Source organism: Luteolibacter sp. Y139, from assembly GCF_038066715.1.
In the GTDB taxonomy this organism is placed as follows: Bacteria; Verrucomicrobiota; Verrucomicrobiia; order Verrucomicrobiales; family Akkermansiaceae; genus Haloferula; species Haloferula soli.
The window spans coordinates 456,547-512,018 of sequence record NZ_JBBUKT010000001.1 but is presented as its reverse complement, the minus strand read 5'-3'; the positions used below and the strand labels follow the sequence as shown (position 1 = coordinate 512,018).

Sequence of the window (55,472 nt, the reverse complement as noted above, 5' to 3'; positions counted from 1 at the left end):
TGGTGGTGTCGGCGGGTGAGCCGGCTGGTGATGGGGTGGAGGTGGCGTATGCGGGGGTGGCGCTTTCGACCACTGGAGCGAGCCAGGCTGCATCGGTGGACTTCCATCTTTCCAATACGATGCTGCGCGGTCGTGCGCTGGATACGAAGGGTGCGCCTGCGCAAGTGGATGTGGGGATTTCGCGGGGTGCGGCGGGAAGCTATCAGGATTTCGCAGGTGGGCGGGATTTCCTTCCCGGGTCGGGTATTCCGGCGAGCGGAGTGGATCATCGCCTGGTGGCGGATGTGCTGGGCTACTATCACGTGCCGATTCCCACGGGAGCGGGCAATGCGACTTTCCATCTCGATACGAGCGCCGACACGCTGGCTGCGAGCCATGGCAAGGTGAAGGCGACCGCGGCGGTGGGTGGCAGCGGAACCGTGGTGAAGGATCTAACCATCGGGCTGTATCACGGTGGCTTGAACGAGGTGGATCTGTCGGGCATCGCGGTGACGCCGAATGTGAATTTCGAGACGCAGATCAAGCCGATCCTGAGCAGCTTGTGCTCGGCTTGCCACAATGACATCGCCACTAACAGCTTCGGCCTCGATTTGCAGGCGGCTGCGGTTTACAGCGAGCTGGTCGACAAGGAGAGCGGCGAAGCGCCGGGGGTGAAGCTGGTGCAGTCCGGCTCCGCTGCGCGCAGTTACTTGATGGAGAAGCTGGGGGCTTCGCCGCCGCAGGTGGGGACCTCGATGCGTCCGGGTGATCCGATGTCGCTGGCGCAGCAGGCGCTCATTCGCGACTGGATCAACCAGCTCACGCCGCCGGATCCAGACGCGCCGCCGGAGATCGACAGCGCGCTGGCGAAGTCGGCGGTGGTTGGGGTGCCGTTCATCTATCAGATCACGGCGATCAATTTGCCGGTCAGCTTCGATGCCACGAACTTGCCGGCGGGGTTGTTGCTGAATTCCTCGACGGGAGTGATTTCGGGAACGCCCACGCTTGCGGGCACTGTGGAGAGCACGATCACCGCGACGAATGACAATGGGACGGGGTCGGCAACGCTGGTCTTCACGATCACGGCGGGACCGCCGCCGGTGATCACGAGTCCGCTGGCCGCGACCGGTGCGGTGAATGTGGCATTCTCCTACATCATCGGGGCGCAGAACAATCCGGTGAGCTTCACCGCGAGCGGGCTGCCGTCGGGTTTTGCCTTCAATACGACGACGGGTGAAATCTCCGGCACTCCGACCCAGACGGGATCGAGCACGGTGACGATCACGGCGACGAATGCCAATGGCACGGACAGCGAGACGCTGAGCCTTTCGTTCATCGCGAACCTTTCAGTGGGCAGGACGACCGATGCCTCGAGCAGCATCAATGCGGGGAGCACCGGAGCAGCGGCGGTGGACCTGGACTTCAATGGAAGCCGGTGGGAGTCGATCCATGGCGTGGATCCACAGTGGATGTCGATCGATCTCGGTGCGCTGAAGGAGATCCGGAAGATCGTGCTGAAGTGGGAGAATGCCGGCGGCAAGGATTACAAGCTGCAGGTGTCCGACAATGCGGGCGGCCCGTGGGTCGACATGGTGACGGTGACGGGGAACACGACGACGGGCACGAACCTAGTCTATGACAATCTGGATTTCACCGGCCGTTATGTGCGGATGTACGGCACGGCTCGTACTATGCCGTATGGCTATTCGCTCTACAACTTCGAGGTGTGGGGCATGGACTTCGATGAAAGCGTGCTGCCGCCGGTGATCACGAGCGGGCTCACGGCGAGCTGCATCGTTAACACTGCCTTCAGCTACCAGATCGCGGCCACGCATTACCCAAGCAGCTACGGGGCAACCGGGTTGCCCGCAGGTTTGCAGATCAATACCGCAACGGGGCAGATCCATGGGACGCCTACGTCTGCCGGGACCAGTAACGTCGGGATCTCGGCGACGAATGCCAATGGGACCGCGAATGCGACGCTGTCGCTGACGGTGACCACCGGTCCGGTGCCGGACATCACCAGCGCTGCGACGGCGAATGGCACGGTGGGCAGTCCTTTCAGCTATACGATTGCCGCGACGAATACGCCTACGAGTTTCGCCGCCACCGGCTTGCCCGGCGAGCTTTCCCTCAACACGTCCACGGGCGTGATCTCCGGGACGCCTTCGGTGGCTTTCTCGGGGAATGTCACGATCTCCGCCACCAATGCGCACGGCACGGACACGGCGACGCTCACGCTGGTGATCGCGCCGAACATTGTGAACCTGTCCGTCGGTCGGCCGACCGATGCCTCGAGCAGCATCAATGGCAACAGCACGGGTGCCGCGGCGGTGGACCTGAACTTCACCACCAGCCGGTGGGAATCGATCCATGGCGTGGATCCGCAGTGGATGTGGATCGATCTGGGTGCGACGAAGTCGATCCGCAAGGTGGTTCTGAAGTGGGAGAACGCAGGTGGGAAGAACTACAAGCTGCAGGTGGCCGATTCCTCGAATGGTCCGTGGGCCGACATGGTGACGGTGACGAATAACAACACGACCGGCACGGATCTCACCTACGACAATCTGAATTTCACGGGGCGCTATGTCCGGATGTACGGCACCACTCGTACTACGGGCTACGGTTACTCGCTCTACAACTTCGAGGTGTGGGGCAGCGACCCGCCGCCGGTGTCGCCGTTCGATGCGTGGCGCGTGGCACAGTTTGGCGGGCTGGCCGATGGTCCTGATGCGCTGCCCGGAGCCGACTTCGATCGCGACGGCGTGGCGAACGTGCTGGAATTCGTGCTGGGCACGGATCCGAAGGTCGCGGGGACGAATCCCGGTTACTCCGCCGTGGTCGGGGCTGCGAACAAGATGGTGTTTTCCTTCACGCGTCCGCCGCAGATGGCGGGGGTGACGATCACGATCAGCGCTTCGGATTCGCTGGCCGGGGGAGGTTGGACGACCTTGGCCACGAAGGTGGGGGATGGTGCCTGGACCGTGGCCCCGGGGGCAGCAGTGCAGGATGCCGGAACGGGGCCGGTGATCGTGACGGATTCAAAGACGCTTCCCGGCAATCCGCTGCGGCGTTTCCTGCGCCTGGGGGCGGAAATCACGCCGTAGGTTCCGGTCTCAGGTTTCCAGCGTTGGCTGGACTGAACGGGCTGAAAGTGGAGCCGATGAAGGGAATTGAACCCCCGACCTGATCATTACGAATGCGCATGCAAAGGGCCGATTTATAAGGGATCTGTCCGCGTGGGCGCGGAAGCTCCCACTGCCTGCCAGAATCAGCTTTTCGATTTCCGCTTCACCCCGGCGGCAGGCATGATATCCCGGCCACGATGAAACTCCTCCCCTTGCTTGCCTTGGCGTTGGTGACAGTTGCGAATGCCCGCTTTGAAGAGACCCGTGAACAATGCGAAAAGCGGTACGGGAAAGGCACCCCGCAGGACAAGCGGCCTTCCGCGATTCAGTTCAGCAAGAACGGCATCAGCATCGTCGCGCACTTTGGGCAGGACGGGAAATGCGACCACATCGAGTTTAAAAGCGCTGTAGGCTTCAACAGCGACGAAGTTGATTACCTCGTGAAGGTCAATGCATGGGCGAGAGAGCCGAGACGCAATGGAGCAAGTCCAGATGACGGAATCGCTCAATCTTGGATGGCGGGCAAGCCGGGAGAGTATTTGGCAGCAGTCACTGAGAAGTGGGATCGGGTCATCATCTGCAATCAGACAGGGCTGGAATGGAACAGAAAGATTGACGGGGTGGGAGCGACGAAGAATCCACCGAAGGCAGTTGAGGGCTTCTAAAGAAGCGCCGCTGCCGTTCGCCCTCCGCTGACATGGACGCCGGCACTGAAACCAACCATCCGTCGGCATTCTCGACCGGATCAAATTGAGGGCGGCGGGGCATGTTTCACCTGCCATTATTGCCACTAACCCACTACGGTAAGGTGCAACCAAGTGCGGGTAGGTGCAGGTAAACCCTTATAAAATGGAGCCGATGAAGGGAATTGAACCCCCGACCTGATCATTACGAATGACCTGCTCTACCCCTGAGCTACATCGGCGTTACCTTGCGGAACGGGCGGGAATGAACCAGACGCGGCCCGGTCAGGCAAGCGGATTTCCCGCGGGGGGCCGGGGTGTGTCATGACGATTGCACGGCGGGCCGATCCTGCGAGAGTCCGGGCATGCCCCGCTTTCCTCGCAGTGCCTACGATCAGACCCAGGGACTCGTCTATTTCCCGCGGATGTGTGACAAAATCCGGCTGCACGCAGCCGGGGAGCTTCCCGAGGTCTATCATGACTATCTCGGAAAGGGATTCGACGGGCGGATTTGTGCGTTCCTGCGGGTGGACTATGCGGACGTGAAGGCCCGCATTCTCGGCGGGGCGAGTGATGAGGAGACGTTTGCGTGGTGCCTCGGCGAGGGGCGCGGGCTGCATGCGATCGACTATGTCGTGTGGAACGGCTTTGCCCGGAAGCGCGGTTGGCGGGATGATGATGGTGGGACGGAGATGTTCGAGAAGTTCAAGACCGATGGGGGCTTCGCGGATCGCGCGGAGTTGATGACGATGTTCGATTTCTACGAGTACGACGAAGGTCGCAAGGCATGAGCGAGGAAGCCATGAGAGAGGGAGAGGCACCACGGGAGCATCCGAGGGATCCGCTGCATGGGGTGACGCTGGAGACGATCGTCCGCACGCTGCAGGAGCGCTACGGGTGGGAAGAAATGGGGCGGCGGATCCGTGTCCGGTGCTTCCTTGATAACCCGAGCATCAAGTCCAGCCTCACGTTTCTGCGGAAGACCCCGTGGGCGCGCGAGAAAGTGGAAGGGTGGTACTTGTGGGATTTGCGGCGATTCCCCGGCGCATCGGGCTCCAAGAATCCGCATGAGGGAGCATGACCCGTGCTTCCCTGCCCGTTGCCTGCCGCTACTTCCCGCTCGCGCACGGGAAGTATGAGGTGGCCGCGGGCCTCCGGGCCTTGGGCAGCGAATCGGGCAATGGAGCGACGGACGCGAAGGTGTTTCAGTTCGATGCGGAGTATCCGCGTTATCGTGAGGGCAAGTTGGCCGCGCGGGCGGAGTGGTTGGAGAAATACCATCCGCAGAGCGTGGGGCTGGATGATGCGTCCTCGGCGGAAATCAATCGCTTCATCATCGAATCCCTTGCCAGGGATTGGCCGGAGTATTTTCAATTGGTGGAGGGGCGGGCGTTGGAGTGCGCGCTCAGTTCCGAGCGGATTGTCTTCGACGAGGGGTATCGATTGATCTCCGCCACACAGGCCACCCCGCCCTATCGGGACCTGTTTGATGCCTTGGCCTCGCAATTGCAGGAGGATCTCGCCATCTGGCGGCGCGATCCCGACGGCGATCCCCAAGGCTGGCTCGCGGCGATCCATCTGTGCTTCCCGAATCATTGGGCGGCGGAGGAAAAGATCGGCAAGCCCTTCAATGCCGTGCACCAGCCGGTCGCGGGGTTTGGGAAGCTGGCAAAGGCGGCTCCTTCGCTGGTGGGGATGATGGTGGAGAAGGGGCCTTTCGTGCGTTTCGCGTGGGGGATCGGCACGGACCGGGACTTGAACCATCATCCGGGAAATGAGTTTCAGGGGCGGGCCTTTAGTACGACGGTTCCCGTACTTGAGCTGAGGATTGAACGGCAGACGCTGACTTCCTTTCCGGAAGCTGGGGCTTCCTTGTTCACGATCCGGACTTACTTTCTGGACGTGGCGAAGGAGATCTCCGGCGAGGAGCGTGAGGCATTGGTGAGCGCGATTGATTCGATGACGGCGGAATCGCTGGCTTACAAGGGGCTGGATGGGAGCAAGGAGGCAATCAAGGCTTGGCTGGGATCGCTGCGATAAGAGCATTCACGCCACCACCCTCGGGGCGCGCCGGAATAGTGGCTTCCGCGATGGCTTTGCGCGTCCTGCCAGGATGAAAAGAGCTACCAGGGCCGCGCAGGCGACGGGTTGCCAGCCGAAGCGTTCGCCGAGGAAGGCCATGGCGAAGAGGAAGGTGAAGAAGGGCTGGAGCAGCTGAAGCTGGCCGACCTTTGCGACGCCGCCGAGCGAGAGGCCGTGATACCAGGCGAACATGCCGAGGAAGGAGCTGACCAGGCTGAGGTAGAAGAAGCCTGCCCACGATGATGGGGTGGCGTGGATGCCGTGGCGTTGGATGAGCCAGATGAGCGGACCGAGGATGAAGGGCAGCGCTGCGACGATGGACCAGCACATGACTTGCCAGCCGCCGAGTTCACGCGAGAGACGTCCGCCTTCGGCGTAGCCAATGGCGGCGGAGGCGACGGCTAACAGAAGTGCGCCGTCTGCTGGAGTCAGCTTGCCGCTGCTGGAGGACAGGGCGAAGACGACGACGGTGGCGCTGCCGGCGAGGCTGCAGATCCAGAAGCGACGCGAGGGATTTTCCCCGGCGCGGAGGAAGGCGGCGCAGGCGGTGGCGAGTGGAAGGAGGCCGAGGACCACGCCGCCGTGTGAGGCATCAACGCGTTGCATGGCCCAGCCGATGGACAGCGGGAAGCCGATGAGCACGCCGAGGATGACGATGGCGAGGCGCTGCCATTGATCGCGGGATGGGAAGGGCTGCTTTGTTAGAAGAAGCAGGAAGGCGGCGGGGATCGATGCCACGGCGGCGCGACCGAGGCCGACGACGGCGGGATCGAGCGAGGCGACCGCGAGTCGTGTGGCGGGCAGCGTGAGGCCGAATGCCATCACGCCGGACAGGCCGAAGAGCATGCCTTTTTGTGATGCATTCACGGTGCGAAATGGGGTGCGAGTTTTCCGAGCGTGGAAATGGCTTCCAAGGTGCGTTCGCCGAAGGCGAAGCCGCAGCTGAGGCGGAAGCAGTGATTGAGGCCGCCGGATGCGGAGAAGATGGTGCCGGGCGAGAGGCTGATGCCTTTCTTCAGGGCTGCCTGGGTGAAGGCCTGTGAATCGAAGCCGGCGGGCATTTCCACCCAGAGGACGAAGCCGCCGGCGGGGCGATTGACGCGGGCGTAGTCGGGGAAGTGGCGCAGCACGGCCTCGCGGGTTTGGGCGCATTGGCCGGCGTAGAGCCCGCGGATGCGGCGGAGGTGGCGATCGTAGCCGCCGGCATCTAACAGACCGGCGATGACCAGCTCGGAGAGGGTGCCGTTCCACGGGCATTGGATGCTCTTGAGGCGGCGGATTTCCGCGAGGTGAGGGCCGGGAACGAGCCAGCCGACGCGGAGGCCGGGGGCGATGGTCTTTGAAACGGAGCCGCAGTGGATCACGCGATCGCTGTGGGCGGCGATCGAGGGCGGGCGAACGCCATCGTGCGAGAGATCGCCATAGACATCGTCCTCGATGATGGTGAAGCCATGCTTCGCGGCGAGGCCAGCGAGGGCTTTCTTGTTCGCCTCCGGCATGAGGCTGCCGATGGGATTCTGGAAATGCGGCTGCACCACGCAGGCGGTGATGGCGTGCTTCTTCAGCGCCGTGGCCAAGGCCTCGACGACGAGGCCGGTCCGGGGATCGACGGGGATCTCGATGACGCGCAGGCCGAGATTGCGGATGATATTGAGGGTGCCGAAGTAGGCCGGGGTCTCCACGGCCACGAGGTCGCCGGTCTTGCAGGTCGCCTGGAGGGCGAGATTCAAGCCTTCGGTGCCGCCCTGGGTGGTGATGATGTCGTCCGGTGCGACCTTCAGGCCGATGTCGAAGAGGCGTCGCGAGAGGGCGGTGCGGAGTTCGCGGCGGCCCTGGGGCGGGGTGTAGCGGAGGGCTTCCGCGCCGTGCTTCCTCATGACCTCGCGGGTGATGGCGGCGAGCTTCGCTTCCGGGACGATGCCGTCTCCCGGTGCGGCCGTGCCGAAGGGCACGAAGGTGGGATCGCCGGCGGTGTCCATGAGCGTCTCGACGATGGAGCCGACCTTGAGCGGCTTCGAGGCACGGGTGGCGGTGGTGGGAAAGCGGTCGGCCGTGATTTTCGGCGGGGCGACGTAGTAGCCTGAGCGCGGGCGGGCCTCGATGAAGCCCTCGTCCTCGAGGTGGCGATAGGTCTCCATCACCGTGGAGATGCTCACGCGGTGCTCGCGGCTGGTGTGGCGGATGGAGGGAAAGCGCGAGCCTGCGGGAAAGGTGCCGGCACGGATGAGTCCGGCGAGCTTTTCCGAAAGCTCCTGGTGCAGCGGCGCGGCGGTCGGCATGGCACGATCTTGGGCGGTTTACCCGTGGCTTCCAGATACAGCCGGGGTGAAACGGATGCAGTACAGATTCTGTACTCCGGCGAATTTATTTCAGCTGTACCTGTCGACGGCGGTGGATTCCGGCAAAGTCGGTTCGTCCGCCATGCCACTCGTCATCAAACTGCTCGTCGTCGCCTTCCTGATCTTCTGGACCTTTGTCGGAGGTTGGCTGATCGCGAAATATGGCGCGCTTTTCGGTCCGCACCACGACCATCGTGCGGAGACTCCGGGAGCGCGTAGTTTCGGCCTCGCGCATATCGGTGCGGTGTGGGTAGGGGCGTTCGCGCTGGGGGTGTGGTTTTTGTTCCTGTGAAGCGGTTCTGCGGAACGAGGGGGAAGGTTTGGTAATCTTCCGACTGGCGAATCGGGTATTCGCGGGACAAAGCTGGCCCGTCACGCCGCTTTACCCCCGTCCCTGCATGAAAATCCGCTACGTTCTCCTGGCATCCGGTTCGCTGCTCGTCCTTTCGCCGAACCTCCACGCGCTTCAAGTCCCGCCGGAGATTTCGGCCATCGTTTCGGCGGCCCAGACGATCACGCCCGAGCGTTTTCCGAATGCGGACACGGTGGTGCTGGAGAATATCCAGCATCTGGACGTGAATGCCGAGGGCGGCGCGGTGCGCAAGGCTTTCACCCGGACGAAGGCGCTCACCGAGAAGGGCCGGCGCGACCTGCTGACCTTCTCGACTTCGTTCAATACCGACTACGGTTATGCGAAGGTCATCTCGCTGAAGATTGTGAAGCCGGATGGCTCGGTGGTGACGCTGGACCCGGCCAAGCAGTCGGCGGTGCAGCAGGACCCATCGAGCGGGTCCATGAACATTTACGATCCGGCGGAGAAGATGCTGGTGGCTTCGATTCCCGGCGTGCAGGTCGGAGATCTCGTCGAGATCGAGACCGAGGAAGGTGAACCGAAGGCCCGGATGAAGGGCGGCTTCTCCGACATCACCACGCTGGAGGACGAGGTGCCGGTGCTGCATCGCAGCTATACGGTGGTGACGCCGAAGTCGCTGCCGCTCGCGCGGATCCTGATCAAGGATGGCGACGACAGCGGGCTCAAATTTGCAAAGACGGAGAAGGGCGACACGATCGAGTATGCGTGGGAGGCGAACGAGACGCCGCAGATCATTCCCGAGCCGCAGATGCCTTCGTCGTATCTGTGCGTGCGGCGCTTGCTGGTGAGCACGATTCCCGATTGGGAGACGGTTTCGCGGTGGTACTGGGACATTTCCGAGCCGCATTTCAAGATCACCGATGACATCAAGGCCAAGGCGACCGAGGTGGTGAAGGGCATCGATGATCAGGAGGAGCGCATCCGTGCGATCTACAAGTTCGTCTCGCAGGAGATCCGCTACATGGGGATCACCACGGAGACGGAGGCACCCGGCTACGAGCCGCACGATGTGTCGCTGACCTTTTCCAAGCGCTATGGCGTGTGCCGTGACAAGGCCGCGCTGCTGACGGTGATGCTGCGCGCCGCGGGCTTCGACGCCTTTCCGGTGCTGATCATGGCCGATGGCACTCCTCTCGACCAAGAGGTGGCGATGCCCTACTTCAACCATGCGATCACTGCCATTCGGGATGAGAAGGGTGCAGTGCGCCTGATGGACTCCACGAACGAGAGCACGAAGGATATCTTCCCTGCCTACCTCGCCAACTGCAGCTACCTGGTCGCGGATCCGAAGGGGGATACGCTTCGGGTTTCGGCGGTGCCGGATGCGGCCGGTAATATGCTCTCGGCGGAAACGAATCTGACCGTGCGCAAGGATGGCTCTGTCTCTGGTGAAACGGTGGTCGATTTTGGCGGCATCAATGACACGGCCTACCGTGGTTCGTTCGCGGAGACGAAGGTCGATGACATTCGTCGCTTCATCCAGCGCAAGCTTGCCGCCATCGTCCCCGGCCTGGAGCTCGAGGAGATGAAACTGGAGCCCGAGAACCTCATGGATACCGACCAGCCGATGAAGCTGCGCGTGCGCTACACCGCGCCGGATTTCCTGGTCGACCGCGATGGCAAGGCGTTGCTGCGCACGCCCTTCGTTTCGCAAGCGCTCGGGTTGGTTTCCAGCCAGCTGGCCGACGCCACGTCGCTCGAAAAGCGGCGCTTCCCGGTGAAGCTCGACTTGCTCGCCGGGGTGAAGGAACGCGTGACCGTGACGCTGCCGGAATCCGTGGGAGCGACGCTCGCGCTGCCTGCGGACAAGACGATCGATGACGCGAACCTGCGCTACTCGCGCAGCACGCGGCGTGAAGGGAGCCAGCTGGTGGGTGAGTTCGACCTGCGGATGAAGCGTCTCGAAATTCCTGCGTCTGACTACGATGCCTTGCGTGCCGACTTGCGTGAGATTTCCCGTGCCGGCCGCCGCAATGCGCTGGTCTCGACCGATTCCGGAGTGAAGCCCGACCTGCAGGTGCTGCAGCAGAAGACGACCGTGACGGTTGCCGATGCTCACTCGTATTCCGTGCGCATCGAAGAGCGCTCGAAGGTGCTCACCTACGCGGGCAAGAAGGATAACGCGGAACTCAAGCTTTCCTGGAACAGCTCCAATCCCGAGCCGGTGCTGGAACATGCGACAGTGACCGACAAGGATGGCGTGCGCCACGAGGTCGCGGAGAACGAGATCAACGTGCTCGATGCGGATTGGGCCGCTTCTGCTCCACGCTATGCTCCATCGCGCACGAAGGTCATTTCACTTCCGAAGGTGGAGGAGGGTTCGGTGATCGATTACGCCTACACGACGGCCTATCAGAATCTAACCGCTGTTTCCTGGTCAGAGATTTTCGCGAGCACGGATGCGGTGGATGCGGACGAGCTTGAGATCATTGCGCCCGCTTCGCTGCCGCTGCATGTGGACAATCGTGCGGGGGCCAAGGTTACCAAGGACGGCGATACGCAGCGCATCACTGTGAAGCGCCGCTTGCTGCCGATCGCGCGCGAGTCCGGGCTTGCTCCTGCGAAGACCTGGGCACCGCAGCTTGCCTTCACCACGATGCGCGATGATGCGGCCTATGCCGAGGCGCTGCGGCCGGTGCTGGCTGCGAAGTGCCAGCCGGATGACGCGGTGAAGAGCAAGGCCGCGGAGCTGGTGGCCGGGCTTCAGAGCGATGCGGACAAGATCGTGGCGCTGCGGAATTTCGTGGCGAAGAATATCCGGCAGGCCGGTCCCGACTGGGGTGAGATTCCGGTGTCGGGGCTTTCCGGTGCCGCCCCGACGCTTGCGGATGGCTATGGTGGTGCGGCGGACCGGCAGTTGCTGTTCGTGGCACTGCTGCGTGCTGCTGGCTATGATGCCACGCCGGCGCTATTCGCGACGGATGAGCTGGCTGTGGTTACGCGCCGTCCTTCCGAGGCTCTTCCCCAAGGTTACTACACCACGCTTGGTGCGCGGCTGCGGCTTCAAGATAGCCCGGTGGACTTCTCCTATCTTTCGCAGTACGCCGACTGGCGGGTGAATGCGAGCGATGGCGATGTGGTGCTGCCGCTCGACAGCGGTACGCCCGAGCGGGTGAAGTCGATCGCGAATGACTCGACCACGAGGTATTCCATCGTGATCGACGAAGACGGCGATGCGAGGGTCGACTATTTGTCCGAGGTACGCGGCGAAGGCGCCACGCGCTTCACGGCCTGGGCCTCAGAGGTCACGCCGGAGGATCTCAGCCGTCATTTTCAATCGCTGATCACCGGGCTCTCGCGCGATGCTACGCCGCGGGGCGAACCGGTGATTGAAAAGGGCGCGGTGGGGAGACTTGGCTACGGCGCGAGTGTCGACGACTTCGCGGTGGTGCAGGGCGATCTGGCCTATTTCGACCTTCCGGGTGGTGGTGGTGAGATCTTCGAAGGCGCCAATGAAACGGCGCGCCGTCTTCCCTATGCGCTGGGTGCCCAACGGAACTCCCGCAATGTGTGGACGGTGGATCTGCCGAAGGGATGGAAGCTGTCCGGCGAGCCGAGCAGCATCGATTGGGATGGTCCGTCCGGTATCGGGCACGTGACGCTTTCCGTCAGCAGCGAGCGCCGCGATGATGGTGGCCTGCGTCTGGTGTGGACGCGGGAGGTGGCGTTGAAGGCGGCGGTGGTTTCGCCGGAAGCTTTCCCTGCGCTCGTGGAGCTCAATCGCCGGATGAAGGCGACGGATACTTGGAGGGTGTTGTTGGAGCGGGAGTAAAGGTGCTCTGCTGTCAGGCGTGTGTGGGCGGCGGGTGTCTTCCTAGCCGCTCTTCGAAACCGCGGATGACGAGATGCTCCGGGCTATTCAGATCGAGCGCTTCTACGGTTGCCCGACCAACCGGTGTTCTTCCGACGACCCGCCTCCCTGACCATCGAAAGTGGCGCGTCCACAAGTCGCTGCGGGGATGGTAAAGGGGCACGATTTTGCCGGTCTTGGCATCGGTTGCCGAGCGGCGCGCGCCTTTCCTCAGAGAACAATGGATGCAAGCAAGTGCGAGGTTCTCCAGGATGGTTTCCCCTTTGGCGATCTGAGGCACGACGTGGTCGACGTGAAAAGTGGCTGCCTGCCCGACTGAGGCCAGGCCGCAATACTCGCAGCGTCCTTGGGCTCGCTTCGTGACTTCACGCCGCAATTTCGCGGAAACGGCCACGGTCGTCAGGCCTTGGCGGCTTTCACTTGAGCACCAAGTTTAAGGATGGACAGGGTAGTGGCGATTCCGGCAAGCGCCTCGGCCTCTTTCTTTTCTGCGGGAGTCAAACGACCGCGAAGCCCCTGCTCATCCAACAGGTGATGCAAGCGATCATCGAGCGCTTTGGGAAAGCGCAAGGTGGCAAGCCGAGCAGGCATTGGGACCGTAAGTTCAACCGTTCGGCTCATGGCGTGACATGACCCTAGTTCAAAGGGCCTGCCGTGGCAAGCTGGCCGATCAATACTCCCGCTTCAGCAGGTACTCTGCGATCTCGCGGAGGCGCTGGGCTTTTTTGCCGAAGGGGAGGAGGGCGTCCATGGCTTCGGTGGTGAGCTTGGCGGCTTCCTTGCGAGATTTTTCGAGGCCGAGGATGGCGGGGTAGGTGGCCTTTTCGACGGCGGCGTCCTTGCCGGCGGTCTTGCCGAGGACTTCGGTGGAGGCGGTGACGTCGAGGATGTCGTCGATGACCTGGAAGGCGAGGCCGAGGGCGCGGCCGAAGATGCTGAGCGCTTCGAGTTGCTTCTCGGTGGCGTTGGCGGTCATCGCGCCGAGGCGGATGGAGGTCGTCAGGAGCGCGGCGGTCTTTGCCTCGTGGATTTTGACGAGCTGGGCCTTGGTGAGCTTCTTGCCTTCGCCTTCGAGGTCCATGACCTGGCCGCCGATGAGCTTGGTGGAGCCGCCGGTGAGGGCGAGTTCGGCGACGTAGCTGCCGACGGGGTAGCGCTTGGCGGGGTGAGTCTGCGCGAGAATGAGGAAGGCTTCTGTTAGAAGGGCGTCGCCGGTGAGGACGGCCATGCCTTCGCCGTAGACCTTGTGGCAGGTGGGGCGACCACGGCGCAGGTCGTCATCATCCATGCACGGGAGGTCATCGTGGACCAGCGAGTAGGTGTGGAGGATTTCGACGGCGCAGGCGGGTGGGATGGCGGCTTCGGGATCGCCGCCACAGGCTTCGGCGGCGGCGAGGCAGAGGATGGGACGGAGGCGCTTGCCGCCGGCGAAGACGGTGTAGCGCATCGCGGCATGGATCGTGGCCGGTTTCTCCTTGGCCTTCGGCAGGAAGGCATCGAGCGCGGCATCGACTTCGGCGGCGCGGGCGGCGAGATAGGCTTTGAGATCCATGGCGGAGTTGAAGAAGGCGATGATGTCACCGCCAAGACGCAAAGGACGCCAAGTTACTCAAGAAAGAAGTCCTTCCTCGGTGAACTTGGCGTCTTGGCGGGGTCTCTATGATCAGAGAATTTCGGCGATCTGGACGGCGTTGAGCGCGGCACCCTTGCGGACCTGGTCGCCGACGACCCAGAGGTCGAGGGCGTTGTCGAGGACGAGGTTCTTGCGGATGCGGCCGACGAGGCAGTCGTCCTTGCCGGTGGTGTCGAGTGGCACCGGGAAGACCTTGTTTTCCGGATCATCGACGAGTTGGACGCCGGGCTTGCCTTCGTAGGCGGCACGGGCGGATTCGACGTCGACGGGCTTTTCGAAGACTGCGGTGATCGAGACCGAGTGCGAGCGATAGACCGGGACGCGGACGCAGGTGCAGGAGACCTTGAGGTCATCGTGGCCGAGGATCTTGCGGCCTTCGTTGAGCATCTTGAGCTCTTCCTTGGTGTAGCCGTTGTCGGTGAAGGAATCGACCTGCGGGATCACATTGAAGGCGATCTGGCGGGGGTAGACCTTGGGCTCGAAGGGCTGGCCGGTGGCGATCGCCTTGACCTGCTCTTCCAGCTCGATGATGCCCTGCGCGCCCGAGCCGGAGACGGCTTGGTAGGACGAGGCGATGATCGACTTGAGGCCGAACTTCTCGTGCAGCGGCGCGAGCGCCATCAGCGAGATGATGGTGGTGCAGTTCGGGTTCGCGATGATGCCCTTCGGGTGATCCTTCGCGGCGGCCGGATTGATCTCCGGCACCACGAGCGGGACGCCCTCGTCCATGCGGAAGGCGGACGAGTTGTCGATCACGACGGCACCGGCAGCTGCGGCGGAGGGGCCGAATTCCTTCGAGATGCCGCCGCCGGCCGAGAACAGCGCGATGTCCACGCCGGCGAAGCTGTCGTGGGTGAGTTCCTGCACGATGATGTCTTCGCCGCGGAACGGGATGCGTTTGCCGGCCGAGCGGGCTGAGGCCAGCAAGGTCAGTTTACCGACGGGGAAATTCCGCTGTTCGAGACAGAGTAGCATTTCCTCGCCGACCGCTCCGGTGGCGCCTACGATAGCGACGTGCTTGGGTTCGCTCATGATTTGGAGGGCGGGACTGTAGGGGTGAAAGGCGGCATGGCAATCCCTAGAATCGTGCTGGGGTGAGCGGGGGCTGGGACACGGCCATGCGTGTTTTCCCGCATGGCCTGCGCGGGTGACGAAGCTGTCGCGGGGGATGCCGTGTTTACGTGATTGCCTTGGAATGCTGGTCCGGCCAAGCTCTGCGCGACTGCCCGAAGTCGCCCACGCCTCTCCTCATATTGCCGATGTCCACCGGACGCAAACAGGCCTTCTCGGTCCAAGCGCTGCAGCTCTTGGATGCTGCGTTTGTCTGGCTGGGGTTCTGGATTGCATCGGTCCTCCGCGATCCGATTCGCGGGTTGGTGGGGATGGAGCCGATGGGGGGGCGTTCGATGCTGGCGGACATGAGCTGGGTGCTCTACATCGCGGTGCCGTTCACGCCGCTGGTGCTGGAGCATTTCGGTTTCTATGAGCACGTCCGGCGGAAATCCCGGCACAAGGCGATCCAGCAGATCGCGAAGGCGCTGGCGATCATGGGGCTGGTGCTGGGTTTGATTTCGGTTTTCTCCCGCCTGCAAGATGCGAGCCGCCTGATCTTGGGCATTGGCGCGCCGATCGTGGGTTTCCTGCTGCTGCTGCGTGACCGGGTGACGCGGAGGCGAATGGTCATTCTGGAGCGTGACGAAGGCCGCCGCGAGCGGGTGGTGCTGGCGGGATCGGTTGAGGATCTGGACGAGCTGATCCAGGAACTCGACCCCGAAGCGACCGGTGGCTGGAACATCGTGGAGCGCTTCGATCTTTCCACCCGGCCGGTGGAGGATCTGTATGAGCTTTTGAAGGTGGAAACCGTGGAGCGGGTGATTTTCGCGACGCGGCGGACGGCCTTCGACAAGGTGGCGCAAGCCGTCGAGGCCTGCGAGCTGCAGGGCGTGGAGGCATGGATCGCGGCGTCCTTCATCCGCACCCAGATCGCGCGGCCGGTTTTCGACTCGATCGGGAACAAGCCGATGCTGGTCCTGCGCTCGACGCCGGAGCTGAGCTGGGAGCTGTTGACGAAGGAGGCCTTCGACCGGTTGGGTGCCTTGTTCCTGATCATTTGCAGTTCGCCGCTGTGGCTGATCGCGGCGATTGGGATCCGGCTGACAAGCCCGGGAGCGCCGATCCTTTTCTGCCAGAAGCGTGCGGGCCATTACGGCAAGCCCTTCCGGATGTGGAAATTCCGTACCATGGTGCCGGATGCCGAGGCGCTGCTGGAGAAGATCAAGGCCGAGCATGGCAACCAGATGGACGGGCCGGTTTTCAAGCTGGACCGCGATCCGCGCATTTTCGCGTTCGGTGGCTGGTTGCGGAAGCTGAGCATCGACGAGCTGCCGCAGCTGCTCAACGTGCTGACCGGCGACATGAGCCTGGTGGGTCCGCGGCCGCTGCCGCTCTATGAGGTGGCCGCCTTCTCGGAACTGGCCCATCGTCGCCGGCTGAGCGTGAAGCCGGGCATCACCTGCGAGTGGCAGGCTGGCGGGCGGAACAAGATCACGAGCTTCGAGCAGTGGGTGGAAATGGACCTTCAGTACATCGACAACTGGTCGCTGTGGCTGGATTTCAAGATCCTGCTGAAGACGATTCCGGCCGTGTTGCTCGGCAAGGGAGCGAAGTAATTCCCCGCGGGGCGGGAATTGGCCTTGAGGAAGGCGGCACTACCGGCGGACGATGCGCCCGCCCCGTCGCTCCCGCATGAAACTGATCAGTGGAACCGCCCACCGCGCGCTCGCCGAGCGCATCGCCGATACCCTTGGCTCGAAGCTCGCCGATGTCCACGTCACGGCGTTTCCGGACGGTGAAACTTTCGTCAAGATCAACGAGAACATCCGCGGGGACGATGTCTTCATCATCCAGCCGAGCTGTCCGCCGACGAATCACAACATCATGGAGTTGCTGATCATGGTGGATGCCGCCCGCCGTGCGAGCGCCGGCCGGATCACCGCCGTGATGCCCTTCTTCGGCTACGCCCGCCAGGACCGCAAGGACCAGCCGCGAGTGCCGATCACCGCGAAGCTGGTGGCAAACCTGCTCACCTCCGCGGGCGTCGGCCGGGTGCTGACGATGGACCTGCATGCGCCGCAGATCCAAGGCTTCTTCGATATCCCGGTGGATCATCTCTACGCGAAGCCCGCGCTGATCCACTACCTGCGCGAGCGCCATCCGGATACCTCGAACCTCTGCGTGGTGTCTCCTGACGTGGGTGGAGTGAAGATGGCTCGCGCGTATGCGGATGCCCTCGGCGTCGATCTGGCGATCGTGGCCAAGCACCGGATCAGTGCCACCCGCGTGGAGGCGATGAATGTGATCGGTGAAGTGGAAGGGCGTGACGTGATCCTGATCGATGACATGACCGAGACTGCCGGCACCTTGACCGCCGCCGCCGAGATTCTCGGCAAGAGCGGTGCCCGCCGGATCTTCGCCTGCGTGTCGCATGCGGTTCTCGGCGACCTCGGGCGTGAGCGGATCCAGAAATCGGTGATCGAGGAAATCATCACCACCGACTCGGTGCCGCAGGCATCGGGCGATAAGGTTCAGGCCGTGGGCATCGCGCCACTGCTGGGCGAGGCGATCCGCCGCATCAATGGCGGCCAGTCGGTGACATCGCTGTTCGAGGTCTGAAGACCTGCGAATCTCAAAACGAAAACGCCGCGTGGAATCGCCATTCCGCGCGGCGTTTTTTCGTCGAGCCCTCCGGGAGATTCCTGGATGGACACCGTTGGGGAGAGCACCGGTGTCCGATGGAATTGCCCGGAAGGAGCGGGAGGGAAAAATCCGTGCCGGGTGTTGCCAGCCGACGTGTGCAGGGTGCACTTGTTCCGGGTCGGCTGATATTACGCTATCGCGGAGGATCGTCTAACAGCTCTGCCGCCGGCCGCGTGGTCCCGAAATGGGAAGCCCCCGGACACTAGAGGGGGGAACCGTTCCAGTGTCCGAGGGCCGTGTCCCAAATGCATGGGGGGCTGTGCAACTATCCCTTACGCCGCAGAGCATGTCCGATTTTCCCCCGGTCTGCCATTACGCGATCGCGGCGATGTGACGAAAATGATGCCTCGGTGGCGGCTTTCTTTCCCTCACAGGAAAACCCTAGGTTTCAGCATGCTCGGTGCGCTCAAGGACAATCTCGCCTCGCGGGCGGCGAAAAGCATGCTCGCCGGCCGCATCGAACGCTATGGCCAGCTCACCGAGCTGCGGATCCGCAGCAAGGAGAAGATGCTGCTGGTGCAGGTGATGCTCACCGGGGAGGCGGATGAGATCATCATCGTCGTCGACCGCTACCGCATCATGCCTGCGGAGGGCGGGAAGATCGCGATTGTGATCGAGGCGATCACGGCATCGCGCGAATGGCTCCAGCTGGTGCTGGAAGACTTCGTGGTCGGGCAGGCGATCCCGATTCCGGCGGTTGCGGCGATGGCGCTGGGGAAGCCGGATGCGGCGGCCCCGATCAGTTCTTCCACGTCAGAGCGCCCTTCTTGAGCGCATAGACGTAGGCCACGGCGAGAACGCCGGCGAAGGCTGCCATGGAGATCAGCGGGATGGCATTGCCACCGCTGACGAGGTCGCGGAACTGGACGGCCCATGGGTACATGAAGACCACTTCGATGTCGAAGATCACGAAGAGCATCGCGACCAGGTAGAACTTCACCGAGAAGCGCGGGGCGCCGTCGCCGATGGGAAGCATGCCGCACTCGTAGGCGCTGTCCTTGGTGGCATTGCGGCGAGCGGATTTGCCGAGCACCACGCTGAGGGTGAGGCTGACCGCCGCGAAGCCGATGGCCACGAGGATCTGGATGAAAACGGGAAGGTACTGGGACGACATCCGGCCCGGGTGATAGGAGCCGGAGCGCGGCATGGACAGAAAAAAAACCCGCGCCGGGTTGCGGCGCGGGTTTTATCAAAAGGGAGGGCAAACAACGGGTGCTGGTGAGGCACCCCCGTGGCTCAATCTTCCTGCTGCTGGGCGAGGTACTCGCTCGACGCCTCATGGACACGCTTGGTGCCCTTGTATTCCTTGCCGATTTTCTCGACGAGGCCGCGGGTAACCAGGTTCTGGAGTTTCTCGTAAGCGCGCAGGCGAAGCATCTCTTCGCCGCCGCTCACGGCGTTGCGGACCTTGAGGTTGTCGAACACTCGTTCGAACAGGTCATTGAAGCCAAACACCTTGTCTTCCGCGAGGACGTTGCAGAGTTCATCCGTGACGTGATCAGGAAGCCGGCGTGAAAACCGGGTGCGTTTCGTGGTGGTTGCCATAGCGGCGCGATCATAGCAGCAAAGTGCCATTCGCGCGACCCAAAAAAAGTCCGCTATTCAAAAAACTCGTTAAGTTTTCTCAAGTAAATAATTTTAAACAAAATGACTCTTTCGTGTCGGATGACGGGATCGGTAGTGTTTAAAGCGAAAACTTGACGATTTGGGCTTAGCGTCCGTCGCGCAGAATGCGATTTTCTTCGTCCAAGACGACCTTTTTGGCGAGGACTGGAGCATCCGAGAGGCCAAAAGCCATGATGGCGACTCGTTCGCCTTTCTTAATACGATGGGCGGCTCCGCCGTTGATGAGGATATTGCCAGTGCCGGGGATGCCGGGCTGGACGTAGGTCTCGAGGCGGTTGCCGGTGGTGATGGAGGCGACGAGCACCTTTTCACCGGGCCAGAGGCCGACGGCGTCCATCAGGTCGGTGGGGATCTCGATGCTGCCTTCGTAGTCGACGTCGGCGGCAGTGATCATTGCCCGGTGAAGCTTGGATTTGAGCACCTGATGGAGCATGGCGGGCGGGAAGAAACCGATGCGTCCGGCAGGCGTCAAGCGGCAAGCGGCGGGAAAGAGTCCCGCCGATGCCGCTTGCCCGCGGGGGATCAGGGGCGGGTTACCTTGAGGTGGACGAACCGGGCTCCTTCCGAGCCAGCGGGGAGGGTGGCCACCACGGTTTCCAGTGTTCCATCGTCAGCGACCACGGTTTCGCTGATACCATTCGAACTCCATTGGCCCGTGAGCGTGTCCGACCACTCGACGGTGTAGATCACGTCGGCTGCTGCCAGTTTGTTCCGGGTGTAGGTGAAGCCGATGATTCCGGCGACCGGTGGAGAAACCGGTGTTTCAACCGTGCTGCTTTTGGTGGGGTCGGCTCCGGTGGCGTACTCCAGCAGGTTTTCGATGCCGTCACCGTCGGGGTCGGCGTCGTCTGCGGCACTGCCGGTGTCTTCGGTGGACTCGAAGTACTGCTCGCGCCACTCGCTGATGGGCTGGGTGCCGACTCCCGTGAGGGTGATCGCATAGGCTGGCTCATCCGCATCATTGCTGGTGATGTGGAGGGTCGCTTCACGCACGCCCTGGGTGGTCGGAGTGAAGGTGATGGTCAGCGTCTGCGTTCCACCGGGAGTGAGGGTGGTGCCGCTGTTGCTGCTGACGATGCTGAAGTCGGCGGCGCCGAGGCCATCGATGGTGGCACCGATGTTGCCGAGCAGGTCGTCGCCGGTGTTGCGGATCGTGATCGCGGCGGTCTTGTGCTTGGTCGGCTGGACCGGGCCGAAGTCCTGGCGATAGACCTCGCTGGCGGCCAATGTCGTGCCGGTCTCGTTTTCGACCACGATTTCCGGAGCAGGCGGGGCGTAGGCGATGACGAGGGAGTGATAGCCTTGCATGCTGGCCGTAACCAAGGTTCGGCCGGCAAGCACGCCGCTCATGTCCACCGCGGCGGGGAGGTTGATGTCTGCTTCATTCCCATTGCCATGCTGGCCACCCGAGCCCATGCCCCAGGTGTAGAGCTTGCCATCGGTGGTCCGCACCATCGAGGCTCCGCCGGCGGCGAAGATCTGCGCGAAGGTCTTACCGGCGAGCACGCCGCTGGTGTTCACGAGCACCGGGGAGGAGCGACCGATGTTGGTTCCGTCTCCAAGGTTGCCGTAGAGATTGGCTCCCCAGGCGTGGAGCTGGTTGTCACTGGTCAGTGCCAGGTGATGGTAGTCATTGCCCGAGATCGCCGTCACTGTCTTGCCGGTGAGGGTGCCATTTACGGCCACCGGCGAGAAGCGCTCGGTGGTGGTGCCGTCGCCGAGGTAGCCGTTGCCATTGAATCCCCAGGCATAGACCTTTCCGTCGCTGGTGAGCACCACGTTGTGATAGTAGCCGCAGCTGATTGCGGTGATGGTCTTGCCGGCGAGCAAGGTGCCAGCGGTGTTCACCGCCACCGGAGAGAGGCGGGTGGTGGTGGTGCCATCGCCGAGGATCCGGTTGTAGTTGCTCCCCCACGCATAGAGGGATCCATCCGAAGCCAGGGCGAACGAATGGGCGAAGCTGCAGGAGATCACTGTGATGGTCTTGCCGGCCAAGGCGCCTTGGACGAGCTGCGGCGTGCTGCGATCGGTCGTGTCGCCGAGGCCGAGCTGGCCGGTGAAGTTCTCGCCCCAGGAGTAGACCTTGCCGTCCGACGTCAGGGCCAAGGTGTGCTGGAGACTTGGCGCAAGCGTGGTGACCACCTTGCCGGCCAAGGCTCCGCTCATGTCCACGGCGACCGGTTCCTTGCGATAGATCGTGGTGCCGTCGCCGAGCTGGCCCGAGGCGTTGTATCCCCATGAGTAGACTTTGCCATCCGCGGTGATCGCATGGCTGCGCTCACCCGTGGCAAACACCTGGGTGACCTGTCGGCTGGCAAGTGCTCCGGTCATGATGACCGCGACCGGTGTGAGCTTGTCGGCATTGGTGCCATCGCCGATCTGGCCGTTGTCGTTGTCTCCCCATGCGTAGAGCTTGTTGCCGACGGCGGAGTAGCCGGAGCCGCTGAGTGCGATGTCGAAGGGGCTACGCGGGCCGTCATTGCTGACGATGTGAAGCACGGCAGCGCGAGCACCGGAGACCGTGGGTGTGAAGGTCACATTGAAGGTAAGCGGGGCGCCCGGTGCGAGGGTGGTGGAGCTCAGGCTAGGAGGAGCCGCGAACTCCGATGCATTCGCGCCGTCGACCGTGACGGCCAGGCCTGCTAGAGGCGCGGTGCCGGTATTACGCAGTGTGATTGTCTTCGTGAGCGAGGCACCGAGAGTCACTGCTCCGTAGGTCACGGTGCTATTGCCGTCAGCGAGGGCGCTGCCCTCCGGTTGCTCCACCGCGATCCGTGGCAGCGGCGTGACATTCAGCAGCGTAACGGAAGCCGAGACCGCGGTGCTGTCATAGGTCCAGTCGCCGTTGCCGATGCCGATCATGAAGTCGACGGTGTCGCCCGCGGCGGCGGAGACGACCTGGGTGTGCGAAATGCCATCGCCGCGGTAGCTGTTCACGTAGCGCTTGTCGGGTGGCGTCAGTTCGGTGGCATTGTGGAAGACATGGACGTCCACGGTGGTGGGGCGGGTGTCCGCACCGGCGAAGCTGCCGGAGACCGCGTATTGTCCGGTTACGGGGGCGGTCCAGCGCAGGACGGGGCGTTCGCCGCCCGAGCCCGGGCCCATGCCGAACTGGCGACCGAGCCAATCGTAGCGCGTGCCGCCGCTATCCCGGTAGTGGTAGGTCTCCAAGGTATTCAAGGTCATGGAGGCGTTTGCCGACCAATAGGAAAGCGGGTCGGAGGTGTTAGGTCCGCCCATCAAGGTGGCAGCCGCCGGATTGTAGGTGCCGCTGAGGGCATCAGCTGGCTGCTGGCGATAGCTCCAGGCGCCCGCAGGATTCGCGGTGAGCGAGAAGTCGCGGGCGGCATCGTGGTGGGCTTTGCCGCCGGTGCCGGCGTGGTGGAGCGCGGAGATTTCCGCAGCGCTCAAGGCGCGGCTGTAGAGGGCAAGTTCATCGATCGAGCCGGGGAAGGGGCCGGAGGGATTCGACTCGGTGTAAGTGTCGGTGATGGTGGCGCCGATGCTGAGGATGCCGGTGACCGCCGGACGAGTGGCGGTGTAGGATCCGGCGTAGGCTTGGACGCCATTCAGGTAGAGGCGGATCTGCGAGCTGCCGATGGTGGCCGCGATGTGGCTCCACTGGTTGAGCTGAACGGGTATGGTGGTGGAGACGCTCGACCAATCGCCATTCCGGGATGCGAAGGCGAGGCTGCCGTCTGCCTTCAGATAGAGGACGTAGCAGCAGGCGAGATTGTCCGACGAGCGCTTGCTGATGATGGTCGGCTCGCTTGCCGAGGTGGCGGTCGGCTTGACCCAGCCTTCGATGGTGATGTCACCGGTGATGTTCTGCGAGGGATCGTGGGCGACTTGGATGAAGTCATTCACGCCATCGAGGACGAAGGCCCTGCCGACTTTGCCGGGGCCGTAGTTTTGGCCGATGGTATTGGTCGAGCCGAGGGAGGTAGGCCCGTTCTTCATGGAGCCATGATTGCCGCCGATGATGTCCGCGAGGGTGCTCTCCGCGGACCACCAGGAGACGAGTGAGCTGGGAACCGCGATGGGATTCTCGATCGTGCCGCTGAAGGTGCGATTGGCGGTGGCGCCGTTCGCGTCCGTGACCTTCACGGTGAAGGTGTAGGGGCCATTTCCGGGGGTGCCGGTGACCAGGCCGGCGGTCGGGCCGGAGCTGGAAAGCGTGAGGCCGGGAGGCAGGGCTCCGGAGAGAATGGTGAAGGTGAAGGGAGCGGTGCCGCCGCTCACCTGGAGCTGGCCGCCGGTGATCGGAAAGGTTAGGCCGAGGGTGGGCACGAGGTCCGGAGCGATGGTGGCGCGCAGGGAGATCGAGCCGCTATTGTCGCCCCAGCCGAGCGGGGAGCCGTGGTAAAGGGTGCCGTCATTGCCATCCGGATAGCCGAAGTAGAGCTTCTCCGCTCCGGCCGGGATGGTGAATTGCTGGAGCGCACCGGCAGCGGTCATGCCGTCGCCGATGAAGAAGACCTGGCCGAGGGCGGGGGCGAGGGTGGTGAAGTTTTCGCCGATCTGATTCGCGGAGAAATCCAGACGTGCGGGAGGAGATGCGGGCTGGGTGCCTGCGAGGAACACGCCGACGAGAGCCGGTGTGTTGTTGCCATTCAGGTAGCCGGAGATGCCGCCGACGGCGGTGAGGTCGCAGGAACGGCCGGGGGTGTGTGCGCCATCGGGGCCGCTGAAGTCGGCGGCGGTATTGAGGGTGCCGTGGATCTTCGGGAAACGTAGGACTTTGCCGCCGAGGCCGGCGAGGTTTATGGAAGGGGGGAGGGAGCCGCCTTGGGTGGAGCTGGCCAGGCCTGCATCGAAGATGTTCGAGCGGGCATGGATCGAGGAGACGAAGAAGTTCCGCTCGCCTGCGCCGAGGGTGGGCAGCTCGATGATGCCGCGGTAGTTCGATGTCTCGGGGTAGCCGGCGACTTTCGTATCGTGCCAAGTGCCGGTGCTGCTGACGTTCAGAAGCATCATGCCGTAGTCCTCGCCGGCGCCGAAGTAGTTGTTCGGTTCGCCGGGGTGCCAGCGGGTGTAGGAGAGGTTTTCGCCGCTGACCCACTGCCATCCCTGCGCGGGCTCCATGGCAGGGGCGGGGGAGATTTGTTTCAGGCCGATGTACCAGCCTTCCGGATCGGGGAAGGTCTGGGCGACGAAGTCGTTCTCGTCGGAGTTGCTGAAGGTCTGGCCCGGGGTGCTGCCGAAGCTGACCAGATAGCCGCCGAGGCTGGCGGCTTCGGTCTGGACCTGCTCCCAATCTCCGCGGGTGGCGGAGATGCCGTAGCGGTGGCCATTCGTCCACTCGACGAAGAAGGGTTTGGTGGGCACCACGTCGCTGTTAGAGACGCGGGTTGCCGCTGCGGAGATCTCCGAGACGAGGATGGGGGTGGAGCTGTTAGGGCTGGAGCCGCAGACCGCGAAGCCGTAGCCGGTGCGCTGCGAAACCGGGAGTGTGGTGAGGTCGAAGGTATAGTAAGGCTGGCCGGTGGCATTGGCGGCGTGGCGCACGGCGAGTACCGGCAGGCGCTCGTAGCGATCGTCCGCCACCGGGTTGATCGAGCCAGGATCGGAGTTGTGGCGGAGCAGGTAGAGGCTCGGCGGTTGAGCGAAGTCGTTGGTGGCCGTTACGTCGATCCGCGTGGAGTCGAAGCGGGTGGCTTTTCCGCTATTGGCATTTTCGAGATAAAGGAGGCCCCCATACTGGTAGGGGTAGCCACCGCCGGTCAGCTCGAAGGTGGCTTGATCCGCATCGCCGGTGACTCCGTCCGTGGCCATGCCGTAGCAGAGTCCGCGGAAGTCCTGGTAGCCGTTGAAGAAGGCCCAGTTTGGTGAACCGAGCGGGCTTGAAAGGAGATTGGTGGGGACTGCCGTGTTGCCGTTCACGATCCAAGCCACCAGACCGGTGCTGTCGGAATTCGCGCCGTCCATCCCCAAGGCACCGAAGTCGATGGTCGTGCCTGGCGACACATTGAGTGTCACGTCGAAGGGTATGGGCTTGGGAATGGTGACCTCGACCGAGGGCGTGGGCACGGGATCCTGTGAAGGGACGATGGTGGTGCGCTCGCCCGAACCGTCTCCATCGGGATCCGCCGTGACGAAGACGTGGGTGAATCCGCTGTTCAGTTCAAAGAAGCGTCCCACCACGCGCACTGGACCGGATACCAGCGGCTCGCCCGCGGAGGCCACGGTGTAGCGGCGGACGACCGTAGTGCCACCCAAGCCGGGATGGATGTCGAATTGGCTCTGGGCGGGGGTATTGCCGCCGTCCGAGCCATTCCAGTATTGGCCGGAGGGATTGGTGACCGGGAACATTCCGGCCGTGCTAAATGGGCCGCTGGTCCCCGTGTTTGCCGGATAGTAGCCGTAGTTGAATCCGCCGACCGGGTTCTGGGCGGTCGATGAGACATGGCCGGAATTCGTCCAGTCGATGTGGGTGGCGGCGATGATCTCGGCGCGGGTGGTCCCGGCACAGAGCAACGACAGGGCGAGCGCGCAGGCGCGATCAGCAGGTTTCATTTCTGGGGAGGGTGAGGGGGTTAGCAGGAGGAGTTTGCCATTCTCCCTCTTCATCGACATCCCTCGCCGAACGTCTCACCGGCTCCTGAAGAAAAGTGATATTATGCGTCTTGCACGGTGGTCGAGGTCGGGAGGCTCGTCTCTGGCCGCAAAAGCAAAAGGCCCGGAGTTTCCTCCGGGCCTTTTGGCAAAAATGATTTGGGAGCCTGATCTCAGACGAGACCTGCGTCCTTCAGGGTCACGTAGGCACCATTCTTGTTGATGGTCTTGATGGCCTTGGCGCTCAGGGTGAGGCGCACGAAGCGATTCAGCTCGGGCACCCAGATGCGCTTGGTTTGAAGGTTCGGAGCGACCTGGCGCTTGACGACCTTGGTGACGTGACGGCCGATACCGCCCTTTTTCTTGGCGAGACCGGAACGGTTGATTTTGCCGCCGGAACGGACTCGGCTTCCTCGGATGCTGCAGACTCGGGCCATGGTAGGAAAGGGGTTGCTTACGCGGGGCGGGGAGAATGGCCGGGTAACCCGGAGCGTCAAGGCAAATTCTTTGGGAGAAGTTACCAGAGGGCGGCGAAGCGGGATTTGAGCTCGGCTTGCCATTTTTCGAGGAAGGCGAGGTCGCGGGCGGTGCGCCAGGGGTCGCCGGCGCCGGACTCGATGGCGGGGAACTGGGCTTCTTCGGCGGCGGTGGAGGCGGCGACGTCGTCCAAGGCGGCTTCCAAAGCCTCGCGGGTTTGCTGGACGGCGGGCTCCAGCATGGCCTTGGCGAGGGCGCTGAGGGCGGACTCGCGGCGCTTGGTGACGGCGTCGGCCTGCTGGAGGACGGTGCCGACTTTTCCGAAGAGATCGACGAGGCCGGGGGAGATGGCGCCGCGTTCGTCGCCGGTGAGGTTTTTCGCGGCCAGCCAGGCGCGGAGGCGTTTGGACGGGCGGGAGAGCTGGGCGAAGGCTTCCTGGACCTTGGCGAAATCCTCGCCGGTGCCGCCGGCGTCGGGGTGGTCGCGTTTTCCGGCTTCGCGGAAGGCGGCGCGTAGTTCCTCCTCGGAGATCGCCAGTTTTGGCTCCAGGCCGAGGGTTGTGAACGGGTCCATCAGGCTGCGAAACTTTCGCCGCAGGAGCAGGTGACGACGGCGTTCGGGTTGCTGACCTTGAAGCCGCCCTGCTGGAGATCGTCCGACCAATCGAGCTCGCTGCCGCTGACGAAGAGGGCGCTCTTGGGGTCGATGACGACGTTCACACCGTTGCTGGGGACCATGATGTCGCGGTCGCGGGGGCCATCGACGAGGTCCATCTTATACTGCAGGCCGCTGCAGCCGCCGCCGATGACGGCGATGCGGAGCCCGCCTTCGGGGCGGCCCTGCTTTTCGAGAAGACCGCGCAGGTGGGCGGAGGCCGCGTCCATGACACGGACCAGCTTCTCGTTCCCGATCTTGAAATTCACCGCCGTGGCCGACATCGCGGCGGGACCATCGCCTGCCGCGTGCCCGCTGGAAACTGAAAACTCGCCACGGCGGCGGGGATGCCTACGTTCCGCGCGCCGCCCATGGAGCACCCTGTCACGCCCGGTCTCGCTGTCGCCCTCGGATCCTCATTCCTGGGCTACTATGCGCATGCGGGGTTTTTGAATGGGCTGGCGGAGGCGGGTTTGCATCCGGCGCGGATTTCGGGGGCCTCGGCGGGGGCTTTGGCCGGCTCGCTACATGCGGCGGGGATTCGCGGGGAGGATTTGAAGGCGGCGGTGCTGGATTCGGGGCTGCGGTGGTCGTTTTTCGACTGGATGGCTTTCCTGCGTTTGCCGGGGGTTTGCACGTCCTTCTGGTCTTCCGGGTTGCTGTCGGGGAAGCATGCGGTGAAGAAGCTGCGTGGCATTCTCGATGGGGTGGATCTTTCCACGCTGGTGTCACCGGTGATGGATATCGCGGTGACGGACGCGGATCTGCATCGGACGGAGATCCTGAGGAGTGGTCCGCTGGCGGAGCTGATTGTGGCGAGTTGCGCGGTGCCTTGCCTGATCGGGATCCAGCGGGTGGGGGACAAGCGTTACCTTGATGGCGGGGTGGCTTGTGAGGTGCCATTCGAGCACTGGCTGGATGATCCGGAGATCGATACGATTGTGATCCATCGGATTCGCCATGAGGAGAATAGCGGGCCGGCGGTTTCCTGGGAGACGATCGCGACGGCGATCGGGGCTTCGCATCAGACGGTCTGCAATGAGCTGCACCGGCATCGCACGGAGTTGGCGCGGATGAAGGGCAAGCGGCTGATTGAGATCGATACGACGACTCCGGTGCCTGGGATGCTTAGCCAGGGGAGGGCGCCGCTTTGTTATGAGCGGGGGTTTGAGTCGGGGAAGGCGGGATGGTGAGGGAACTAGTCCCGGTAAATATCCTTCCGGTGACCCACGCGAACGATTTCCACGAGGATCACCTCATCGAAAACTTCGTAGACCACACGATAGTCGCCCACCCGGAGACGATAGGCGAAATCGCTGCCGCTTAGCTTTTTGCATCCGGCGGGTCGCGGTTCGTCGCTTAACGATTCGACTGCCCGTACGATGCGCCCGACGACTTCAGGTGGAAGTTTTCGCAGATCCTTCGCCGTCGATTTTCGCCACTCAATCCGATAAGAGGCCATCGGCGCGGAGTTGTTGGAGAAACTCTTCGTGCGGGATAGTTGGCTCGCTCCGGCGATCGGCGATAGCGGCCAGATCGTGGAGGTCCTCGAGAAGGTTCTCGTAATCGGCGATTTCCATCACGACTCCGGTGCGTGCCCCGTGCTCATCAGTAATGAATTTCACCGGATGGCTCATGCAGGCAATCTACCCGTCTCGCGCGCTCAGTCGAGCCCGCGTTCGTTGGTAATCCCGTGAAACTCAGGCTCCTTTCACCGGAATCTTGCCGGCTAGGAAGCGCAGGAGTTCCTCGAGATTTGGAACGACGAATTTTGGGAAGTAGAAGTAGGCACCCGGAACGGTCTTCAGGAGGATGTGGTGCTTGGTTACCTCGGTGTGGGCGAACTGCTTCCACTCGATGAAGCTCCGGTTGAGGCCTGAGCGGACATTAAGGCCCAAGTCTTCGAACTCGTATTCCACAGTGGCTCGCAGGGCTTCGAGCTTGTTCCAGCGCTTCTTGATGGAGGCGTGGATCGAGACTGCGAAGAGAAGGGCGAGGAGGGGGATCGCGACATTCATCAGTCCGATCTCAATGTGTGCCTCAGGATTGCTCTGTTTCACCAGATACCAAGCGGCAAACGGCTGGATCAGGGCGCCCAGTGTCACCACTCCGCCGAGGATGATGGCGAGCTTCAGTTGCGCCCAGAGCACGTGCCGGCTGAGGGTCAGGTAGTCCCGGAAAACCGGCTGGTAGGTGAAGCTCATGGTGAGCTCGGAAGCGGGGGCCGGAGATGCAGTCAGGATTCGTCCTCAGCGAGGATCTTATCGATCTGCTCGACCCATTCCCATGGGCAGCGCTTGCGCTGATACTTGCGCCAGAGGACGTCGCGGAGTTCTGCCCAGACTTCCTTTGGCACGGGGTCGATCGGTTGCCAGTCGGGGTCGGTCTTGAGGGTGGTCTGGAAAGACCAGCGGTTGGCATGGCGGGACGCGCGCCAAAAGCGCAGGCCTTCTTCGGTGCGTTCGCGCCATTCGTGGGACTCCATGCGCGGAGGGTGGGAGCGGGAAAGGAGCCTGCCAAGTGCCAATCCACGACAATCCATCACGGCGGTGATGCCGAGATTCGGGCTGGCCAGTGGTGGAGGTGAAACGGTTAATTCGTCCCATGTTCCTCGGTCTCGATTCCTCGACCCAATCGCTTTCCGCCCTCGTCATCGATCCCGCGCGTGGCGAAATCGTCCGTGAAGTCTCGGTCAATTTCGGAGCGGCTTTGCCCACCTACAACTCGCCCAGCGGCTTCATTCCGGGGGGCAAGGGGGGCGAGGTGCATGCCGACCCGCGGATGTGGATGGAGGCGCTCGATCTGGTGTTCGAGAAGCTCGCGGATGGGTTCGATCTTTCGCAAATCACGGCCGTGGCGTGCTCCGGGCAGCAGCATGGCTCGGTCTATTTCGACGCCACGCTGGAGGCGCGGCTTGCCGCCTTGAGTGCCTCGGAATCGCTGGAGAGCCAAGTTGCACCGGCGCTGACCCGGGCGACGGCGCCGATCTGGATGGACACGTCCACGGGTGCCGAGTGCGCGGAGATTGCCGGGGCGGTGGGTGGGAATGCGGAGGTATGCCGGATTTCCGGTTCCATCGCGATCGAGCGTTTCACGGGGCCGCAGATCCGGCGCTTCTTCAAGCTGGACCCGGCGGCTTATCATAAGACGACGGTCATCCATCTGGTCAGCTCGTTTGTCGGCTCGGTGATGGCAGGCAAATCGATCGCGATCGACCACGGCGACGGGGCGGGCATGAACCTGCTCAACCTGCAGACGCTGGATTGGGATGATGCGCTGTTGGATGCGACGGCTCCGGGGCTGCGGGCGAAGCTGCCGGCGGCTGCCGCCTCGGCATCGATTGCCGGGCCGGTGTCGGGCTACTTCGTCCACAAGTACGGTCTGTCTAGTAGCTGTCAGGTGGTGCTTTCCACGGGTGACAATCCGTCCTCGCTGGTCGGCATGGGCGCGACCGCGCCGGGCACGATCGTCATTTCGCTTGGCACTTCGGATACTTTCTTCGCGGCGATGGAGAAGGCGGTGACCGATCCGCAGGGTTTCGGTCACGTCTTTGGCAATCCGGCGGGTGGCTTCATGTCGCTGATCTGTTTCCGCAATGGCTCGCTGGCCCGTGAGGCGCTGCGCGACCAGCTGGGACTCGATTGGGCGGCCTTCGATCAAGAGGGCCTGGCGAAGACGCCTGCGGGCAACGAGGGCAAGCGGATGCTGCCATTCTTCGGCCCGGAGATCACCCCGCGCCGTGACTTTGATGGGCCGGTCCGCAATTTCCCCGCGGAAGATCCGGCACCGGTGCAGGTCCGTGCGCTGCTGGAAGGCCAGTTCCTCAACATGAAGCTGCACAGCCAGTGGATCGGTGAGGAGGCGTCCCTGATCCGGCTTACCGGCGGGGCGTCGCAGAGCAATGGCATCGCGCAGCTGATCGCGAATGTTTTCCAGGCGCCGGTCGAGCGCTTCGCGATTGCGAATGGTGCGGGCCTCGGTGCTGCCCTGCGGGCGGCGCATGCGTGTGGCCACGACCTCGCGAAATTGCAGGCCGATTTCTGCAAGCCGGCCGCGGGTTCACGGCTGGAGCCGGATGCCTCGCTGGACGCGGTCTATGATCGGGCGCTGGCGGATTACCGTGCGATGCTTTGATCGCTGGCATCCCTCGTCATGCCCAGCTGAATGGCATGGGCATGACGGCCGAGGGGTGAGACCCCCGTCTGCTACTTACTTGCCGTCCTTGGCAGGAGCGGGTGCGTCTGCGCCGAGAGCCTTGAGAAGCGCGTCGGTGATGTCGGTGGCGTCCTTCGTGTAGAGGAGGACGGGCACCTGGGAGGTGCTGGCACCGGTCTTATCGAGGACGTAGTCGTAGCCCTCGGCTTCGGCGTGCTTCTGGACTTGGGCGCGGATCTTTTCGAGAATGTCCTTCATGCGGAGCTGCATTTGCTCGCTCATGGCGCGCTGCTTGCGCTGGAGGAATTCCTCGCCCTCGCGTTGCAGGGCTTCCACCTGCTGCTGCTTGGCTTGGCGCTCGGCGTAGAGGGCCTGCTTCTTGGCGTCTGCGATGGATGGGTCGCCGAGTTGCTTTTCCAAGGTATCCAACTCCTTCTTCGCGTCGTCGCGGGCGGCCTTGCGTTCGTCGACCTGCTTGATGACGCCCTTCTGTTCCTCATCGAACTTGGCCTTGGCTTCCTTGGTGGGGCCGTAGGCCATGAACAGGGCGGACATGTCCACGGTGGCGATCTTGAGGCGGGCGCTCTGCTGCGCGGCGGAAATCCCGCCGAAAGCGAGGGAAAGGGCGATGAGGGAGCGGAGCGTGCGTTTCATGGTTTCCTTGCGAACGATGCCGATGGGTATCAGCCCGCGGCGGGCAGTGGAAATTCTTTTCTCCGGGCCGGAGTGACCTTCCCGCCCGGTAAATTCGGCGTAAAGCGGCCGGAGCGGGCTTGTTTGCCGTCGCCGGGCGTGCTGATGGTTACGTGTTATGAAAACAATCTCCGCCTTGCTGTTGCTGAGCGCCTCCGCGGCGTCGGCCTACACGCTCCACGAGTGGGGCACCTTCACCACCGTCGCCGGTTCGGATGGCGTGCTACTCGCTGGCCTTGAAAGGGAGGAAGCGTCGCTGCCGATGTTCAGCTACTCCCATCTGGGACTGGAGAACGGGAATATCCCGCGCGGCATCGAGGAGGTGACCCGTCGTCATGGAGACACGCCGATCTTCGTCCGGATGAAGGGCCTCAACCGCCCGGTCCGGGGTGTCACCGTGAAAATGGAGACGCCGGTCATCTATTTCCACTCCGAGGAGGCCTTCGACGTCTCGGTGAAGGTGGGCTTCAACGGCGGGACGATCAGCCAGTGGTACCCCGACCGCACGGGCGGGGAAACCCTGCCGGTGCCCCCGAAACCCGTGGATCCGGAGAAGCCGCGGCCGATGGCCGACTGGAACCTGGACTTTTCCAAGCCGTGGAAGGGCTCGATCGAATGGCAGGGCCGGGTGCTTTCGCCGGCGGAGTCGCGGGAGGCGATCCTTTTCAAGCCGACAGAGTCATTCCAGTGGATGCGCCCGAGGATTCCGGAGGCGAATGTGATCCGCACTGCCAAGGGGGAAACCGAGGGCTTCCTTTTCTACCGGGGGGTCGGGGCCTTCGATCCCGGGCTGACCACGACGGTGAGCAATGATGATACGATCCACCTGCTGAACCGGACGGGCGGTGACATTCCGTTCGCCTTTGTCTTTGAAAAGACCGGTGGCACCACGCGTTGGAAGGTGATGAAGGACGGGCTGCGCGCGGATGCAGCGGCGGAGATCCCGACTTCCGGATTCTCGGAAGCGACGCCGGATTTCACCGTGGGCATGGTGGAGCCGGTGTATCGCGAGATGGTCGCAGGCTTGACCGCGACGGGGCTGCTGCAGAGCGAGGCGAGGGCAATGGTGGAGACGTGGTGGAGCAGCTACTTCGCCCAAGATGGCCTGCGCGTGTTCTGGGTGCTGCCGAATGCCAAGACGGAGGCGATCCTGCCGATGGAAGTGAGCCCGAAGCCGGAGAAATCGGTGCGGGTGATCGTGGGGCGGAGTGAGGTCATCCGCCCGGCGAAGGAGCGGGAGTGGCTGGCCATGTCCAGGGATGGGGATGAGAACCGGCGCAATGCGTGGGCCTATCTGTGTTCCGGCGATCGCTTCGGCGCGGCTTACAAGCAGCGGGTGGACGCGCTGGCGGCTACGGCGGCGAAGTAGGGTTGCCAGCGAGTGACTGCGTCATTCCGGCCGGGGACAGGCCGAACTGGAAAGCCAAGCGGCGATTTGGTTCGTGGCCCGGCCCCGCCGGAAGGGCGCAGCCCTTCCGCTACGGGGAATCCCGAGCTCAGTCGGCGTGCTTGAGCGCCGGGAGCAGTTCCTTGCGGATGAGAGAGATCGACTTCCGCCGGATCTTCTCCTGACGCTTGCGCAGGAGCTTCCAAGCCGCGGGGCAGATGCTGGGGGTGAAGCCGCGGGATTCCAGCCACGCGGCGAGGACTTCGAGGTCATTTTCGTCGCCGAGGCTGCTGGCGAGGTCTTCGGCTTCCTTTTTGCCGGGCAATTCCACCCCGGGAGCGGTGAGGGCCATGCCTCCGAGCCATGCCTTGGCGGCCTTGCGGCAGTCGTGGAAGTCCTCGTTGCTGACGCGCTGGAGGGCGCGCTTGAGGCGCTTGCGGAGCTGTTTTTCCAGCTTGTCCGCGCCGGATTCGGCGGCTTTGGAGAGTTCCTCGTCGGACTGGGTCTCGATCCGCTTTCGCACCTGCGCGAGCGCTGCCAGCGACCAATCGATGACTGCCTGTGGAGGGCGGCGGGTGGAGGCGTGGGCTTCCAACTCCAGCAGGGCGGCCGCGGCGGCCTCGGCCGAGCCAGCGGGGATGGGGCTGATGCCGAGGGATTGCCAGGTTTTCACCCGGACGGCGGCATCGCGAGTGCCGCCGAGCATGCGGCCGATCACGGCGATCCAGCGGATGCAGGGCTTCGGCTCGCCAGCCATGACGAGTGCGCCACGGAGCTTTTTGCCGGCCTTGCGGGTGAGGTGGATCTCGTCGCCGACGCGGCCGTGGGTGTCATTCAGCCCAATGAGCAGGCGCTCCATTTCGGCGCATGCGGCCATGATGGCCCCGCGGGCACCGGCAAAGGCTGACGGCTGTTCAGACATTCGGGCCTGTCACCTAGCAGCCCGATCAGCCCTTGTCAGCCATTCTTCAGTGACGGTCTTCCCCGTTTAGAACGACACGCTGGCGAACCAGCGGGCGACCGCTTCCGGGCCGTCATCGCCGCTTTCCGCGACCAGCCGGTAGTGGCCCTTGTTGCCGTCCGGACCCTTGAGGGTGAAGCCCTCGGTGCTGAAGGAGGCTCCGTCCGACCTGCTGTGGGCCGGTTGCTGGAACCAGCGGACCTTTTCCTCGGCGATGGTCACCGTGCGCCACTGCTGCTCGTGCTCGTAGCCGGTGAGGGTGTTATTGTGCATTTGCTCGCCGCCAAGCTTCGGCGGGGAAGAGAGCTTCGGCAGGGGATCTGCCATGCCGTAGATCATGAGGCGGGAGGAGGACTTCCCGGGATCGGCGTAGGTCAGGCAGTAGCCGCCCTCGCCATCGCGCTGGATCTTTGGCGCGCCCCAGACCTGCTCCAGCCCGCGCGCGCGCAGCACCGGGACCGTCACGCCGAGGAGGTCGGAGCCGGGCTTGAGCGTTCCGTCATGGGCGCTTGTAATATTTTCCCATTTCTCGAGCCGACCGCTGCCGCAGCCGGTCACGGCGAGGACGAACGAGATGGCTCCGGCAAGATTCAAGATGGCCTTTCCCATGCCCCACCGATAGCGGCCGCTTGCCCGCTGCCAAGCCGCCGGTGCGCGAATCCGCAAAAATCCCGGCTCGCCAAACCGGCGGCTTCGTCACAGAAGCTGTCGCGTCACGCCTCCCTTCTAACAACATGAGAAAGCTCATCACCAATGCGCGGGTCGTCTCGCCGGACCTGGATCTGGCCCGCGCAGCCGTCCTGATCGAAGGCGATCGCATCGAAGCCGTGGTCGAGGGCAACAACCTGCCGAGCGCTGATTACAAGCTCGATGCGGCGGGGAAGATTGTCATTCCCGGCTTCATCGACATCCACAGCCACGGGGCGGATGGGGCGGACACGTGCGATGACTCGCTGGAATCGCTGCGCCACATCGCGAAGCGGAAGCTCCAGGAAGGTGTGACCACCTGGCTGCCGACCACGCTGACGCAGCCGCGGGAGAAGCTGAAGTCGATCGCGGCCAAGATCGCTGCCTTCCGCGACCAGGGCGGCCTGACCCGTTGCCCGGGGATGCATGTCGAGGGCCCCTTTATCAACAAGGAGCGCGCCGGGGCCCAGAACCCGCAGTACGTGCGCCCGCCGGATTTCACGGAGATCGAGGAACTGCATGCGATCATGCCCGTTTCGATCCTGTCCCTGGCACCGGAAATGCCGGGTGCTCTGGAACTCATCGAGGGCTGCCGGGAGATCGGGATCACGTGCTCGGCGGCGCACACCTCGGCGACGGCGGCGCAGGTTTTCGCCGCCTGTGATGCCGGCCTGAGCCATCTGACGCACTACGGCAATGCGATGACGCCGCTGCATCACCGCGAGATCGGCGTGATCGGTGCGGGCATGGTGGACGATCGCCTGATGATCGAGCTGATTGCCGACTTGATCCACCTCTCGCCGGATATGCTGCGGCTGGTTTTCACGACGATCCCGATCGACCGCCTGATGATGATCACCGACTCGGTGGCCGCGTCGTGGATCGTGGAGGGGGAGATCAATCTGGGTGGGCTGGAAGTGGTCGTGAACGACCGCATCGCCCGTCTCAAGGATGGCGGCGCGCTGGCCGGCTCCACGCTGCTGGCCAACGAAGGATTCCGGAACATGGTCGGCTCGACCGGGCTGCCGCTGCACGAGGTGATCAAGGTGACCTCGTGGAATCAGGCCCGCTCGCTGGGTCTGGAGGATCTGGGCAGGATCGCGCCGGGCTTCCTAGCGGACCTGGTCCTGCTCAACAACGACTACAGCGTGGCGAAGACGTTCGTGGGCGGAGAGGAACGCTGAACTTGCCCGTGGCGGGGATGCCCGCTTACCTCGCCGGGCCTTGGAGGAGAAAAAGCAGAGCCGCTGGCGGCGCATCGGGGTCTTCGGTGACCTGCCGACGCGTCTGCTGATGCGCGGGCTGAAGGTGGCGCCGTGGTTCCTGGAGCCGGTGCTGATCCCGCCGTGGACGCTGCTGTTCTTCCTGGTGGCGAAGTCGCAGCGGCGGGCGGTGACGGGGAATCTGAAGGCGCTGTTCCCGTCGTGGTCGGGCCTGCGGGCGTGTGTGGGGGCTTACCGGGTGTTCCTGAATTTCGCCTTCACGTATGTGGATGCGATGCGGTGTGAGACGGGGACCGGTGGGGTGGATTGGATCATCGAAGGGCTCGAGCACTTCGATGATCTCAGGTCGCGCCCGGAGGGGTGCGTGGTTCTAACGGCCCACATGGGAAACTATGACATGGCGGCTCCGTTGTTTTCGGAGAAATTCGGGCGGACGATTTATGCGGTGCGCGCGCCGGAGCGTGAGCCGGAGATGCAGGCGCTGCGTGAGGAGGAGATCGCGGAAAAGGAGCGGCTGAATCCGCATTTCCGCACCTGCTTCAACCATGGCGGCGAGATGTTAGGCGTGGAGCTGGCGCGGTATCTCAATCAAGGTGACATCGTGGCGGTGCAGGGGGATCGCGTGATCTTCGAGGTCTCGCCGATGGAGACCGAGGTGGAGCCGGGGCTGCTGATGCGCTTGCCAAGGGGGCCGCTTTATCTGGCACGGATTACCGGGGCGGCGGTGTTTCCGCTATTCATCGTGCGCGATGGGTGGCGGCGTTATCGGGTGCAGGTGCATGCGCCGCTGGAGCTGCCAGCGCGGGTGCGGGGTCGTGGTGAGGATGCTGCGACGCCGATCTGGGCGGGGGCGATTCTCAGTGGCGTGAAGGAGCACTGGAAGCAGTGGTTTGTCTTCGAGCCCGTATTGCGCCGGGAGAAGGGAGGCGCGGCGTGATCGAGCTGGAGAAGGATCGCCCTAACAGGGCGGTGACATCGTTTTTCCAAATCTTCGGCGGGTGCTGGAAGCCGCTGTCCGGGGATGCCGTCCACATGACGGATGGAGCGGGGCATCATCGGTTTGAGTGGCGGGTGCTGTCGGTGCTGGTTCCGCTGGTGGCGGGTGCGGCGGTATTCGATGGGCTGTGGAGGCTGGGAGATTCGTGGCTGGCGTGGGGCGGGGTGCTGCCGGTGTTGTTTTTGCTGTTCCATTTCGTCGCCTTCACGATCGGTGGAAAGAATCCGCCCAGCCAGTGGCAGCGGTGGAACGTGCTGCTGGTGGCGTGGGCGGTGTGGCAGGGATGGTTCGTGGAGGAGAGCGGGGTGCGCTGGGCTGCCGCGGTATGGCTTGGCGTGGTGGCGCTCAATGCGATGTCCGTGGTCTGTCTGGCTTGGCGGGGGATCATGGTTCACTCCGCTACCTGCACGGCGGGCTTCCGCTGGTTCATCTGGGCGGTGATCCATGTGCCGGCTGTGTTTGTCGGATGGCGCTACGGATTGCCTGCTGGGCTGTCCGTGCTTGGTGTGGCAGGCATTTTGTGGGTCTGTGGCACCTTTCTTCCGAATGCTCGCATCTTCGGGCCGATTACGCGACGTGCGGAGGGGAAGGATATGCTGCTGACGATCGACGATGGTCCCGATCCGGATGATACTCCGGCGATCCTGGATCTGCTGGACCAGCATGGCCGGAAGGCGGTGTTTTTCGTGATCGGGGAGAAAGTACGACGTTTCCCGGAGTTGGCGCAGGAGATCGTGCGGCGCGGGCATGAACTGGGGAACCACACGATGACTCACCCGGTTGGATTTTTCTGGAGCTATGGGCCGGTACGGACGCGGCGCGAGATCTCCGAGTGCCAGCGTGCGATCGAAGAGACTACCGGGGTGAAGGTCCGGTTTTTCCGTGCTCCGGCGGGGCACCGGAATTGGTTCACGCATCCGGTGCTGAGAGAGCTGGGGCTTGAGCTCGTGGGATGGCGCAAGCGGGCCTACGACACGGTGCGGTCCGATGTGGACGGTATCGTGAGGGATCTAACAGATGGGGCGAAGGATGGGGATATCCTGCTGCTGCACGAGGCAACCACGACGGCGCTCGGGGTGATGGAGGGAGTTCTAACAACCTTGCCTGCCGCGGGGAGGCCTACGCCTTCTCCAGCACGATCAGGTGATTGTTGAACGGGGTGCCGCCCCATAGCGGGGAGACTCGCACCTGTCCGTGGGGGGAAAGGATGCGCTCGAATTCCTCGGCGGAGGGGTAGTGCGTCGGGGCTGCCTTCATCCAGAAGGTGAGCTTCGCGAGGTAGTCGCAGAAGACGGTGACCTTGAAGCGGCGCGAGTCATCGCGGAGGCCGGAGCGGATGACGAGCTTGCCGCCGGGGGCGACGCGGGAGGCGGCCAAGCCTAACAGCTTTTCCTGCTGCTCAGGTGTGAAGAACTGGAGGATATCGAGAATGGTGACGTTGCCCGAGTGTTCGGGCAGGCCTTTGCGGGCATCGTGGGTGTCGAAGGAGAGATCGCGATGCTTCAGGGCGGTGGATGCTCGCCGCGCGGAGGCGATTTTCCGGGAATCGTAGTCGACGCCGTGGATGGGAAAATTCAGGCCACACTCGCGGAGGTAGAAGGCGAGCAGGCCGAGGCCGCAGCCGAGATCGAGCAGGGGGAGGGGGGAACCGGAGAGCTCATCGAGCACCGCGCCGTAGAGCGGGTCGGTCTTCACCTTCGAGCCCACGTAGCAGCGGTCCCAGATGCCTGGGAAAGGGGCGGCGAGTTTTTTGGGCAGTTCAGCGGTCACGGGTGAGGCGGGCTGAAGGGATGGAGCGGGTTTTCGCCGCGAAGCGCAAGCCAAGGAAGGCGCACGAGGAAGCCGAGGAAGAGCCGCGTGTGCATCCAGGTCAGGAGGGCATTGTCGCGGAGATAGCGGAATTGCGAAACGCCACCTTCCTCGCGGCTGAGGTAGCGGACCGGTGTGGGCAGATTCAGGATGGGGACGCCGCGCCAGGCGAGACGGACGGCGACTTCGGGATCGAAATCGAAGCGGCGGGCGAAGCAGGTGCTTTCGAAGACTTCGATGAGCTCGGCGGCGGGGTAGAGGCGCATGCCGAAGAGCGAGTCATCGATGCCCCAGCCCATGGTCTCGAGGTTCGCCCAGAAATTGGAGACCTTGCGACCATTGACCCGGAGGGCGGGCGCGGAGGCATCGAAGACGGGGCGGCCGAAGACGGCGGCCTGCGGGTGCTGGTGGGAGAGCTCGAAATATTTGGGGATCATCTCTGCCGGATGCTGGCCATCGGCGTCCATGCAGAGGACGTGGGTGAAGCCCTCGGCGAGGGCGTCGCGGGTGCCGCGGAGGACGGCGGAGCCCTTGCCGGCGTTCTTTTCGAGGCGGGTGACTTTCAGGCGGGGATCGGAGAGGAGCGGCTGGAGGAGGTCCGGGGAGCCGTCCGTAGAGCCGTCGATTACCACCCGCACAGGGACGCCCTGCGCCAAGGCCGCCGCGACGGTCGAGGGGAGGATGGGTCCGGTATTGTAGCTAGGAATGAGAACGACAGGTCGGGAATCCGGCATGCGGGGAAAGAGTGAACGGCGGAAAGCGATCGTCCAACATCGAATGTCGAATGAGTTGCGACCTCAAGGGTGGGCTGTCACCCTGCTCCAATCATGCGCGCCCGCCTGACGAAAGATTTCCGTTTTGAAGCTGCCCACACGCTGCCGAGCCTGCCGGAGGATCACAAGTGCCGGCGGATGCACGGGCATAGCTTCAAGGTGGAGATCTCGATCGAGGGGGAGGTGGATGAGACGATCGGGTGGGTCTATGATCACAAGCGGATCTCGGAGGCGATGCGGCCGCTGCTGGAGCTGATGGATCACGGATATCTCAATGACATCGAGGGGCTGGAGAGTCCGACGATCGAGCGGATGGCGGGTTGGTTTTGGAAGAAGCTGGCGCCGCAGTTGCCGGGGCTGGCGGAGATTGTGATTTATGAGACGCCGACGGCGCGGTGTTCGTTCCGGGGGGAGTTTTGAGAGAGGCCGACGCGCCCGAGGGATGGTGGATCGATGGTGGGGCGGGCGTTGCACGTATCGCTGCCCTTCAGGCCGCCGTGGCCTGCGCACGAAAAACCCCGCCCGATGGGCGGGGCTGAGGGATTTCGCACCGTTGGTGCTGAAGAGATGATTGGGGAAGAAAGACCCTAGCTTACTTATCGGTGCTTTCCGGGGCTTGGGCTTCGCGGGCCTTGCGCTGTTGTTCGATCATGGGACCGAGGTCCTGGAGGCCTCCCATGCCTTCCATCATGCTCTTCATGCCTTCGGTGAGCTTCTTGGCGGAGGCGATGGTGGTGTCCAGTTTCTCAAGCTCCATGGAGGGCATTGCGGAAATGCCGGAACCATTGCCGGAGGCTTCACGGGATTCCTGCTCGGTCAGCTCGCGCTGGAAGGTTTCGCTCTGTGTGGGATCGAGAAGGGCGGAGTATTCGCGGACGAATTCGTCGTCCTTGAGGGGTTGGCCGCGGAGGTTCTTGCGGTCGAGGGGGTTCATGACGCCTTTGAGGTCATCGCCGGATGCGAGCTGCGCTTGTTTGTATTCTTCCTCGGTGATCTCGCCGCGGGAGAGGGAGTCGCTGGCAAGCATCAACTTCATCAGGGCGGTGGGATCCTTTTTGAGGCGGTCGATGGTTCCTTTGGCGCGGACGATCTCGCGCTTCTGATACTCGACGAGTGCGGCAGCGGCCTTGTCCTGCTGTTCCTCGGTCAGGCTGAGCTTGCGGGTCAGGTCGCCGAGGGAGCGGCCGAGGTGAGCGCGGGGGCCACCGAAGGCATTCGCGTGCTCACCGGTGGTGGCCATCTCGCCCATTTCGACGCCGTCTTCGATCAGGCTGATCACGTTGGTGGCGACGTGTTTGGAGAGATTGGTACGAGATTCGCCGTACTTCGAGACGAGCTCGGGGTTCTCCGCTGCGTCGCGTGGCTTGGCTTTCGCAGCGCGGGCGGCTTCGTCGACGGGGGCGAGGCCGCCGGAGCTGGCGGAGCCGGACTTGCCTGCGGTGGTGGCGGCCGAGGCGTTTTCGGCGGGCTTTTCCGAATCGCGATTGATGTAGGCGACTGCTCCGGCGCCGACAAGCAGAAGGGCTGCGGCGGCGGTGATGGCGGTTTTCTTGGTCATGGCGGTGAGTGCGATGGTGGTGAATGAGGCGGCTCCTCCGACCGCGGTGGCGGCGAGGGCCTTGGAGGCGAGGGTTGCGATGCCGGGTATGGCGGCTTTGGCGTCGGCGCCGAGGCCGATCAGCATGGCGGCGCCGAGGGTGCCACCTACCTGGCAACCGCGGCGGGCGAGCTGCTGGCGCAGGCGCTCGGTGGCGCGGTCGAGGCGTTTCTGGGCGGCATCGGTGGCGATACCCAGCGCGGCGGCGATTTCCTTCACGCTGAGGGAGCGGTAGAAGCGGAGCAGGAGGGTCTCCCGGTCGCTGGTGGAGAGGGAGGCGAGCGCTTCATCCAGCACCGGCTGCATGTGCTTCCAGGCCTCGATGGCGTGGTCGGGCGGGGACGTGTCCATGTGGGTGCGCAGGAGTTGGCGTTTGCGGGATTCGCGGAGGTGCTGGCGGAGGAGGTTCTTGGCGTGCATCACGGCGGTGAGGTGCAGCCAGCCGGCGATGGAGCCGCGGGAGGAGAGGGAGTTGGCCTTGCGGGCGAGGGTGATGAAGGTGAGCTGGGACGCCTCGGCGGCGAGGGTTTCGTCGTCGCAGGTGCGCATTGCGGCCATGTGGACGAGTCCGGCGTAGCGGGCGACGAGGCCGTGAAAGGCCGGTTCGCGCTGGCGTTTGAGCCAGTCCGAAAGGAGGTCCGCGTCCGTGGGTTCCGGCATTGCTGGGATCTACTGTCCGCGAGGGCGGGGAACCGGACAAAAAAAAATCGCGCGGCCGGGGAGGACGCGCGATTGGGGTGGCGGTAGGAGGCTGGACGGCGGTTTTTCGTTCAAGCGGACTCTAGGGACCGCTCTGTCCGCCTAAAGGCGGGACTACGAACACTTGAGGCGGGCCTCCTTGGTGGGCTCGCTTCAGGCCTTGGCGAAGCGTTTTTCGACTTCGGTCCAGTTTACGACGTTCCACCAGGCGGCGATGTAGTCGGGGCGGCGGTTTTGGTAGTGAAGGTAGTAGGCGTGCTCCCAGACGTCGAGGGCGAGGATGGGGGTGCCGAGGTCGGTGTCGGGGACGATGCCCTTCATGAGGGGATTGTCCTGATTCGGGGTGCTGGTGACCTTGAGCTTGCCGTCTTTCACGATGAGCCAGGCCCAGCCGGAGCCGAAGCGCTTGGTGGCGGCTTCGCCGAAGAGCTTCTTGAAGTCATCCATGGAGCCGAAGGAGGACTTGATGGCGGTGGCGAGCTTGTCGCCGGGTGCGCCGCCTTTGCCGGCGGGGGCCATGATTTCCCAGAAGAAGGTGTGGTTCCAGTGGCCGCCGGCGTTGTTGCGGACGGTGTTGCGAGCGGCTTCGTCGGCGATGGAGGGGAGGCCGGTCACGAGTTCCTCGAGCGACTTGCCCTTGAGGGCGGCGTTTGCGCCGACGGCGGTATTGAGGTTGGTGATGTAGGCCTGGTGGTGCTTGCCGTGATGGATTTCCATCGTCTTGGCATCGATGTGCGGCTCCAGGTCGGCGGTCTTGTAGGGGAGCTCGGGGAGGGAAAACGCGGGCTTTTCCTCAGCGAAGGCGGACGGCGTGGCTGCCACGGCACCGGCGGCGAGGGAAAGCTTCACGAACGAACGGCGGTTGAAATCAGGTGCATTCATCGTGGCCAAGCTAGGCAGATCCGACGGTGGCACAAAGGAAATCAGCTTTGGGGGCCGGAGCATCTTATTCCCTTCGGGATTGCCATGTACTGCCCGGGTGGGATTTCAAAGAGGGGTGACTGAGGAGCGCGCGGCGGGGAATGATGGCGGCACCATGGCCGTCCTGCGGTGGCTGCGGGACTGTCTGGCGGAGGAACGTTCGGGGCGGGGGATCACGAATGCCTTCGCGAGCTCGGTGAAGGCGCGCAGTTTTCTCAGCGGCAAGGATTCGACGACGGGCGTGCCGACGTGGATGGCGGATCTGTCACCCACGCAGGCGGAGGAGATTGCGGGCAAGGCGGCGCTTTATCGGCGCGAGTGCGGGCTGCATTTCGGGACGCTGTTTTTGACGGGCTCGGTGGCGGGGAGGAAGTTGGTGGCGCCGGTGCTGTTGTTTCCGGTGGATGAGGCGGCGCGGTCGGGCGGGACGTTTGAGATCGAGGCGCGGGGGTGGCGGTTCAATCCGGCGGTGATCGATTTGCTGGGGCTGACGGATGGTTGGGAGAATGAGTGGTCCCCGCGGGTGGATGCGGTGCTGGATTCGGGTGGGGCGGTTTTCACGGCGGCGCGGGCGATCCGGGCGGTGCGGCCGGACATCGGGCCGGAGGTGCTTTCGGAAGACCTGGCGAAGTCGGGTGACTTGAAGGCGGATGCGGATGCGGAGGAGGAGGGGCTGCGGCTGCATGCGGCGAGTGCGCTGTTGTTGGCAGAGCGTTCGCCGAATGTGCGCGGGGTGCTCGATGAGATTTCGCGGATCGAGATGCCCGGGGCGGTGCTGGAGGGGTTGTTCGGCGGGGAGGCTGTTAGGGGGCGGGCTAAGGCGGTGGAGTGTCGAACGGATTGTGTGCCCGGCGATTCTGGCGGCGGCGCAGGAGCAGTTGTTAGAGGCTGCGTCGCGGGAGACTCTAACAGTGTGCCATGGGCCGCCGGGGACGGGGAAGACGTTCACGCTGGCTGCAGCGGCGATCGAGCATGCGGCTCGGGGTGAGGCGGTGCTGGTGGTTTGCCGGAGCCCGAAGGCTTCGGATGTGATGGCGAAGGCAGTTGAGCGATTGGCAGGGACTGACTTGCTCACGTTGAGGACGGGGAGCAAGCAGGCGGTGGGGAAGTTGAGGGATCACATCGATCTGTTGCTTTCGCGGGCGTATGAGAACGATGGGGCGGCCCGGAAGAGTGACTTGAAGCGGGCGACGAAGATTCTCGGCAAGGAGGTCCGGGAGTTTGAGGGGCAGTTGGCCGCGGCGATGCGGAGCGGGAAGTGGTTCGATCCGGAAGGTGAGCCGCGTTGGTGGCACCTGCTTGGGCAGTGGTGGGATCGGCCGGGGGAATCGACGCCGCTGCTGATGGAGGTGGCGAAGCGACTAGTGGAGTTGCAGCGCGAGCGGATGCGGGAGGCGAAAGAGCATCTGGCAGAGGTGCATGCGCGGCGGCTGGAGGAGTTGCTTCGCGAACAGTGGACCCGGGGTGTCCTAAAGAAGTATCGGATGGCGCTGAAGCGGAAGGCGAGTGGAGCGTGGGAGAAAGAGTTGGCGGCGATTGATGCGGGGACGCTGTTGTCGATTTTTCCGATCTGGATCGTGGAGTCGGATGATGTTCACCGGGTGCTGCCGTTGCAGGAGGGACTGTTTCCGCTGGTGGTGATGGATGAGGCGAGCCAGTGCGATCTGGCTTCGGCGATCCCTGCTTTGCATCGTGGAAAGCGGGCGTTGATCGCGGGGGATCCGAAGCAACTGCGGACGGTTTCGTTCCTGCCGAATCATCGGTTGGTGGACTTGTGCGAGAGGCATGCGATTTCGGAGAAGGACCGGGTGCGTTTTCATTTCCGCGATGTGTCGTTGATCGATGCGGCGATGGATGCGAGCGACGCGGTGCATTTCTTGTGCGAGCATTTTCGTTCGCGGCCGGAGTTGATCGCCTTCAGCAATGATACTTTCTATCGGAGCAAGCTGAGGCTGATGCGGGAGTTGCCGAGTGAAGAGCCGACGGCAGTGGCTGCGGTTTTGCAGCACGTTGAAGGGAGTCGCGATGCAAGCGGGGTGAACCGGCGCGAGTTGGAGCAGGTGGCGGCCTTCTTGCGCGAATGGTATGGGGAGCAGCAGCGTGCAGGCACGAAGGGAAGCATCGGGTTTTTGTCACCATTCCGTGCGCAGGTGGATGCGTTCGAGAATGTGGTGTCTGAGATCATTGGCCGCGAAACCCTGGCGTCGCTGGTGAGCGATCATGAATTGGTTGCTGCGACCGCGCACGGTTTCCAAGGGGATGAGCGGGACGTGATGGTGCTGTCGCTGGCGGTGTGTGATGATTGTCCGGCGGCGACCAGGCGCTTTCTGGAGAGGGAGGATGTTTTCAATGTTTCGATCACTCGTGCGCGGGACCGGGTGGTGGTTTTTCATTCCGTGACTCGTGATCGCTTGCCTGGGGATTCGTTGCTGGCGGGTTGGCTGGCGTCGCTGGAGCGGGATCATCGCTTGGCGGTGGAGGATCCGGCGTGCCGATGGGTGACGGAGGTGGGTGACCGTTTGAGGAAGGAAGGGTGGAGTTGTGAAAGCGGGCGCTCGGTCGGTGGGATTGCGGTGGATCTGTTAGTCGATGGAGGAGGGAAGCGTCTGGCGATCGATGTGGTGGGTCAGCGTGGCCGGGCTGGGGAGAGGGTGGGGCTGCGGGAGCAGCTGCTGCTTCAGCGTGCGGGCTTGGGGATGGTGCCGCTGGGGATTCACGAATGGCGGACCGATCCGGAGCGCTGCGTGGAGGTGGTGCGGGGATATCTCAAGTGAAGGGGTGGTTGCCCGGCTTCGGGGGAGGCGTGCGTCTTTTTTCTTGAAATGAGACAAATGTCTCATTTTGATTCCCGCATCTCTGGTTCCCAACCCTCCTGAGAATAGTTCCATGAAACTGACTCCGCAGCAGATGGACGCGAAGATCGACGAGCACTTCGCCTTTGAGAAAAACGACGATGTGGAAGGCGTGCTGGCCACGCTGGCGCACGATGCCGTGCACGATATCGTGGGCTGGCCGAGTGGCCCCACCCATGGGCGCGAGGGTGCGCGGGGTTTTTATGAGACGCTTTTCACGGATCTATCGGAGAGCACGGTGACGCCGGTGCAGCGGCTGTATGGCGACAACTTCATGATGGATGAGTCGCGATGGGAGGGGCGTGCGCCGGGCAGGCCGTTTGGCTTGGAGGGAAGGAATCGTCCGCTCGCTTTCCGGTTGCTGCATGTGGTCGAGTTCACTGACGACGGTGATATTAAGAAGGAGCAGGTGTGGCTCGATTTGGCCTCGATTCTCCAACAGCTTCCCCAGGACTCGTGAGCGTGGATCGTAAACCCAGCAATCAGGAGCTGCGGACCCGCAAGGATCTGCTGCTCGCTGCCGGGCGTCTGCTCAAGCAAGGCGTGAGGCCGACGATGGATGAGGTGGCGAAGGAGGCGCTGATCTCGCGAGCAACGGCCTATCGCTATTTCAAGAATGTGGAGGCGTTGCTGTTAGAGGTGGCGGTGGATGAGGCGGTGAGTGATCCTGCAGAGGTTTTTGCCCGTGACCGCTCCACTGATCCGGTGGCGCGGATCGACAAGGCGGAGGCTTCGATGCACAAGATGGTGTTCGAGAACGAGGCGGAGTTGCGGCTTTTCCTCGCGCGTTCGATCGGGCGGGATTTGAGCGATGATGCCTTGCCGCAACGGCAGAACCGGCGGCTGCCGTTGATCGAGGCGGCGTTGGAGCCTGCTCGCGCGCGCTTCAGCGATGCGGAGTACGAGAAGCTGTGCATCGCGCTCGCGATGATCTTCGGGACCGAGTCGATGATCGTTGCTCGGGATGTGCTGCGGATCGATGAGAGGACCGCTCGGAAGGCGAAGAGCTGGGCGGTGAAGGCGCTGGTGCAGGCGGCGATGCGGAAAGAGGGCCATTACAAGTGACTTTTCTTCGGTGCTTGATTGAGGCCTCGTAATGAGGTGAGAAATGGGAAACGATGAAAGAGCGCTTTCCTTCGGAGGTTGAAGCGATGTTGCGGGAGGCAGGATGGTATCCAGGGCGCTCGGAGCTTCCTGTGGAGCTTCCCAATGACTACTCGATCTTCCCGTGGGCGAGAAAGGCGTTGGAGGAATTCGGCGGACTGCATGTCGGTTCCAGCGGGCCGGGAAGGGATCTTGCTCGAAGCAATATCCAATTTGAGCCGGACGCCGCAGAAGGCTTGGCCCCGCATGTCTCTCAAACCGACGATGGACTCCGACTCTATCCACTGGGCGAGATCGATAACGGGCACGCTCATTTGCTGATCGATGAGCTGGGATCCGTGTATTATTACTTCGATGAACTCGAGAAGGTCGGTGTCACTCTTGATGAAGCCCTGATAAATCTGCTTTTGGGAATGAAAGCAGGATAGCGATGATTCGAACCTTGGCTCGAAACGGAGAAAGGCACCCCGTTTCCGGGGTGCCTTCCTTTGATGCGTAGTTGCCTGGAAAGCTTGTAAGCTCAGCGGTGCGTCCACTCCGGCAGGCGGATGAGTTCGCCGCCTTTGAGGGCGGACTCGTGGGCGAGGATGCCGGTGCAGGTGATGTTCGCGCTTTCGACGGCGTTGGGGTAGGAATCCACGCCGCTCTGGAGCATCTTGACGAACTGCCAGACGAGGTGCGGGTGGCTGCCGCCGTGGCCGGCGCCTTGGGTGAAGGAGAGGTGGTCTTCGCCGGTGTCGCCGCCGTAGACGCCGCCTTTGGTGAAGAGTTGGATTTCCTCCGGCAGGTAGTGGGCGAAATCCGGGGTCTCGACGGGCGAGGGGATCTCGGGCTCGGGGAGCTTGGCGGTGTGGACGACGAGGGGATCGTGCTCGATGAGCGGCCACTCGACGGCCTTCTTGGTGCCGTAGACTTCGATGGATTCGCGGTATTGGCGCGCGACGTCGAAGAGGGAACGGTAGATGTGAGCGGAGACGTCGCTGTCCTTGAACTTCACGTGCGTGGTCTCGACGGCGAAGGGCGAGCCGTAGCAGCCGTGCATTTCCTCGCGGATGGTGCCGGAGCCGAAGCAGGAAACGTATTCCGCTTCCGAGCGCATGAGGCCGAGAGCCGGGCCGACGCAGTGGGTGGCGTAGTGCATCGGCGGGAGGCCCGGCCAGTAGCCCGGCCAGCCGTCCATGTCCTGCTGGTGGGAGGCCTTGATGAACTGGATCTTGCCGAGCTCGCCCTTGTCGTAGAGCTCCTTCATGAAGAGGAACTCGCGGGCGTAGACCACGGTTTCCATCATCATGTACTTCAGGCCGGTCTCCTTCACGAGGTCGACGATCTTCTTGCAGTCCTCGACGCTGGTGGCCATCGGCACGGTGCAAGCGACGTGCTTGCCAGCCTTGAGCGCCTTGATCGATTGCTCGGCGTGGTCGGGGATGGGAGAGTTGATGTGGACGGCGTGGACGTCCGGATCGGCGAGAAGGTCGTCGTAGGAGGTGTAGCGCTTGGCGATCCCGAACTTGTCGCCGACTTCATCCAGCTTCGATTGGGTGCGCTGGCAGATGGCGTACAGGTTCACGCCCTTCAGGCGCTGATAGATCGGGATGAATTCAGCGCCGAAACCGAGTCCGACGATGGCAATGTTGATATCACTCATGGATTTGGAGAAAGGGGACCTCTATCAAGAGGCGTGGGCTGCTGCGAGGGAAGGAGTTTTCGTGGCAGGCTGGTCGAACAGATCGCGCATGAAGGCGAGGCCGCGGGAGGCGAACTCGTCCTGGGTGGCGGTGAAGCGCTTCCAGATGCAGACCGCACCGGCGAGGTCGCGATTGTCCGGGGTGAAGGACTCGATGACGACGGCTCCGGAGTAGTTGATATCGCGCAGGGCATCGCGGAAGTCCTGCCATGGTGTGAGGCCGGTGCCGGTGACGCCGCGGTGGTTTTCGCTGACCTGGACGTGGATGAGATCGCTGCCGGCGTGGCGGATGGCGTCGCCGATGTCGGCTTCCTCGATGGTCATGTGGAAGGTATCGATCATGGCCTTCGCGGCGGGGTGATCGATGGAGCGGACCAGGCGGATGGTGTCGGCGGTGGTATTGACGAGGTCGGTCTCGAAGCGGTTGATGGCCTCGATGGCGAGCTTGAGGCCGCGATTGCCGGCTTCGGTGGCGACGGTGCGGAGTTCGCTGGCGGCGAGGTCCCACTCGCGCTGGCGGTCTTCCGGGGAGAGCTGGCGGGCCTTGCCGACCTGGGCATACATCGGGCCGGCGATGAAGGGCACGCCGAGGGCCTCGGCGAGGTCCATCAGGCGGGAGAGGTAGGCGCGGGTATTGGCGCGGACGGAGGCGTCGGCATTCGTCAGGTCGCGGCCGGGGCCGAAGGCGCCGCACAGGTAGGGCGTGAGGCCGGTTTCCTCGAGGATGGGGCGGATCTTCGCGGCGTCGACGAGGTCGGGGTCCTCGATGGGGAGCTCGACGGCCTCGAATCCGAGTTTGGCGATGCTGCGGAGAAGATCGCCCTGCTCGGAGGAGAAGGGAGAAGTCCACAGCCAGGTGCTGGCTCCAAAAGTGACGCTCATGTTGCAGGCCACAGTAAATGAGCCGCCGTCAGGAGCTATGATGAAACAGGTTTGACTGTGTATGATTCCGCTTTTTCTGTGACAGCGGTTTCCGCGGTAACTGCCAGCGGGAGCGGGGATGGCTGCGATTTCGGATTGGGATTTTTATTCGCCCGGCCTTGAATCCGCCGGTGATTTGGAAGCTGCCTGCCCGGGAGATCGAATTTCCCCGCCGCCCGCTGGTGATGGGGATCGTGAACGTGAACGATGACTCGTTTTCCGGGGACGGGACGCTGGAGATCGAGGCGGCGCTGGGGCAGGCGAAACGTCAGGCGGAGGAGGGGGCGGATGTGATCGACGTGGGGGCGGAGAGTGCGCGGACGAACCGGGCGGCGGTGGCGGTGGAGGAGGAGGTGCGGCGGTTCCGGGAGTTTCTGGTGCGGTGGCCGGAGGTGATCGCGACGGCGAGGCCGAAGGATGATGCTCAGGTTTGGCCGCCGGTGCTTTCGGCGAATACGTGGCGGCCGGAGGTGGTGGAGGCGGTGCTGCCGCTGGACGTGGAGCTGGTGAACGACATGGGTGGGCTGCCGAATGACCGGAATGCGCGGCTTTGCGCCGGAGCGGGGGTGTCGCTGCTGATCATGCACTCGGTGGGCGAGCCGAAGGTGCCGCACTTTCACCAGCAGTGGGAGGATGTGATGGGGGCGATGGAGGAGTTCTTCGAGGAGAAGATCGCGATGGCGGTGGATGCAGGTTTGGCGATGGAGGCGCTGGTGCTGGATCCGGGCATCGATTTCGCGAAGCAGCGGGATGATAACCTGACGGTGTATCGGGAGCTGGAACGCTTGAATCGTTTCGAGCGACCGCTGCTGGTGCCGGTGAGTCGGAAGACGGTGATCGGCGATGTGCTCGGCATCACGGAACCGAAGGAGCGTGATGCCGGCACGGTCGCTTGCATTTCAGCTGTCGTGCGTCGCGGCGCGCAGATGGTGCGGGTGCACGATGTGCGCGCGGCGTGGCAGGCGGTGAAGATGCTGGAGGCGCTGGTGTGATCTACCAGATCCAGTCTTTCTGATCGATCTGGGCCCCCTGTTCTTCCTTGCCGCCGTCGTCCACTCCATCGGGGCCGATGGAGTAGAGGTGGAAGCTCTGGTCCGACTTTTCATAGCGGAAGGGAGTGCCGTGGAGTGGATCGATTCCCGCATGGTTGGGAAGCTGGTCCAAGGATTCGGGGTAGTGCCCGTGCTCCAAACGGAAGCGTTCGATCTCGCACGCGGCGATGTCGAGCTGCACGTTCACCAGCGCGTTGGTGCCGCGTTTCAATAGCACGGCTGCGCCCGGAAAGGTATGCGTCAGCCTGCCGAGCTTTCCCTTTGACTCGTAGGCTTGGCTCATCTTTTCGGCTTCCTTCCACCACTGGGTGAGAGTTTCCGGTCGCTTGGCCACGGCCGAGCCTTCGATGACGCGGTTGATCGCTCCGGTGGCACATTGGTCGAAGAAGCCTGACGGGATCAACGTGCGGCCCTTTTCCAAGATCCAATCGGTCACCGGAGCATTGTCACCGCCGAAGGAGTAGCTGAATTCCTTGGGTGAAAACCGCTTGCGATCCTCATTCAGTCCTTCCCACACCTGGGCCATCAGGACCTCGCTTTCGATCCCCCTTTTCACAGCATCCCGCAGGTCGCACCGCGAGAGCGCGGCGGAGACTCTTTCCAGATCCTTGGCTGTCCACTGCTGGCCTTGGATGCCTAGCTTGAGCGGCCTGTGGATACTGCGGAACGAGACGAACTCGACGAGGACCGAAACCATCGTGCCGCGAGAACCGACTGTCTCGGCCATGCGGGCTATCATCTCGAGGCTCTCGGTGGCCTTCACCGAATCACCGGTGAGGAGGGCGGCTTCCGCCCGAAGCAGCATGCCGTCTACAAAGCGCCGTGAATCCAAGCCAAAGCCCTCGTTCAAATCCACCAAGGCGACCCCGCCACGGAAGCCTTCCGGCACGAATCGACGGCGGCTGTACGGCAGATTGAGATTTGCCTGAAGTTCGCCAATGAGACCGCTGTGTCTCCGGTCGAACTCCTTCAGGAACGACCCGGGGGTCTTTCCATAAGCGCCGTCGTCCGGGAGCATGGAGAAGTCCGTGGGCTTGTCCCTGTCCTTGAGTTTGCGATTCAAGGCACGCTTGACGTCATAGTCTCCCACGGCCTGGAAGCGGCCCTTTGCACTTGCCGGATCGACTGCGCCATTGGATCGGACGGCGTACTCGTCCTCGAGGGTTCCCACGATGCCACGCCGCGCGAAATTCTGCTCGTCCGGGGGCATGCCGGCGGTGAACTCCTCCACTGTGAGGGGAAGTCCGGCCGCGCGTGCCCGGGCAATGGCTTCTTTCTTTTGGCCCGCTGCCCACCAGTTGTAGATGGCAGTTGTTAGAGCCACCAGCGTGAGTCCGATTACTGCCGTCCGCACCAGAATGCGGACCCATCTTTTTTGCATCACTCGCTTCATCGTTCCATGTCGGGTTGGTAGGCGAGAGCGTTGTTCCATGAGGTGGCTTGCTGTGACGGAGGAAGGATCGGTGGTCCGAGGTCTTCGCTTTCCGGCTTCGTGATGATGAAACCGATGGTCGCTGCCCAAGAAGCCGCGCAGAAAATCAGCAGCGGCTTCGGGAGCAGGGGCGGGACCGGTTTCGGTAGCAGGAACGCCTTCCACTCTGCGGGCGGACGACGCAGCTCCATGCCGAGGAGTTGCTGTTCGAAATCGCCGAGGTCGTCCGGATTCATGGGATCAAAGCTCTTCATACACGGGACGCAGGAGGGCGCGGAGTTTGTCTAGGCCATAGCGATAGCGGCTGGCGGCGGTATTGGGCGGGATGTCGCAGATGCGAGCGATTTCATCGAAGGTGCGCTCTTCCCACAATTTCAGGACGACGACTTCGCGCTGTTCTTCGGGGAGTTGGTCGAGTGCTTGCTCGAGGCGCTGGCGGAATGCTTCACGGTCGGGATCGGGACAGCGCTCGAAGAGCTCGGCGGGTGCTTGGGACGCGTGGTCTTGGCGGACCTTGGCGCGGCGCATTCGGTCGATGGCGGCGTGGTGGACCATGCGCAGGAGATAGGCGCGCTCGTTTTCGGCGTCGCCGGAGTTGCCGCGGCCTTCGGCGAGCTTGAGGAAGACATCCTGCAAGATGTCCCGGACGGCGTTCTCGTCGCGCAGCAAGGCGAGGCCATGGCGATACATCGCCACCGCGTGTTCATCGTGGATGCGTTCGAGATCCTTGGCTGTCAGTCCGCGCTTCGCGCTGCCCATCATCCTTCCGACGCACGGGGAGGGAAGATTTGTCTAACGAGTTTGCCTTGGATTATTCGGAGGCCCGGGCGGGAGCGGATTTGACACGCAGGGCGGCCCAAGCCTGCAGGCGTAGGGCCATTACGTTCAGCACCAGGGCGACCGTGATTCCGGCCAAGCCGCCGCAGAGGCCTCCTCCGATGAGCACCGGCCAATCGGTGACTCCCTGAAGTTCCGCCATCAGGGAGGTCGCCAGCAAAGCGCAGACGGCTCCAGCCGGAACTCCGGCGATGATCCCGCATTGGAGCAGGAAAACCCGGATGCCATCTGCGGCGCGGCCGCTGAACATTCCGACGACCACGGACGAGGAAAGCACGCCCAGGCCGACGAGGAGTGTGGCCAGAGCACAGGCGACCAAGCCCACTGCAATCCCCACGCCGATCAGGACCAGCACGATGGCTGCGAGGATCAGGGAGACGATTGCCATGAGGGAAGGATGTCGAATTTCGAGCGGTCCGGCAACTTTCGCACCTCGTTTCGGCAATTCTTCACGGGACCTTCATGAATGGTTTTCACCGGGCGGCCTACCTTGTCGGAACAATGTAAATTCGTGAAACGAGGAAGCCCGGAGTTTTGCAAAGTTTTTGCAGACAAAGGCTCGAGTTCGCGGCACTGAGTTAAGTTGTTATTGAAACGGAAAATGCCATGAGCAGCGTCCACACCCCCGTCACGGAAACCTCACAGTACCTCCAAGCGATCCGGCAGCGGGTCGGCACCATCGTCGTCGGGCAGGACGTGGTGGTGGAGCGGATGCTGATCGCGCTGCTGACGAGCGGGCACCTTTTGTTAGAGGGGATGCCGGGGCTGGCGAAGACGCTGCTGGTGAACACGCTTGCGCGGGCGATGCACCTCAATTTCCGGCGGATCCAATTCACGATCGACTTGCTGCCGTCGGACATCCTTGGTTCGGAAATTCTCGATGAGCGGAGCGGTAACTTCCGCACCCATCAGGGGCCGGTCTTCACGAACCTGCTGCTGGCCGACGAAATCAACCGCGCGGCGCCGAAGGTGCAGGGCGCGCTGCTGGAGGCGATGCAGGAGCGGAAGGTGACGATCGGCAGCCAATCGTATTCGCTGCCGACGCCGTTCCTGGTGATCGCGACGCAGAATCCGATCGAGCAGAGCGGCACCTTCGAGTTGCCGGAAGCACAGCTCGACCGCTTCATGCTTTGCCACCGGCTGGGTTATCCGACGGTGGATGAAGAGGAGGAAATCCTGCGGCGCAACCTGAAGCTCGGCGTGAAGCGCGAGGGCGCGGGTGCGGTGGCACGGACGGAGTTCGACATGATCAAGGAAGAGGCGATTGGCAGTGAGGCTGATCTTGTCGCGGCGATGGAGGCGGCGAACCATATCCATGTGAGCGATGTGTTCCTGAAGCACGTCGTGGATGTCGTGGAACGGACGCGGAAGCATGCGGATCTGGAGCTGGGTTGTTCGCCACGTGCCGGGATTTCGATTTTGAAGGCGTCGCGGGCTCGCGCGCTGTTGCATGGGCGGGACTATGTGGTGCCGGAGGATCTATTCGCGCTGGCGGAGGATGTGATGCTGCATCGCATTCGGCTCACCTATGAGGCGCTTGCGGAAGGCAAGACGGCGGCGGGGGTGTTGCGGCAGATTTTGGAAGCTTCCGTTTCTTGATTGAGAATGGAAGCGACGCTCCATAACGCGGATCCGCTGGATCACCGCCAGTTCCTGGTGGCGGTGAAGCGGTTGGCGGATAGCCTGAGCTACGGGACGGATCGTAGTCCGTTTCTCGGGCAGGGATTGGAGTATGTGCAGTCGCGGCGCTATGAGCCGGGGGATCCGGTGAAGTCGATTGACTGGCGGGTCACGGCGCGGACTGGGAAGCACCATGTGAAGCAATTCGAGACGCCGAAGCAGATGCCGGTGTGGATTGTGGTGGATACATCAGCTTCGATGGCGCTGGCCTCGCATCCGCCGGGAAAATACGGGCTGGCGGTGCAGGTTGCCGGGGGGCTCGCGCTGGCTTGCCTGGATCACATCAATCCGGTGGGTGTGCTCGGTGCGGGTGGTCGAGATTTCGTGGTGAAGCCGAGTCTTTCGCGCGATGTGTTGCTGCAGTGGCTGCATGCGCTGCGGACGTATCGCTTTGATGAACCGACCACGCTGGGTAGTCGACTGATCGCGCTGGAGCCGTCGCTGACGCAGCGCTCGATGCTGATCGTGCTGAGTGATTTCCATGATCCTGATGCCTTGGCGGCCTTGAAGCTGGTTGGTTCGCGGCATGATTGCTTGTGCCTGATCTTTCGTGACCCGGCGGAAGACCAGCTTGAGGGCGCGGGTCTCTTCCGCGGTCGCGAAGTCGAGTCGGGCCGTGAGGTGCTGACTCACGGCAAGCGCCTGCTTTCGACGACCGATGCTCTGACCGAGTCGCTGACGAAGGCCTCGCTCGATCACTTTCTTATCCGCCCCGGGACCCCGTTTCTCGGTCGACTCCGCCATTTCCTCCGCGCTCGCCGGGGAGCATCCCGCCGCAACCGCCAGTGATCCGCCGCGTTTTTATCGCCCTGCTGCTTCTTGTGAGCCCGCTGTTGGCGGAGACTCCGACCCAGCGTGTCGGGCAGCCGCTGGAGATCCGGGAGATCTATATTCCGGGTGGTGAGGTGAAG

General features: G+C 63.3%; 56 protein-coding genes and 1 tRNA gene (2 of these 57 only partly in view). 26 read left to right on the top strand and 31 right to left on the bottom strand.

The features are described 5' to 3' along the window. Positions 1-3,086, top strand: the 3' portion of a protein-coding gene (locus tag WKV53_RS02295) for a putative Ig domain-containing protein (protein ID WP_341402725.1). It extends 1,618 nt beyond the left edge of the window; only the last 3,086 of its 4,704 coding nucleotides appear in the window; the start codon falls outside the window, past its left edge; it ends in the stop codon at positions 3,084-3,086. 218 nt (positions 3,087-3,304) lie between these two features. Further along, positions 3,305-3,772, top strand: a complete 468-nt coding sequence (locus WKV53_RS02290) for a hypothetical protein (protein WP_341402724.1) — start codon at positions 3,305-3,307, stop codon at positions 3,770-3,772. Positions 3,773-3,957: 185 nt separating this feature from the next. Here WKV53_RS02290 and WKV53_RS02285 read toward each other — a convergent pair. Continuing rightward, positions 3,958-4,032 (bottom strand) — tRNA-Thr (locus tag WKV53_RS02285). 123 nt (positions 4,033-4,155) lie between these two features. On the opposite strand from WKV53_RS02285, the gene WKV53_RS02280 reads away from it, so the two are divergent. From WKV53_RS02280 to WKV53_RS02270, 3 genes are read left to right on the top strand one after another with little or no spacing between them, the layout of a single operon-like run. Next, a complete protein-coding gene (locus tag WKV53_RS02280) occupies positions 4,156-4,581 on the top strand; it encodes a DUF5069 domain-containing protein (RefSeq protein WP_341402723.1) in 426 nt (141 codons plus the stop codon). Continuing rightward, complete coding sequence (locus WKV53_RS02275) at positions 4,578-4,871, top strand: VF530 family protein (protein ID WP_341402722.1); 294 nt, start codon at positions 4,578-4,580, stop codon at positions 4,869-4,871. The genes WKV53_RS02280 and WKV53_RS02275 overlap by 4 nt, the downstream gene beginning before the upstream one ends. Continuing rightward, entirely contained in the window at positions 4,868-5,830 is a 963-nt protein-coding gene (locus WKV53_RS02270) for a heme-dependent oxidative N-demethylase family protein (RefSeq protein WP_341402721.1), read from the top strand. The genes WKV53_RS02275 and WKV53_RS02270 overlap by 4 nt, the downstream gene beginning before the upstream one ends. Positions 5,831-5,836: 6 nt before the next feature. Here WKV53_RS02270 and WKV53_RS02265 read toward each other — a convergent pair whose 3' ends face one another. Together WKV53_RS02265 and WKV53_RS02260 are read right to left on the bottom strand one after the other, a co-directional pair. After that, positions 5,837-6,739: a DMT family transporter gene (locus tag WKV53_RS02265; RefSeq protein ID WP_341402720.1), complete on the bottom strand. Its 903-nt coding sequence runs from the start codon at positions 6,737-6,739 to the stop codon at positions 5,837-5,839. Beyond that, positions 6,736-8,151 (bottom strand): aminotransferase-like domain-containing protein, encoded by a 1,416-nt coding sequence (locus WKV53_RS02260; protein WP_341402719.1) that lies wholly within the window; start codon positions 8,149-8,151, stop codon positions 6,736-6,738. The genes WKV53_RS02265 and WKV53_RS02260 overlap by 4 nt, the downstream gene beginning before the upstream one ends. A 142-nt stretch (positions 8,152-8,293) precedes the next feature. Here WKV53_RS02260 and WKV53_RS02255 point away from each other — a divergent pair, with 142 nt between their 5' ends. After that, on the top strand, positions 8,294-8,503 hold the full coding sequence (locus WKV53_RS02255) for a hypothetical protein (RefSeq protein WP_341402718.1): 210 nt from the start codon (positions 8,294-8,296) through the stop codon (positions 8,501-8,503). Positions 8,504-8,609: 106 nt separating this feature from the next. Then, positions 8,610-12,356: a DUF3857 domain-containing protein gene (locus WKV53_RS02250; RefSeq protein WP_341402717.1), complete on the top strand. Its 3,747-nt coding sequence runs from the start codon at positions 8,610-8,612 to the stop codon at positions 12,354-12,356. A gap of 13 nt (positions 12,357-12,369) precedes the next feature. Here WKV53_RS02250 and WKV53_RS28605 read toward each other — a convergent pair whose 3' ends face one another. The 4 genes from WKV53_RS28605 to WKV53_RS02235 all read right to left on the bottom strand — a co-directional run bounded on the left by WKV53_RS28605 (position 12,370) and on the right by WKV53_RS02235 (position 15,060). Continuing rightward, positions 12,370-12,789 (bottom strand): HNH endonuclease, encoded by a 420-nt coding sequence (locus tag WKV53_RS28605; protein ID WP_345789627.1) that lies wholly within the window; start codon positions 12,787-12,789, stop codon positions 12,370-12,372. Between the two features lie 5 nt (positions 12,790-12,794). Beyond that, positions 12,795-13,016, bottom strand: coding sequence for a hypothetical protein (locus WKV53_RS02245; RefSeq protein WP_341402716.1), 222 nt, complete (start codon positions 13,014-13,016; stop codon positions 12,795-12,797). Between the two features lie 49 nt (positions 13,017-13,065). Further along, entirely contained in the window at positions 13,066-13,947 is an 882-nt protein-coding gene (locus tag WKV53_RS02240; protein ID WP_341402715.1) for a polyprenyl synthetase family protein, read from the bottom strand. A 111-nt stretch (positions 13,948-14,058) separates the two neighbouring features. Beyond that, positions 14,059-15,060, bottom strand: coding sequence for an aspartate-semialdehyde dehydrogenase (locus WKV53_RS02235; protein ID WP_341402714.1), 1,002 nt, complete (start codon positions 15,058-15,060; stop codon positions 14,059-14,061). A 227-nt stretch (positions 15,061-15,287) separates the two neighbouring features. On the opposite strand from WKV53_RS02235, the gene WKV53_RS02230 reads away from it, so the two are divergent. The 3 genes from WKV53_RS02230 (at position 15,288) to WKV53_RS02220 (ending at position 18,555) form a co-directional block, all read left to right on the top strand. Beyond that, positions 15,288-16,697: a sugar transferase gene (locus WKV53_RS02230; RefSeq protein WP_341402713.1), complete on the top strand. Its 1,410-nt coding sequence runs from the start codon at positions 15,288-15,290 to the stop codon at positions 16,695-16,697. A 76-nt stretch (positions 16,698-16,773) separates the two neighbouring features. Next, positions 16,774-17,700, top strand: coding sequence for a ribose-phosphate diphosphokinase (locus WKV53_RS02225; protein ID WP_341402712.1), 927 nt, complete (start codon positions 16,774-16,776; stop codon positions 17,698-17,700). A gap of 477 nt (positions 17,701-18,177) precedes the next feature. Beyond that, positions 18,178-18,555: a hypothetical protein gene (locus WKV53_RS02220; RefSeq protein WP_341402711.1), complete on the top strand. Its 378-nt coding sequence runs from the start codon at positions 18,178-18,180 to the stop codon at positions 18,553-18,555. Here the strand turns inward: WKV53_RS02220 and WKV53_RS02215 are convergent. The 7 genes from WKV53_RS02215 to WKV53_RS02185 form a co-directional block, all read right to left on the bottom strand. Continuing rightward, a complete protein-coding gene (locus WKV53_RS02215) occupies positions 18,524-18,931 on the bottom strand; it encodes an NADH-quinone oxidoreductase subunit A (RefSeq protein WP_341402710.1) in 408 nt (135 codons plus the stop codon). The genes WKV53_RS02220 and WKV53_RS02215 overlap by 32 nt on opposite strands. Before the next feature lie 89 nt (positions 18,932-19,020). Beyond that, positions 19,021-19,329 (bottom strand): hypothetical protein, encoded by a 309-nt coding sequence (locus WKV53_RS02210; RefSeq protein ID WP_052573795.1) that lies wholly within the window; start codon positions 19,327-19,329, stop codon positions 19,021-19,023. A 166-nt stretch (positions 19,330-19,495) separates the two neighbouring features. After that, positions 19,496-19,843: an aspartate 1-decarboxylase gene (locus tag WKV53_RS02205; RefSeq protein WP_341402709.1), complete on the bottom strand. Its 348-nt coding sequence runs from the start codon at positions 19,841-19,843 to the stop codon at positions 19,496-19,498. Between the two features lie 89 nt (positions 19,844-19,932). Further along, the gene (locus WKV53_RS02200) at positions 19,933-25,926 is read right to left on the bottom strand and encodes an RCC1 domain-containing protein (protein WP_341402708.1); all 5,994 of its coding nucleotides are present in this window, start codon (positions 25,924-25,926) and stop codon (positions 19,933-19,935) included. 212 nt (positions 25,927-26,138) lie between these two features. Then, entirely contained in the window at positions 26,139-26,402 is a 264-nt protein-coding gene (gene rpmB / locus WKV53_RS02195; RefSeq protein ID WP_341402707.1) for a 50S ribosomal protein L28, read from the bottom strand. Positions 26,403-26,482: 80 nt separating this feature from the next. Beyond that, complete coding sequence (locus tag WKV53_RS02190; protein WP_341402706.1) at positions 26,483-27,016, bottom strand: DnaJ domain-containing protein; 534 nt, start codon at positions 27,014-27,016, stop codon at positions 26,483-26,485. Then, on the bottom strand, positions 27,016-27,381 hold the full coding sequence (locus WKV53_RS02185) for a HesB/IscA family protein (protein WP_341402705.1): 366 nt from the start codon (positions 27,379-27,381) through the stop codon (positions 27,016-27,018). The genes WKV53_RS02190 and WKV53_RS02185 overlap by 1 nt, the downstream gene beginning before the upstream one ends. A gap of 87 nt (positions 27,382-27,468) precedes the next feature. Between WKV53_RS02185 and WKV53_RS02180 the strand changes: the two genes are divergently transcribed. Next, a complete protein-coding gene (locus WKV53_RS02180; protein ID WP_341402704.1) occupies positions 27,469-28,290 on the top strand; it encodes a patatin-like phospholipase family protein in 822 nt (273 codons plus the stop codon). A 5-nt stretch (positions 28,291-28,295) separates the two neighbouring features. On the opposite strand, the gene WKV53_RS28600 is transcribed toward WKV53_RS02180, so the two are convergent. The 4 genes from WKV53_RS28600 to WKV53_RS02165 all read right to left on the bottom strand — a co-directional run bounded on the left by WKV53_RS28600 (position 28,296) and on the right by WKV53_RS02165 (position 29,582). Then, complete coding sequence (locus WKV53_RS28600) at positions 28,296-28,559, bottom strand: type II toxin-antitoxin system RelE family toxin (protein WP_345789626.1); 264 nt, start codon at positions 28,557-28,559, stop codon at positions 28,296-28,298. Continuing rightward, positions 28,540-28,734: a hypothetical protein gene (locus WKV53_RS02175; protein ID WP_341402703.1), complete on the bottom strand. Its 195-nt coding sequence runs from the start codon at positions 28,732-28,734 to the stop codon at positions 28,540-28,542. The genes WKV53_RS28600 and WKV53_RS02175 overlap by 20 nt, the downstream gene beginning before the upstream one ends. Positions 28,735-28,797: 63 nt before the next feature. Next, complete coding sequence (locus WKV53_RS02170) at positions 28,798-29,301, bottom strand: YcxB family protein (protein WP_341402702.1); 504 nt, start codon at positions 29,299-29,301, stop codon at positions 28,798-28,800. A gap of 32 nt (positions 29,302-29,333) precedes the next feature. Then, positions 29,334-29,582, bottom strand: a complete 249-nt coding sequence (locus WKV53_RS02165; RefSeq protein WP_341402701.1) for a hypothetical protein — start codon at positions 29,580-29,582, stop codon at positions 29,334-29,336. A gap of 119 nt (positions 29,583-29,701) precedes the next feature. Here WKV53_RS02165 and WKV53_RS02160 point away from each other — a divergent pair, with 119 nt between their 5' ends. Next, positions 29,702-31,231, top strand: coding sequence for a xylulokinase (locus tag WKV53_RS02160; RefSeq protein WP_341402700.1), 1,530 nt, complete (start codon positions 29,702-29,704; stop codon positions 31,229-31,231). A 75-nt stretch (positions 31,232-31,306) separates the two neighbouring features. Here WKV53_RS02160 and WKV53_RS02155 read toward each other — a convergent pair whose 3' ends face one another. Next, positions 31,307-31,906, bottom strand: a complete 600-nt coding sequence (locus WKV53_RS02155) for an OmpH/Skp family outer membrane protein (protein ID WP_341402699.1) — start codon at positions 31,904-31,906, stop codon at positions 31,307-31,309. A 157-nt stretch (positions 31,907-32,063) separates the two neighbouring features. On the opposite strand from WKV53_RS02155, the gene WKV53_RS02150 reads away from it, so the two are divergent. Continuing rightward, entirely contained in the window at positions 32,064-33,314 is a 1,251-nt protein-coding gene (locus WKV53_RS02150; protein WP_341402698.1) for a hypothetical protein, read from the top strand. 127 nt (positions 33,315-33,441) lie between these two features. Here WKV53_RS02150 and WKV53_RS02145 read toward each other — a convergent pair whose 3' ends face one another. Further along, positions 33,442-34,254 carry a CHAD domain-containing protein gene (locus WKV53_RS02145; RefSeq protein WP_341402697.1) on the bottom strand — a complete coding sequence of 271 codons (813 nt, stop codon included), beginning with the start codon at positions 34,252-34,254 and terminating at the stop codon, positions 33,442-33,444. A 66-nt stretch (positions 34,255-34,320) separates the two neighbouring features. After that, on the bottom strand, positions 34,321-34,902 hold the full coding sequence (locus tag WKV53_RS02140) for a hypothetical protein (RefSeq protein ID WP_341402696.1): 582 nt from the start codon (positions 34,900-34,902) through the stop codon (positions 34,321-34,323). Positions 34,903-35,027: 125 nt separating this feature from the next. On the opposite strand from WKV53_RS02140, the gene nagA reads away from it, so the two are divergent. From nagA to WKV53_RS02125, 3 genes are read left to right on the top strand one after another with little or no spacing between them, the layout of a single operon-like run. Continuing rightward, positions 35,028-36,164: an N-acetylglucosamine-6-phosphate deacetylase gene (nagA, locus tag WKV53_RS02135; RefSeq protein ID WP_341402695.1), complete on the top strand. Its 1,137-nt coding sequence runs from the start codon at positions 35,028-35,030 to the stop codon at positions 36,162-36,164. 40 nt (positions 36,165-36,204) lie between these two features. Further along, complete coding sequence (locus tag WKV53_RS02130; RefSeq protein ID WP_341402694.1) at positions 36,205-37,140, top strand: lysophospholipid acyltransferase family protein; 936 nt, start codon at positions 36,205-36,207, stop codon at positions 37,138-37,140. Further along, positions 37,137-38,354 (top strand): polysaccharide deacetylase family protein, encoded by a 1,218-nt coding sequence (locus WKV53_RS02125; protein WP_341402693.1) that lies wholly within the window; start codon positions 37,137-37,139, stop codon positions 38,352-38,354. Before WKV53_RS02130 ends, WKV53_RS02125 begins: the two co-directional genes overlap by 4 nt. Here WKV53_RS02125 and WKV53_RS02120 read toward each other — a convergent pair. Both WKV53_RS02120 and WKV53_RS02115 read right to left on the bottom strand, forming a co-directional pair. Continuing rightward, complete coding sequence (locus tag WKV53_RS02120; RefSeq protein WP_341402692.1) at positions 38,320-38,970, bottom strand: methyltransferase domain-containing protein; 651 nt, start codon at positions 38,968-38,970, stop codon at positions 38,320-38,322. The genes WKV53_RS02125 and WKV53_RS02120 overlap by 35 nt on opposite strands. Further along, on the bottom strand, positions 38,967-39,743 hold the full coding sequence (locus WKV53_RS02115; protein ID WP_341402691.1) for a glycosyltransferase family 2 protein: 777 nt from the start codon (positions 39,741-39,743) through the stop codon (positions 38,967-38,969). The genes WKV53_RS02120 and WKV53_RS02115 overlap by 4 nt, the downstream gene beginning before the upstream one ends. Before the next feature lie 93 nt (positions 39,744-39,836). Here WKV53_RS02115 and queD point away from each other — a divergent pair, with 93 nt between their 5' ends. Continuing rightward, complete coding sequence (queD, locus tag WKV53_RS02110) at positions 39,837-40,202, top strand: 6-carboxytetrahydropterin synthase QueD (protein WP_341402690.1); 366 nt, start codon at positions 39,837-39,839, stop codon at positions 40,200-40,202. A gap of 172 nt (positions 40,203-40,374) precedes the next feature. Here the strand turns inward: queD and WKV53_RS02105 are convergent, their stop codons facing one another. Both WKV53_RS02105 and WKV53_RS02100 read right to left on the bottom strand, forming a co-directional pair. Beyond that, complete coding sequence (locus WKV53_RS02105; protein WP_341402689.1) at positions 40,375-42,039, bottom strand: RNA polymerase sigma factor; 1,665 nt, start codon at positions 42,037-42,039, stop codon at positions 40,375-40,377. A 192-nt stretch (positions 42,040-42,231) separates the two neighbouring features. Continuing rightward, positions 42,232-42,960, bottom strand: coding sequence for a Fe-Mn family superoxide dismutase (locus tag WKV53_RS02100; protein WP_341402688.1), 729 nt, complete (start codon positions 42,958-42,960; stop codon positions 42,232-42,234). A 115-nt stretch (positions 42,961-43,075) separates the two neighbouring features. Between WKV53_RS02100 and WKV53_RS02095 the strand changes: the two genes are divergently transcribed. The 5 genes from WKV53_RS02095 to WKV53_RS02075 all read left to right on the top strand — a co-directional run bounded on the left by WKV53_RS02095 (position 43,076) and on the right by WKV53_RS02075 (position 47,383). Beyond that, positions 43,076-43,987 carry a hypothetical protein gene (locus tag WKV53_RS02095; RefSeq protein ID WP_341402687.1) on the top strand — a complete coding sequence of 304 codons (912 nt, stop codon included), beginning with the start codon at positions 43,076-43,078 and terminating at the stop codon, positions 43,985-43,987. Then, complete coding sequence (locus tag WKV53_RS02090; protein ID WP_341403266.1) at positions 43,911-45,773, top strand: DEAD/DEAH box helicase; 1,863 nt, start codon at positions 43,911-43,913, stop codon at positions 45,771-45,773. Before WKV53_RS02095 ends, WKV53_RS02090 begins: the two co-directional genes overlap by 77 nt. Before the next feature lie 112 nt (positions 45,774-45,885). Then, positions 45,886-46,311, top strand: a complete 426-nt coding sequence (locus tag WKV53_RS02085; protein ID WP_341402686.1) for an ester cyclase — start codon at positions 45,886-45,888, stop codon at positions 46,309-46,311. 2 nt (positions 46,312-46,313) lie between these two features. Then, a complete protein-coding gene (locus WKV53_RS02080; RefSeq protein ID WP_341402685.1) occupies positions 46,314-46,916 on the top strand; it encodes a TetR/AcrR family transcriptional regulator in 603 nt (200 codons plus the stop codon). A 53-nt stretch (positions 46,917-46,969) separates the two neighbouring features. Continuing rightward, positions 46,970-47,383, top strand: a complete 414-nt coding sequence (locus WKV53_RS02075; RefSeq protein WP_341402684.1) for an SUKH-3 domain-containing protein — start codon at positions 46,970-46,972, stop codon at positions 47,381-47,383. Positions 47,384-47,475: 92 nt separating this feature from the next. On the opposite strand, the gene WKV53_RS02070 is transcribed toward WKV53_RS02075, so the two are convergent. Beyond that, positions 47,476-48,600, bottom strand: coding sequence for a Gfo/Idh/MocA family protein (locus WKV53_RS02070; RefSeq protein WP_341402683.1), 1,125 nt, complete (start codon positions 48,598-48,600; stop codon positions 47,476-47,478). A 24-nt stretch (positions 48,601-48,624) separates the two neighbouring features. Then, the gene (locus WKV53_RS02065) at positions 48,625-49,521 is read right to left on the bottom strand and encodes a sugar phosphate isomerase/epimerase family protein (protein ID WP_341402682.1); all 897 of its coding nucleotides are present in this window, start codon (positions 49,519-49,521) and stop codon (positions 48,625-48,627) included. A 170-nt stretch (positions 49,522-49,691) separates the two neighbouring features. Between WKV53_RS02065 and folP the strand changes: the two genes are divergently transcribed. Then, on the top strand, positions 49,692-50,552 hold the full coding sequence (gene folP / locus WKV53_RS02060) for a dihydropteroate synthase (protein ID WP_341402681.1): 861 nt from the start codon (positions 49,692-49,694) through the stop codon (positions 50,550-50,552). Between the two features lies 1 nt (position 50,553). Here folP and WKV53_RS02055 read toward each other — a convergent pair whose 3' ends face one another. The 4 genes from WKV53_RS02055 to WKV53_RS02040 are packed head-to-tail and all read right to left on the bottom strand — an operon-like array spanning position 50,554 to position 53,269. Further along, a complete protein-coding gene (locus WKV53_RS02055) occupies positions 50,554-52,005 on the bottom strand; it encodes a hypothetical protein (protein WP_341402680.1) in 1,452 nt (483 codons plus the stop codon). Then, entirely contained in the window at positions 52,002-52,280 is a 279-nt protein-coding gene (locus tag WKV53_RS02050; protein ID WP_341402679.1) for a hypothetical protein, read from the bottom strand. The genes WKV53_RS02055 and WKV53_RS02050 overlap by 4 nt, the downstream gene beginning before the upstream one ends. 4 nt (positions 52,281-52,284) lie before the next feature. After that, positions 52,285-52,806, bottom strand: a complete 522-nt coding sequence (locus tag WKV53_RS02045) for an RNA polymerase sigma factor (RefSeq protein WP_341402678.1) — start codon at positions 52,804-52,806, stop codon at positions 52,285-52,287. 49 nt (positions 52,807-52,855) lie between these two features. Next, on the bottom strand, positions 52,856-53,269 hold the full coding sequence (locus WKV53_RS02040; RefSeq protein WP_341402677.1) for a hypothetical protein: 414 nt from the start codon (positions 53,267-53,269) through the stop codon (positions 52,856-52,858). A 218-nt stretch (positions 53,270-53,487) separates the two neighbouring features. Between WKV53_RS02040 and WKV53_RS02035 the strand changes: the two genes are divergently transcribed. The 3 genes in view from WKV53_RS02035 to WKV53_RS02025 are tightly spaced (at most 6 nt apart) and all read left to right on the top strand, a layout consistent with a single transcriptional unit that may run on beyond the window. Continuing rightward, complete coding sequence (locus WKV53_RS02035) at positions 53,488-54,480, top strand: AAA family ATPase (RefSeq protein WP_341402676.1); 993 nt, start codon at positions 53,488-53,490, stop codon at positions 54,478-54,480. Between the two features lie 6 nt (positions 54,481-54,486). After that, positions 54,487-55,350: a DUF58 domain-containing protein gene (locus WKV53_RS02030; protein WP_341402675.1), complete on the top strand. Its 864-nt coding sequence runs from the start codon at positions 54,487-54,489 to the stop codon at positions 55,348-55,350. Next, positions 55,347-55,472, top strand: partial view of a hypothetical protein gene (locus WKV53_RS02025; RefSeq protein ID WP_341402674.1) — the start only. 639 nt of this gene lie beyond the right edge of the window; the window shows 126 of its 765 coding nt (coding positions 1-126); it begins with the start codon at positions 55,347-55,349; the stop codon falls past the right edge of the window. The genes WKV53_RS02030 and WKV53_RS02025 overlap by 4 nt, the downstream gene beginning before the upstream one ends.

Coding starts and splice junctions, on each gene's coding strand:
- WKV53_RS02065 (WP_341402682.1), bottom strand. CDS start 49,521: ATGAGCGTCACTTTTGGAGCCAGCACCTGGCTGTGGACTTCTCCCTTC.
- WKV53_RS28600 (WP_345789626.1), bottom strand. CDS start 28,559: ATGGCCTCTTATCGGATTGAGTGGCGAAAATCGACGGCGAAGGATCTG.
- WKV53_RS02240 (WP_341402715.1), bottom strand. CDS start 13,947: ATGGATCTCAAAGCCTATCTCGCCGCCCGCGCCGCCGAAGTCGATGCC.
- WKV53_RS02180 (WP_341402704.1), top strand. CDS start 27,469: ATGGAGCACCCTGTCACGCCCGGTCTCGCTGTCGCCCTCGGATCCTCA.
- nagA (WP_341402695.1), top strand. CDS start 35,028: ATGAGAAAGCTCATCACCAATGCGCGGGTCGTCTCGCCGGACCTGGAT.
- WKV53_RS02205 (WP_341402709.1), bottom strand. CDS start 19,843: ATGCTCCATCAGGTGCTCAAATCCAAGCTTCACCGGGCAATGATCACT.
- WKV53_RS02155 (WP_341402699.1), bottom strand. CDS start 31,906: ATGAAACGCACGCTCCGCTCCCTCATCGCCCTTTCCCTCGCTTTCGGC.
- WKV53_RS02225 (WP_341402712.1), top strand. CDS start 16,774: ATGAAACTGATCAGTGGAACCGCCCACCGCGCGCTCGCCGAGCGCATC.
- WKV53_RS02245 (WP_341402716.1), bottom strand. CDS start 13,016: ATGAGCCGAACGGTTGAACTTACGGTCCCAATGCCTGCTCGGCTTGCC.
- WKV53_RS02115 (WP_341402691.1), bottom strand. CDS start 39,743: ATGCCGGATTCCCGACCTGTCGTTCTCATTCCTAGCTACAATACCGGA.
- WKV53_RS02140 (WP_341402696.1), bottom strand. CDS start 34,902: ATGGGAAAGGCCATCTTGAATCTTGCCGGAGCCATCTCGTTCGTCCTC.
- WKV53_RS02220 (WP_341402711.1), top strand. CDS start 18,178: ATGCTCGGTGCGCTCAAGGACAATCTCGCCTCGCGGGCGGCGAAAAGC.
- WKV53_RS02100 (WP_341402688.1), bottom strand. CDS start 42,960: ATGAATGCACCTGATTTCAACCGCCGTTCGTTCGTGAAGCTTTCCCTC.
- WKV53_RS02105 (WP_341402689.1), bottom strand. CDS start 42,039: ATGCCGGAACCCACGGACGCGGACCTCCTTTCGGACTGGCTCAAACGC.
- WKV53_RS02250 (WP_341402717.1), top strand. CDS start 8,610: ATGAAAATCCGCTACGTTCTCCTGGCATCCGGTTCGCTGCTCGTCCTT.
- WKV53_RS02185 (WP_341402705.1), bottom strand. CDS start 27,381: ATGTCGGCCACGGCGGTGAATTTCAAGATCGGGAACGAGAAGCTGGTC.
- WKV53_RS02055 (WP_341402680.1), bottom strand. CDS start 52,005: ATGAAGCGAGTGATGCAAAAAAGATGGGTCCGCATTCTGGTGCGGACG.
- WKV53_RS02275 (WP_341402722.1), top strand. CDS start 4,578: ATGAGCGAGGAAGCCATGAGAGAGGGAGAGGCACCACGGGAGCATCCG.
- WKV53_RS02150 (WP_341402698.1), top strand. CDS start 32,064: ATGAAAACAATCTCCGCCTTGCTGTTGCTGAGCGCCTCCGCGGCGTCG.
- WKV53_RS02190 (WP_341402706.1), bottom strand. CDS start 27,016: ATGGACCCGTTCACAACCCTCGGCCTGGAGCCAAAACTGGCGATCTCC.
- WKV53_RS02200 (WP_341402708.1), bottom strand. CDS start 25,926: ATGAAACCTGCTGATCGCGCCTGCGCGCTCGCCCTGTCGTTGCTCTGT.
- queD (WP_341402690.1), top strand. CDS start 39,837: ATGCGCGCCCGCCTGACGAAAGATTTCCGTTTTGAAGCTGCCCACACG.
- WKV53_RS02050 (WP_341402679.1), bottom strand. CDS start 52,280: ATGAATCCGGACGACCTCGGCGATTTCGAACAGCAACTCCTCGGCATG.
- WKV53_RS02085 (WP_341402686.1), top strand. CDS start 45,886: ATGAAACTGACTCCGCAGCAGATGGACGCGAAGATCGACGAGCACTTC.
- WKV53_RS02230 (WP_341402713.1), top strand. CDS start 15,288: ATGTCCACCGGACGCAAACAGGCCTTCTCGGTCCAAGCGCTGCAGCTC.
- WKV53_RS02035 (WP_341402676.1), top strand. CDS start 53,488: ATGAGCAGCGTCCACACCCCCGTCACGGAAACCTCACAGTACCTCCAA.
- WKV53_RS02170 (WP_341402702.1), bottom strand. CDS start 29,301: ATGAGCTTCACCTACCAGCCGGTTTTCCGGGACTACCTGACCCTCAGC.
- WKV53_RS02040 (WP_341402677.1), bottom strand. CDS start 53,269: ATGGCAATCGTCTCCCTGATCCTCGCAGCCATCGTGCTGGTCCTGATC.
- WKV53_RS02070 (WP_341402683.1), bottom strand. CDS start 48,600: ATGAGTGATATCAACATTGCCATCGTCGGACTCGGTTTCGGCGCTGAA.
- WKV53_RS02175 (WP_341402703.1), bottom strand. CDS start 28,734: ATGAGCCATCCGGTGAAATTCATTACTGATGAGCACGGGGCACGCACC.
- WKV53_RS02290 (WP_341402724.1), top strand. CDS start 3,305: ATGAAACTCCTCCCCTTGCTTGCCTTGGCGTTGGTGACAGTTGCGAAT.
- WKV53_RS02045 (WP_341402678.1), bottom strand. CDS start 52,806: ATGATGGGCAGCGCGAAGCGCGGACTGACAGCCAAGGATCTCGAACGC.
- WKV53_RS02160 (WP_341402700.1), top strand. CDS start 29,702: ATGTTCCTCGGTCTCGATTCCTCGACCCAATCGCTTTCCGCCCTCGTC.
- WKV53_RS02255 (WP_341402718.1), top strand. CDS start 8,294: ATGCCACTCGTCATCAAACTGCTCGTCGTCGCCTTCCTGATCTTCTGG.
- WKV53_RS02215 (WP_341402710.1), bottom strand. CDS start 18,931: ATGCCGCGCTCCGGCTCCTATCACCCGGGCCGGATGTCGTCCCAGTAC.
- WKV53_RS02165 (WP_341402701.1), bottom strand. CDS start 29,582: ATGGAGTCCCACGAATGGCGCGAACGCACCGAAGAAGGCCTGCGCTTT.
- WKV53_RS02075 (WP_341402684.1), top strand. CDS start 46,970: ATGAAAGAGCGCTTTCCTTCGGAGGTTGAAGCGATGTTGCGGGAGGCA.
- WKV53_RS02280 (WP_341402723.1), top strand. CDS start 4,156: ATGCCCCGCTTTCCTCGCAGTGCCTACGATCAGACCCAGGGACTCGTC.
- WKV53_RS02235 (WP_341402714.1), bottom strand. CDS start 15,060: ATGAGCGAACCCAAGCACGTCGCTATCGTAGGCGCCACCGGAGCGGTC.
- WKV53_RS02260 (WP_341402719.1), bottom strand. CDS start 8,151: ATGCCGACCGCCGCGCCGCTGCACCAGGAGCTTTCGGAAAAGCTCGCC.
- WKV53_RS02030 (WP_341402675.1), top strand. CDS start 54,487: ATGGAAGCGACGCTCCATAACGCGGATCCGCTGGATCACCGCCAGTTC.
- rpmB (WP_341402707.1), bottom strand. CDS start 26,402: ATGGCCCGAGTCTGCAGCATCCGAGGAAGCCGAGTCCGTTCCGGCGGC.
- WKV53_RS02145 (WP_341402697.1), bottom strand. CDS start 34,254: ATGTCTGAACAGCCGTCAGCCTTTGCCGGTGCCCGCGGGGCCATCATG.
- WKV53_RS02210 (WP_052573795.1), bottom strand. CDS start 19,329: ATGGCAACCACCACGAAACGCACCCGGTTTTCACGCCGGCTTCCTGAT.
- WKV53_RS02270 (WP_341402721.1), top strand. CDS start 4,868: ATGACCCGTGCTTCCCTGCCCGTTGCCTGCCGCTACTTCCCGCTCGCG.